Genomic DNA, 57671 nt, shown 5'->3' on the forward strand with positions numbered 1-57671 from the left:
GTCTGCTCGCCACGGAGGCGATCTGGACCCGCTACCAGCCGAGCCGCGCGATCATCAACGAGCTCGTCGCCTCGGGCGAACTGGGTGATATCCGCATGGTGCGCGCCGACCTGAGCTACGAGAACCACGGGCGCGACCGCATCACGAATCCGGCGCTGGCCGGCGGCGCGCTGCTCGACGTGGGCGTGTACGCGCTGAACTTCATCGACATGGCCGTCGGCGCCGATCACGGGCGTGAGATCGCCTCGCTGAACACGGTGATGGTCCCGTACGAGTCGGGCGTGGACCAGTCGAACGCGACGACGATCGTCTACGACGACGGGCTGATGGCCGTGGCGACCAGCTCGCGTGCGGTCGCCTCGGACCGCGCCGGCGTGATCGAGGGCGACAAGGGGTATGCGATCGTCGACAACATCAACAATCCGACCGGCATCGACGTGTACGGCCTCGACCACGAGGTGAAGCGCCACATCGACGTGCCGGCGCAGCTGACCGGCTACGAGTACGAGGTCGCCGCCGCGGCGAACGCGATCCTCGACGGCCTGGGCGAATGCGCCCAGATGCCCCACGCGGATACGATGCGCATCATGGAGCTGATGGATCGCATCCGCGTGGCATGGGGGCTGGCGTATCCGTTCGAGCGCCGATAGGCCCCTAGCGCCGTTTGGCCAGAACCCAGCCGAGGAGGGCGAGCGGCACGGCGCAGGCGGTGAACGTGGCGGGCAGGAGCATGCCGACGTGCGGGCCCGCCGCGTCGAGCGTGATGCCCGCCACGGACGAGCCGATCGACGTGCCGACCGTGCCGGCGGTCGTCACCCAGCTCAGGCCCTCGGTCAGGCTTTCGGCCGGCACGAGATCCTTGACGATGAGGTTGCCGGTGGTGAACAGCGGCGAGACGAACAGACCGGTGAGGATCTCGACGGCGCCGAGCAGCAGCAGGTTGTCCATCGCCAGACGGAAGCCCACATAGCCGACGGCGAGCAGGCACAGGAACATGACCATGTGCCCCCAGTGCGAGCCCTTGAGCTGGCGCGAGCCGAAGACGATCGCGCCGATGCACGAGCCGAGCGCGAACATGGCCAGCTGAAGGCCGAGGAAGCCCTCCAGTCCCATCGATTTGATCGACGCGGTGATCGACACGTCGAACGCGGTGAAGCTCATGTTGAACACCACGAACACGATCAGCAGGGGCAGCACGCCGCCGTAGAGCAGCACGCTCCTCGGTCTGGCGCCCTGACGGCGCAGCGGGTCGAGGCTCAGGGAATCGGCCTTGCCGGCGGCGGGGCGATCCGCGGCAGCCCCCGCCCCGGCCCCGGGCACGTCGACGGTCTCGACCATGGCCGGCGGCTGCGTCGACTTGAGCGAGAAGAACACGGCGCCGCCGATGCCGCAGGCGAGCGTCGGCACGAACAGCTGGCTGACCGGATGCACCGAGGTCGCGAGCCACGCGGCGAGGATCGGGCCCAGAATGAACACGACCTCGTCGATCGCCGCCTCCATCGCGTACGCGGTGTTGAGCAGCGCCTCGCCGTCCTCGACGCCGCGCAGCGCGTACGCCCAACGGGTGCGCACGAGCGCGCCGAACGAGAACTGGGTCAGTCCCATCACGACGGCGAGCGCGAACAGCAGCGGGATCGGCACGCGCACGAGGGCCGCGAACGCGAAGGCGAGCATCGAGACGACCTGCACGGCGAGGGCGATGCGGCCGACGCGGCGCTGGCCGAACCGGTCGAAGGCGCGCGCGTAGAACGGGGTCACGCAGGACAGGGCGAACACGTAGACGGCGCTCATCGTGCCGGCGACCGTCCAGTTGTCGTACAGGTGGTTCAGGGCGAGCACGATGCCGAGACTCATCATGGAGATCGGCAGTCGCGCCACGGCCCCGGAGACGCAGAACGCCTTCGCGCCGGGGATGCGGAACAGGCGTGCGTAGGGGGATGCGTTCACCGTGGTTGCGCTCGCGCTCACGCCTCGGCCCCGCCTTCCCGCTCGATCCCGCCTTCGTAGATGAAGACGTCGTCGCCGTTGCCGGCGGGTTCGTCGGCGTGGTCCTTCGCGTACCGTTCGGCGACGCGCCGCAATCCCTTGTGGTCGTAGAAGCCGACGTCGCACGTGGAGTCGGTGTGCAGGTAGTAGCGTTCGACGCCTTCGGCCGCGAAATGGTCGAGCATCCTGCGCCACAGGGTGCCGCCGACGCCGTGGCCTCGTGCGGCGGGCGCGACGAGGAACAGTTCGAGTTCGCCCTGGCATCGGCTGTTGACGGCGATGTCGTCCTCCATGCGGGTTTCGAGCGCATGCCATGCGTTGGTGCGCGCGAGCGCCGCGGCGCCTTCGGGTGTGGCGTCGAGTTCGGCGTCGATGCGCTTCAGTTCGTCCGCCGTGTCGTCGAACAGCGTGGGACGGCCGGCCACGCGGGTCAGGGTGACGCCCATGAACGTGCCGTCGGGGCCTTCGGCGATGTCGCCGCGTGTGGCCGGTTCGAGGTAGTGGAGCGTGAAATGACGCGAGGTCATGCGCGCGATGGCCGGATCCCCGGGTTCGTCGACGCCCCAGGTGCGGTAGAACTGTTCGACGATGGCGTCGATGTCGCTTCGGCGGATCGGCCGGTAGATGACGGTTGCGGTTGCGGTTGTGTTGGCGGTTGCGCCGGTCGCAGCCATATGCCTTGCACTCCTTATGGTTGGTCGTTCGGCACGTGCGCCCGCCCACACGTGCACGCACGAGGGTCGCGGTCTCCCCCGGCGCGGCGTTCACGGCGCGTTCCAGCCGTGGGACCCGCTGTCCGCCCCGCATCCCGTAGGGTGTCGTTGCCCGGGGAGGCGTAAGGCGGATGGGTCTAGTCGTCGTCGGATTGCTCGGGAACTCCGGAGCTCAACTCGGCAATGATATCCTGTTCTGTTTTCGCCTCGGCGCGCACCAGTCGGTGCGATTCGTCAGGCTCACTGACATAGTAGAGAGCGGCGTCGATACTGTCCAGCGGCACGTCGGCTACCGCGGCGAGCAGCAGCCGGTACAGGTCCAGCTGGACGAGCTTCTCGGCGACCTGTCTGGCCGTGCGAGGCCGCCGCCCGGTCTTCCAGTCGACGATGGTGAACCGTTTGGCCGCATCGTCCGGGTCGAGCCCGCCCGCGAACACCGCGTCGAGCTTGCCGTTGGCGATGATGCCGTCGAACTGCGGCAGGGGACCTGCGATCGGACGCTCGGCCCACACCGGGGTGCGCGCCGCCCACGGCGAGGAGGCGAGGCGACGCTCCCATGCGATCAGCTCGCGTTCCACCACATCCGCATTCGCACGGTCGCGGTTATGGGCGTGATCACGTTCGCGCGCCTCCAGATCGGCGAGCATCGCGGCGCGCGTCTCGCCTCCGATGCCTGCCGCAGCGTCGTCGAACACGCCGGGGATCGCGGCGTCGACGAAACGCTCCGCCCACGCGTGGAACCGGGTGCCGGCCGATGCCGCCGGCGAGGCGACGGTCGGGATCGGGCGGACGACACCACGCCAGTAGCGGCGCTCCTCGCGCTCGCTCATGCGTCCGGCGCGCGCCTGCAGACCGGTGACCGACTGCCGGGAACCCTCGAGGATGCGCTGCGCCCGGACCCTGATCTCCTCGTCAAGCCGATCGTCCTCGGCCTGCGAGGACATGAGGTCCTCGTCGGCGACCAGCATGCGCGCACGGGCAAGCAGCGGTCCGGACGCTCCCGCCTGATCCGATCGGACCGAGCGCACCGCATCCGCGGCGGCGACGAGCCGCGATTCGACCGTCTCGCTCAGCGAGGCCGGCCACGGCAGCGTCTCGCCGCCGTCGATCTCCTCGACCGGTTCGAGCAGCGCCTCGCCGACGACCACGTCCTCGTACGCCGCGGCGCGCTCGCCGATGAAGAACCCCTGCGGCGCGCTGGTCGTCGGTTCGACGCCGTCGGGCAGGTTGGCGGGTTGCGAGACCGCATCGGGGCGCGCGTGGAACGCGTCATGCACCTCGGTCCAGAAGTTCGAGGCCCTGGCCCCCTTGGTCTCGCCCTCCACGCCGCGGCCGAGATCCTTGGACTTCGCGTAGGTGAGCAGCATCTCCCCCTTCGTGCGGGTCAGCGCGACGTACATGAGCCGGCGTTCGTCGGCGTGCAGCCGGCGGCCGTACTCCTCCGCCTGCGTCAGATGCCAGGAGTCGGGGTCGACGTCGTCGATGCCGTCGCCGATGCCGCGCAGCGTGCCGTACACCTCGTCGTCGATGGTCTCGACGTCGTCGAATCCCGAGTCGTCCATCGTCGCGATCGGATCCGCGTCGACCGGCGCGTCGTGCGGGAATCGGGGCAGAATGCCAGCGTCGGCGCGGATCGGCACGGGCACGGCGGTCGGATCGTCGAGCCATGTGCGGGCGGTCTCACGGTATTCGGGCGCATGCCACCGCCCGTCCTCGATGCCGCCCGCGTGCTCCTCGTCCGTCTCGATCCTCAGGCCGTCACCCTCGTCGCTGGGAAAGACGCCGCTCTCCAGTCCGACGACGGCGACCGCATCCCATTCGAGTCCCTTGGACTGGTGGATGGTCATGAGCTCCACGTCGACCCTCCGGTCGGCGTTCAGCATCGACGTGTCGTCGTCGACGCTGCTCAGCGCGTCGACCCAGGCCATGAACCCGCGCAATGTGGGCGTCGACCCGGCCGCGATCTCGGTGGTGTAGGTATCCACCAGATCGATGACCGCGTCCATCGGCACGTTGGCGAGCGTGGGATCGATGCGCGCGCCGTCGGTCGCCTTGCCGGTCGCTTCGCCATCGGGACGCAACGCCTGCGCGACCACGGTGTCGATGTCCAGATCGAGCGCGCGCACCGCCTCGCGCACCACGTCCGCAAGCGGACGGCCGATCAGATCATGCACCTGCCGGAGCACACCGGCCGCGTTGAGGATGACGCGTCGGGCCTCGACGTCGAACCGGTCGTCGTCGATGAGCGCGTCCAGATCGCCGCGCAGCATCACGTCCGGCAGGAACACGGCGTTGGCGACCTCGTTGCGGTGGTCGCGCACGATCGCCGCCCACTGGCCGCGCGGCGCCTCGGCGGAGGCGAGCCCGGCGGCGACGAGCGCACGGTAGCGCGTCTCCATGTTGAGGTTCTCGGCGATCGACGCCAATGCGGTCAGCCTCGCCGCATCCAATCCGAATCGCGGGGTGGCGAGCAGACGCATCAGCGACGCCGCATCGGTATGGTCGGCGACCACGTGCAGCAGCGCGAGGATGTCGCGGATCTCGGGGCGTTCGAGCATGGCCGAATAGCCGACGACCAGCGTGGTCAGCCCGGCGGCCTCAAGCGCCTGCTGGTAGAGGGGCATGGTCTTCTTGGAGCGGAACAGTACGGCCACGCTCCGCCCGTGCGGATCGCCGGGGTTCCACGGATCCTTCGCGGCGGAGTCCCCCGCCGACACCGCCTGCGCGATCGGACGCACGCTCATGCGGCAGAATCGCACGACGCCGTCGATCTCCTGGCCGAGCGTGTCGTATCCGAGCACGCCGATCGTGCCTTCGGCGGCTCCCGCGAGCGTGTCGAGCGGGGTGACGTCGACCTCGCGCATCAGCGAGCTGCCGGGCCGGCGCGGCTTCTCACGCAGCGGCAGGGTGAGCGCGTTGGCGGCGTCGAGCACGATGCGCGGATTGCGTCGGGTGACGCTCAGCGCATACGGCTTCGACTCGGATGGCATGGCGAAGTCCCGTTGGAACATGCGGAACGCGCCGGGGCTGGCGCCACGCCACGCGTAGATCGACTGGAACGGGTCGCCGACCGCGTTGACGGCGGTGCCCCGGCCGTGGAACAGGGTGGCGATGAGGGACGCCTGCGTGGTAGAGGTGTCCTGGTATTCGTCGAGCAGCACGTGGCTGAACCGTCTGCGGTAGCGTTCGCCGATGGACGGGAAGCGGGTGACCAGCTGGTATGCGGCGATAGTGAAGTCGCCGAACTCCGCCATGTTGCGTCGGCGCTTCTCCTCGACGTACGCCTCGACGAGGTCGAGCAGGATGTTGCGCGTTTCGGCGACGCCGACAAGGTTCGCGCAGTGGTAGACGCACGTCTCATGCTGGGCGCGCTGGTAGTCGTCGAGCTTGGCCGTCCAGGTGGCGTCGGTGTCGCGCTTGGTGCGCTTCGGCTTCTTGGGTTTCGGCTCCTGTTCGGGTACGGGGTCGCTGCCGATCGCCTCGCGCACCCGCCGCGCGAACGCGTCGTCCCACGCGCGCACCCGGGCGATGGCCTCGGTCATGTCGGTGACCTCGCCGCCGATCATCGCGCTGCCGATCGCGCCGGACAGGGCGAGCACCCGCCCGGCGAGCGTGTTGAACGCGCCGAGATCGTGTCCGCGCAGCAGGTCCATGTGGCGGTCGATGACGTCGACGGCGATCTGGATCGCGCCGGCGTCGCTCAGCGGCTGCGTGTTCTGGTCGAAGCCGACGAGCAGGCCGTACTGGCGCACGATGGACTGGAAGAACGCGTCGTAGGTGAACACCGACGGTTTGAGGAACGTCGCCTCGTCGTGCATGTCGGCCACGGCGGCGGAGACGCGGGTGAGCAGCTCGCCGGCGGCCTTGCGCGTGAACGTCAGGCCGAGGATGCGCTCCGGCGGCACGCCGCGTTCGATCAGGGCGATGATGCGGCGGGTCATCGTGTAGGTCTTGCCCGATCCGGCGCCGGCGACGACGAGCACGTCGTCGTTCGCGGGCGCGTCGATGACGGCCGCCTGCTCGGGGCTGGCGCCCTGCGATGCGGCGGTCGCGGTGCCTGCGGGAATCATGGATGTCATGCTTGCCTCGTTTCGATCACGGTGTCGATCCGGCCGGCGCACGCCGGGCAGACGGCGCCCATACGGCAGTGCTTGAGGTGGTTGGCCGTGGGGTGGGCCATGAGATGCTCGCAACGGCTGGCCGCGGCCGTGTAGAAAACGCGGGCGATCATGGTCAGCGACCACAGCGCCTGCGTGCCGTTGAGCGACGCGAAGGCGGCCCACTGCGCGTCGTCGACGTTTGCCAGCCCCTCGGGTCTGGCGGACGGGTCGAGGGCGATCGCGGGCATATCGAGGATCTTCGCGGGGTTCGGGAAGTACGATCGCGGCGTGTAGGCATGGGCGTTGAGCGAGCCGCTCGTGAACAGCGCCGGCTGGTGCAGGCCCTCGGGGGCCCGGCTGTGTGCGGGGGCGGACTTGTGTTCGACGTGGAACAGCGCGCTCTGGCCGATTTCGGGTGCGATCGCGAGCGCTTCGGCGCCGCGCGGGCCGAAGGAGCCGCCCTTCGACTGGCTCTGTCCGGATGCGGCGGGCCGTTCGGGGAAGGTCAGACCGAGCTGGTAGCACACGAGCTGCAGGTCGTTGACGATCTGGCTCACGGCCGGCAGCTGGCCGGTCTTGTAGTCGATGAGCCTGACGCGAGTGCCGCCATCCGGCAGCGTGCGGATCTCCTTGCGGTCGATGCGTCCGGCAAGCCGCACGATGAGGTCGTCGCGCATGCCCTCGGGCCATCCGCCCACCAGCAGGCCCATGAGCTCGGAAAGACCGTGGCGGTCCACCGGTTCGACGCCGGGCGTGGCGTTGTAGGCGGCGAGGATGTCGCCAAGATCGAATCGCGCGGCGAACTCCTCCTCGCAGGACGCACGTTCGAGCCGCCCGATGTCGAAGTACTTCGCATTGGCGCCGAGGTATCCGGCCTCGTTGCCGTCCACGAAGTAGGAGGCGATGTTCGCCAGCGTCTCGCCGGCCCCTTCGTCCTTGCGGATGGCCGCGTACCGGCTGGCGGGGTCCTCGATCAGGGAGGTGTCGGGCCTGAGCTCGTCGTAGATGGCTTTCAGCCGTTCCGTGACCGCCGCAAGCCGCTGTTCGTGCGGCGCGTCGGCCATGAAGCCGGGCAGGTCGATTCCCTCCTCGCTGCCGCGTTGGGCGACGGCGTGGATGAGCGTGCCGAAGCTGGTGGCGATGGCGGAGGGGCGGGGTCCGGCGAACGTGTTCTCCAGCATCCAGCACACCGGGCACTCCCACAGCCGGTCCACCGACGAGGGCGACAGGGAGACCATCGGGGCGCGCTCGGGCTGGGGGGACTCGCCGTCGAACGCGTGCGGCAGGTACGCCCAGTGATCGGGGTCGGCGGAGGCGACGCCATGGTCGGCGAGCAGCGCCAGCGCGGCGGCCGCATCGCGGGCTTCGGGCGAATCGGCCGGATTGACGGCGAGCGCGACGCGGGCCGCCGCGACGACGCCGCGGGGGTCGGCGTCCAATCCCGCGTACTCGCCGTAGGCGTCGTTCCCGCCGTCGCCTCTGCTGTCGGTCTCGGGATCGACGATCATCGCCACGCCGTTTCCGTCGCGGGTGAACGTGCCCTGTCGGAATCGGCCGGCGATGGCGGCGCCGACCGTCTCCCGCCCGACGGGGGTGAAGAGGTTCCGGTCGCGGCAGTAGCGTTCCGGCAGGTAGGTGTACAGGAAGTCGGAGGGCAGCGTGTCGTCGTTCGCCACGGCGCTGACCGTCACGAGACGATCGGCGCGGGTGAGCGCGACCAGCAGGCTCTTCTTCTCGGAGGAGAGCACGGCGGCCAGTCGGGGATCGCCCGCCACGCCGGCGGCCGCGCGGGCCGTATCGTCCCGGGTGATGCCGCCGTGCAGGATGACGTCGCCCAGATCCTCGCCGCCGAACATCGTGTTGCGTTCGGCGAGGTTCGGCCACACGTCCTGCTGGATCGCCGGACACCACACGTACGCCCAGTGGCGTCCGGCCGCGCCGGCGGGCGTGGTGAGGGTCACGGCCTGTTCGATCGGCCCCACGTGGGCGAGGGAGTCCGCTTCGATCTGCATGGAGCGCACCCGTTCGATGAACGAGACGATGTCGTGGCCGGACGCCCCTCCCTCGGCGTATTGGAACAGGCGCATCGCCGCGTCGAGCCGGTCGTTGGCGGCGCGGCCGTCGGGCGTGTTGGCGAATGCGGTCCGCTGCCAGACGCGGGCCACGCCGGTCGCCTCCCAGGCGAGGGCGAGCGCGAACTGCGGCTCCCTGCTGGCCAATGTGCCGAGGCCTTCGGCGACCTTGCCGACGAGCGTCCACAGGCGTTGGAACGCCTTGAGCTGCGGGTCGGTGCCGAGCACCTGTCCGACGGCGGCGACAACCATGTCGGCCGGCGCGTGCGGGTCGTCGAGGGCGAGCATCGCGTAGAGCGCGTTCACGCCGAACGACGGCGCGTCCGCATCCGGCCCGGCCGTCTCGTCGACGAGCGATTCGTCGACCGATATGGTGCCGGCAGATGCTGTGCCGCCGGATGCCGCGGCGTTCCGGGACGAGCGCCGATGGCACAGCTCACCCCACGTCTGCACCAGTTCGGACAGCGTTCCCGCGGTGTCGGCCTGATCGACGTCGTCGGCATCGTCGTCTTCCCCGGGCTCAGCCCCGATGACTCCGGCGAGTGATTCCAACGCGCTCATGGCCGATTCGACGATCTCGATGCGTGCGGGGCGTCCTTCTGCCGACCGTTTCGCGCCGATGGTGATCAGCGGTCCGTCCATCAGCGTCGCGACGCGGGATCGGGCGAACGCGGCGATCTGCCGCAGGGTCATCGACGTGCCGTCCATGCCCTCGCGGCGCAGACGCGCGAGTTCGATCAGCGCGAAGAGCCCCTGCACGAACGGCTCCTCGCTCAAAGGACGGGTGACGGACGAGTAGCGTACGGGCACGCCGTCGCGGCGCAGACGTTCGCCGAAAACGCGTACGGTGGCGTTGTCGTGCGCGATGACGGCCATGTCGTTCCATTGGGCGTCGCCGTCGAGTCGGGCGCGTTTGATCCGCCAGACCACGTCGTCGAGCTCCTCGCGCGGCGAACGGTACAGTGCCGAGGCGAACGATCCGTCATTACGGCGGGGCGATTCGGCGTCGAGCATCGCGATCGGCCACGCGCCCTCGCGTTTCGGGGTCTTGCCCGGACGATCCGGCAGCGGCGTGGGATCGTCCTCAGGCGAGGAGATCGACAGGGAGACCCGCGAGACGACGATGTCACGATACGTGACCCGATCGGCCTCCCGATCACCCGCCCGATCACCCGCCCGATCGGCCTGTGCGATGCCGATGCGCGCCGCGTTGAGCGGCCCCTCGCAGGCCTCGGCGAACAGGTATTCGGGGTAGGAGCCGCGGAAGGTCTGCACGGCCTCGTCCGGGTTGCCGACGAGCAGCAGTCTCACGCCGGCGTCGGCCAACGCCTCGAGGAAACGCAGCCCCGCGAGCGTGGTGTCCTGGAAATCGTCGACGATCAGCACCTCGGGCAGGCTGGACGGGCCGCCGGAACCCGCAGCCGCAGCCGACTGCCGCAGGACGCTCGCGCCCTCGACGAGCAGACGCGACGAGTCAAGCCGGTACTCGCCCGGATACGCCCGTTCGACGGCCGCCGCGTATTCGCTGCGCAGCGCGAAGGCCAATCGCCATTGCAGCTCCAGTCGCTCGCCGTGCGCGCCGGCCTCGCGGGCGGCGGACAGCAGCTCGCCCTCGCGCGCGATCGAGGCGCCGAGCTCGCTCATACGCGCCAGCATGTCGCGCAGCTGGTCGACGAACGCCGACGAGATGCCGCGTTCGAACATCTCGGGCGTGGAGGAGGCGTCGCCATGCGAGTCCGTGGGCGAGCCCACAGGCGTCTCCACGGGTGAGGCGACGGCGCGCGCCCAATCGTCGGACGCGAAGTACGCGCGCAGCAGCATGCACACGTCACACGGATCGCCGGCCATGGCGTGGGCCAGATGCACGGCCAGCACGCCGCGCAGCAGCGCATCCTGTTCGGCGCCGTTGAGCAGCCTCGGGGCGGCGAGCCCCTGAGTGAAACGCCGGTCGGCTATCACACGGAAGGCGATCGCCGACAACGTGGTCACCGGACGGGTCTGCGCGGAGCCGCCGACGTGACGGATCGCCTCGTCGCGCAGCCGATCGGCGACCATGCGATTGGAGACGGCCATCAGCGCGCGCTCGTCGCCGAGCCGATCCAATGCCGCCAGCAGCGCGGCGAACGCGAACTCTGTCTTGCCGCCCCGCGGCGGCGCGGCGGCCAGCAGCGCACGCGGCCGATCGCCTCCGGCCGGGTCCCCGGCGATGGCACCGCCAAGCAGCATGTCCAACGCCTCGGACGCCGTCACGTTTCCCATCATCTCGTTCATAACCCTCAAGCCTATTCCTCTTTCGGGCGGGCGGTCGATATCTACCTGGAACCCATCGGACGACCGTGTTGCGGCGTGTCGCGTCCAGTATGCGTCTTCATGGAAACCGGGCATGACGTGCTCCTGACTACACTTGGATACCAAAGGTGAGGAATCCGGCAGCGCGCCGATGCGACTTCGCACCGCACACACCACACAAGGAGTTGAGTTCAAGGATGGTCGATTATGACGCCGCAGTCGCGGCCGTGCAGGATCCGGATGCGGATCCCGTCTTCCTCGCGAAAATCGCTTACGAGAATCCGGAGTTCGGCGCGAACGTGGCGGTGAACCCGCGTGCCTACCCGGGGCTGATCCGCTGGCTCGCCGAATTCGGCGACGACCGCGCGCGTCAGACCGTCGCGCAATTGGGATACAAGGTGTCGGACTCCCCCGCCGGCGCGAATCAGCCGAATCAGCAGACGACGCCGGCGGCGAACGAGCCGGACGTCGACGCGGGAATCGGCGTCGATCAGGCGAGCGCGCAACCCGCCGCACAGCCCGCATCATACGATCGAGCCGCATCGTACGGCGCTGACGCCTACGTGAAGCCGGCGCGCAACCCCTACGGATTCACCGCGGAGCAGGCCGCGACCACTACCGATCAGATGCAGATGGCGGAGATCGCCCGCAACGCCCCCGAACTGTACGCGGATCTGGCGCGCAACCCCAACCTGTATCCCGCGCTCGTTGACTGGCTCGCCCAGCTGCACGACCCGGCGGTCGACGCGGCGCTCGCCGCACGCGGACGTCGCTTCTGAAAGGAGCATCCGATGGCCCGAACGATTCCGTTCCCTCCCCCGCCCGAACTCGGCTGGTATGAGGATGACGCGCATGGCGGTCACGCATTGGCCGACGATATCGAGTCCATCGCCGATCATCCGATCGACGCCGAGGCCCTCGACGGCGACGGCCTGCTCGGCATCGCCCCCATCGATCGCATCGGAGGCATGTCCGATATCAGTGATCTTGCGGCAATCGAGGACGCCTACCCCGCCACCAGCGCCGCGATCCCGCAGTCGACCGTGCCGATGACGGTACGGTCGGCGGTCGGTCGCAGCGGCCAGCAGTCCGTCCTTTCCGGGTTCCCCGGGTCCTCCGCGACTGCCGGCGCTCCCACGGGTGACGCGCGCAGCACGCTGCCGCGCCATCAGGAGCCGTCCGTCTCCTCGGACGCGGGTGCGAGTGCGACTTCGGGTCCTTCGGATGCCGGTCAGGTCATGCCCGATGACTTTGGCGATTCCCTTCCCTCCGGCGCTTCTGACGGGTCCTCCGCCCCCGCCGCCCGCACGTATCGCATGATCAACGGGACCACGCATCAGGAGATCCTCGTGGACGCCAGCATGCTCCTGGGTCGCAGACCGTCCAATCCGGTGCCGGACGGCGCCAAGGTCGTCCAGCTCGACGATCCGACGCGCACGATCTCGCGCAATCACGCGACGATCACGATGGACGCCGAGGGGCGGCTGTGGCTTGACGACTGCGACTCGCTCAACGGCACGTATCTGGTCGTCGACGGGCATGACGTCAAGGTCACGCCCGGCTCGCCGGTCTCCATCGAGGCGCCTGCGGTCATCCGATTCGGAGATCAGCTGTTCAATCTGCAGTAGACGACAATACGAACAACGGCAAGGGCCGCGGTTCCTCCCCTGATGGGGAAGGAACCGCGGCCCTTGTGATCAGTCGCGGATCAGTCGCGGATCAGCTGCGCTCAGGCGTTCTGATCGTCGGCGTCGGCGTCATCGGATGCAGCCGAATCATCGGCGTCATCGGCGGGCGCGTCCGAGGCATCCGCGGCATCCGCGGAGTCGGCGTCGGAGGCGTCGTCGGTGTCCAGACCGGCGAGCAGATCGCTGTGATCGATGTGGTGCGCATCGTCACCCTCGTCGCCGCCGAAGTCGGCGGTGCCGCCCTGGTCGTCGAGGAAGTCGTCGGGGTTGAAGTCCTCGCCGAGCTTGAGATCGCCGAAGTCGATGTTGGAGAAGTCCACATCGCCCATGTCGCCGTCGTTGAAGTCCATGCCCTCGTTGTCCGCGTCGCCGCCCAGACCGAAGTTCGGGTAGATGGTGTCGCGGATGGCCTTGTCCGGCTCGACGACCGCGTTGCGGTAGCGGGCCAGACCGGTGCCGGCGGGGATGAGCTTACCGATGATGACGTTCTCCTTGAGACCCTTGAGGTCGTCGACCTTCTGGTTCAGGGCGGCATCGGTGAGCACGCGGGTCGTCTCCTGGAAGGAGGCGGCGGACAGCCACGAATCGGTGGCCAACGAGGCCTTCGTGATGCCCATGAGCTCCGGACGGCCGGAGGCCGGCTTCTTGCCGGCCTTGACGGCGGCCTTGTTCACGTCGCGGAAGCGACGCTGGTCCACCAGCTCGCCCGGCAGCAGATCGGTGTCGCCGGAGTCGATCACGGTGACGCGACGGCTCATCTGGTGCACGATGACCTCGATGTGCTTGTCGTGGATGTCGACGCCCTGGGAGCGGTACACGTTGTGCACCTCCTCGACGATGTTCATCTGCGCGGCGCGCTTGTTGAGGATGCGCAGGATCTTCTTCGGATCCACGGAACCCTCGACCAGCTGGCGGCCGGTCTCGACGTGCTCGCCGTCCTTGACCAGCAGCGGCACGCGGCGGGAGACGTTGTACGTGATCGGCTTGATCACGCCGTCCTCGGTCGGGGCGCCGGAGTCGGAGTCCGGGTTGAGGATGACCTGACGGCCGCGGTCGTTCTCGGTGACCTTGATGGTACCGGCGAACTCGGCGATCGGGGACTCACCCTTAGGCGTACGGGCTTCGAAAAGCTCGGTGACACGAGGAAGACCCTGGGTGATATCGGACGCGGAGGCGACGCCACCGGAGTGGAAGGAACGCAGGGTCAGCTGCGTACCCGGCTCGCCGATGGACTGGGCGGCGACGATACCGACGGCCTCGCCGACGTCGACCAGCTTGTTGGTGGCCATCGACCAGCCGTAGCACTTGGCGCACACGCCGCGGCTCGACTCGCAGGAGAGCACGGAACGGCACTTGACGAACTCGACGCCGTGGGCGACCAGATCGTTGAGGACGTCCATCGACAGGGCGTCGTCGCGCTTGTACAGCACGGTCGTGCCGTCGGCCGGGTCGACGACGTCGGCCGCGAGCAGACGGGAGTACGGGCCGCCGTCGGCGTTCTTGACGAGCACGAGGTTGCCGTCGGCGTCACGGTCGGCCACGCGGATCTGGATGCCCTGCTTGGTGCCGCAGTCCTCCTCGCGCACGATGACGTCCTGAGCCACGTCGACCAGACGACGGGTCAGGTAGCCCGACTCTGCGGTACGCAGTGCGGTATCGGCCAGACCCTTACGCGCGCCGTGCTGGGAGATGAAGTACTCCAGCACGGACAGGCCGTCGCGGTAGTTGGACTTGACAGGACGGGGGATGATCTCGCCCTTCGGGTTCGCCACGAGGCCACGCATGCCTGCGATCTGGTTGATCTGCATCATGTTTCCTCGTGCACCGGACTGGACGATGATGGCGAGGTTGTTCGACGGATCGAAGTCGTGCTCGACGGCCTTGGAGACCTCGGCGGTGCACTTGGTCCACAGGTCGATGAGCTCCTGACGGCGCTCCTCCTCGGTAAGAAGACCCATCTCGTAGTTCTCGTTGACCGTGGCGGCCTCGTCCTCGTAGCTGGCGACGAGCTTGGTGCGCTCGGCCGGCTCGATGACGTCGGAGAACGCGAAGGACACGCCGGACCACGGGGCTCGGGTGAAGCCGAGATCCTTCAGGGCGTCCAGCGAGGCGGCCACCTGGGCGGTGGAGTAGCGGGTCGCGATGTCGTCGACGATCTTGGCCAGACGCTTCTTGCCGACCTGCTCGTTGACGAACGGGTAGTCGATCGGCAGGGTCTCGTTGAACAGCACGCGGCCGTAGGAGGTGGCGAACAGCGCGGTGCCGTCGTGGAAGCGCTCCTCCCTGACGACCTCCTCGCCGTTCTGCGCGGCCGGGTCAGCGACCTTGAGCTCGCCCGGCTCCCAGTCCGCGGGCAGCACGAAGTTGCTCGGCACGCGGATGAGCACCTTGGCCTGCATGTCGATCTCGTGCAGGTCGAGGGCCATCTCGGCCTCGGCGAGCGAGGAGAACACGCGGCCCTGGCCCTTGGCGCCCTCCATCACGGTGGACAGGTAGTACAGACCGAGGATCATATCCTGGCTCGGCATGGTCACGGTGTGGCCGTCGGCCGGCTTCAAGATGTTGTCGGAAGCCATCATCAGCGAGCGGGCCTCGGCCTGGGCCTCGGCGGACAGCGGCAGGTGGACTGCCATCTGGTCGCCGTCGAAGTCGGCGTTGAACGCGGCGCAGGCGAGCGGCGGCAGGTGGATGGCCTTGCCCTCGACGAGGATCGGCTCGAACGCCTGGATGCCCAGACGGTGCAGCGTAGGCGCACGGTTGAGCAGCACCGGGTGCTCGGAGATGACCTCCTCGAGCACGCCCCACACCTCGGAGTCGCCGCGGTCGACCAGACGCTTGGCGCTCTTCATGTTCTGCGCGTAGTTCATGTCCACGAGGCGCTTGATGACGAACGGCTTGAACAGCTCGAGCGCCATCGGCTTCGGCAGACCACACTGGTGCATCCTCAGGGACGGGCCGACGACGATCACGGAACGGCCGGAGTAGTCGACTCGCTTACCGAGCAGGTTCTGACGGAAACGGCCCTGCTTGCCCTTGAGCATGTCGGACAGGGACTTGAGCGGGCGGTTCGAGGCGCCGGTGACCGGGCGGCCGCGACGGCCGTTGTCGAACAGGGAGTCGACGGCCTCCTGGAGCATGCGCTTCTCGTTGTTGAGCATGATCTCCGGGGCGCCCAGCTCGATGAGTCGCTTCAGACGGTTGTTGCGGTTGATGACGCGACGGTACAGGTCGTTCAGGTCGGAGGTCGCGAAGCGACCGCCGTCCAGCTGGACCATCGGGCGCAGATCCGGCGGGATGACCGGGATCACGTCGAGGACCATGGCCTCCGGCTTGTTGCCGGTGGACAGGAAGGCGTTGACGACCTTCAGGCGCTTCAGAGCCTTGGTCTTGCGCTGCTCGGACGCGTCCTTGATCTCCTCGCGCAGCTCGGCGGCGATGGCCTCGAGGTCGAGCGACTGGAGGCGCTTCTTGACCGCCTCGGCACCCATGCAGCCCTCGAAGTAGTCGTCGTAGCGATCGCGCATCTCGCTCCACAGATCCACGTCGTCGATGATGTCGCCGGGCTTGAGCTTCTTGAACTTGTCGAAGACGGCGCCCATGCGCGCGATCTGATCGTCGTAGCGCTGGCGGATGGCCGCCATATCGCGCTCGGCGGAGTTGCGCAGCTTGGCCTTGGCGGCGCCCTTGGCCTCGCCGGCCTCCTCGAGCTCGTGCAGATCGGCCTCGACCTTCTTGGCGCGATCCTCGATCTCGTTGTTGCGGCGATGCTCCAGAGCGTTGATGTCGTGGTCGAACTCGGCCTGCAGATCGGGCAGATCCTGGTGACGCTGCTCGTCGTTGACGGCGGTGACCATGTAGGAGGCGAAGTAGATGACCTTCTCCAGCTCCTTCGGGGTGACGTTCAGCATGTAGCCCAGACGGGACGGCACGCCCTTGAAGAACCAGATGTGGGTGACGGGGGCGGCCAGCTCGATGTGGCCCATGCGCTCGCGGCGCACGCGGGAGCGGGTGACCTCCACGCCGCATCGCTCGCACACGATGCCCTTGAAGCGCACGCGCTTGTACTTGCCGCAGGCGCACTCCCAGTCGCGGGTCGGACCGAAGATCTGCTCACCGAACAGACCGTCCTTCTCCGGCTTCAGGGTGCGGTAGTTGATGGTTTCGGGCTTCTTGACCTCGCCGTGGCTCCAGCCGCGAATGTCGTCCGCGGTGGCCAGGCCGATCCTCAGCTTGTCGAATGCGTTGACGTCCAGCACTTGTTTCTTTCGTCCTTACTTACGCTAGCTTGTCGTTGTCTCGATTGACTCTTTGGCTCATGGGCGGCGCCGGCCGGGGGTCGTCCCCGTCCGGCCGTGCGCCGCCGTCATAAACCTTCAGGTCCGGTATCGCTCACTGATACTCGGGCTGCGGGGCGGCCTGGTCTTCCTTCGCAGCGGCGTCCGGGCGGGCGCCGATGTTGAAGCCGAGGTCGTCGGAGGCGTTCGTCGGATCGTCGTCCTCGTCCTTCATGTCGATGGCCTGGCCTTCGGCGTTCAGGACCTCGACGTTCAGGGACAGGGACTGCATCTCCTTGAGGAGCACCTTGAAGGACTCGGGGATGCCCGCCGGCGGCAGGTTCTCGCCCTTGACGATCGCACCGTAGGCGCGCACGCGGCCATCCACGTCATCGGACTTGGTGGTCATCATCTCGTGCAGCGTGTACGCGGCGCCGTAGGCCTCGAGGGCCCACACCTCCATCTCGCCGAAGCGCTGGCCGCCGAACTGCGCCTTGCCGCCCAGCGGCTGCTGGGTGATCATCGAGTACGGGCCGGTGGAACGGGCGTGGATCTTGTCGTCCACGAGGTGGTGGAGCTTGAGCATGTACATGTAGCCCACGGAGATCGGACGCGCGAACGGCTCGCCGGTGCGGCCGTCGAACAGCGTGGCCTTGCCGTCCGGGCCGACCATGCGGTCGCCGTCGCGGTTCGGCAGCGTGGTGGACAGCAGACCCTTGAGGACGTCCGGCTTGACGCCGTCGAACACCGGGGTCGCGACCGGGGTGCCCGGCTCGGCCTTCTCGGCGCCGGCGGGGACGAGCTTCTTCCACTCGGCCTCGAGATCCGGATCCAGGGAGATGTCCCAGCCGGAGTGCGCGATCCAGCCCAGGTGCAGCTCGAGCACCTGGCCCAGGTTCATTCGGGACGGCACGCCGAGCGGGTTCAGCATGATGTCGACCGGGGTGCCGTCCGCGAGGAACGGCATGTCCTCCTCGGGCAGGATGCGCGAGATGCAGCCCTTGTTGCCGTGGCGGCCGGAGAGCTTGTCGCCGACCGTGATCTTGCGGTGCTGGGCGATGTAGACGCGGATCATCTGGTTGACGCCGTTGGGCAGCTCGTCGCCGTCCTCCTCGGCATCCTCGCGGGTGATCTCCTTGACGCCGATGACCGTACCGGTCTCGCCGTGGGGCACGCGCAGCGAGGTGTCGCGCACCTCGCGGGACTTCTCGCCGAAGATGGCGCGCAGCAGGCGCTCCTCCGGGGTCAGCTCGGTCTCGCCCTTCGGCGTGACCTTGCCGACGAGGATGTCGCCGGCCTCGACCTCGGCGCCGATGCGGATGATGCCGCGCTCGTCGAGGTTCGCCACCGCGTCCTCGCCGACGTTCGGCAGGTCGCGGGTGATCTCCTCGGCGCCCAGCTTGGTCTCGCGGGCGTCGATCTCGTACTCCTCGATGTGGATCGAGGAGAGGGTGTCGTCCTGCACGAGACGCTGGGAGATGATCACGGCGTCCTCGTAGTTGTAGCCGTTCCACGGCATGAACGCGATGAGCAGGTTCTTGCCGAGGGCCAGCTCGCCGTTCTGGATGGCCGGGCCGTCGGCCATCACGGTGCCGGCCTCGACGCGCTCGCCGTCGTGGACGATCGGACGCTGGTTGTAGCAGGTGGTCTGGTTGGAACGCTGGAACTTGGCCAGCTTGTAGGAGCTGGTGGTGCCGTCGTCGTTCATCACGCGGATCATGTCGGCGGACACGTAGGTGACCACGCCGTCCTTCTCGGACTTGATGACGTCGCCGGAGTCGTTGGCGGCGCGCCACTCGGAGCCGGTGCCCACGAGCGGGCGCTCGGACTCGATCAGCGGAACGGCCTGACGCTGCATGTTGGTGCCCATCAGCGCTCGGTGGCCCTCGTCGTGCTCGAGGAACGGGATCAGCGAGGCGCCGAGGGAGACCATCTGGCGCGGGGAGACGTCCATGTAGTCGACCTGGCTGACCGGGACATCGACCGCCTCCTCCTCGCCGACTCGGGCAAGGGCCTCGTCCTGGACGAAGTTGCCGTCCTTGTCGAGCTCCTGGTTGGCCTGGGCGATCACGTGGTCGAGATCGCGGTCGGCGGTCATGTACTCGACCTCGTCGGTGACGTGGCCGTCGACGACCTTGCGGTACGGGGTCTCGATGAAGCCGAACGGGTTGACGCGGCCGAAGGTCGCCAGCGAGCCGATCAGACCGATGTTCGGGCCTTCAGGGGACTCGATCGGGCACATACGGCCGAAGTGGGACGGGTGCACGTCGCGCACCTCCATGGAGGCGCGGTCGCGGGAGAGGCCGCCGGGGCCCAGCGCGGAGAGACGACGCTTGTTCGTCACGCCGGAGAGCGGGTTGTTCTGATCCATGAACTGGCTCAGCTGGGAGGTGCCGAAGAACTCCTTGATGGTGGCGTTCACCGGGCGGATGTTGATCAGGGACTGCGGGGTGATGGCCTCGGCGTCCTGGGTGGTCATGCGCTCGCGCACGACGCGCTCCATACGGCTCAGGCCGGTTCGCAGCTGGTTCTGGATCAGCTCGCCGACCTGGCGGATGCGGCGGTTGCCGAAGTGGTCGATATCGTCGACGTCGACGCGCAGCTCCACGTCCTCGCCGTTGCGCTTGCCCGGGAAGGTGGTCTTGCCGTCGTGCAGGGTGACGAGGTACTTGATCGTCGCGATGATGTCCTCGTGCTTGAGGCTGCGATCGTTGATGTCGGTCTCGAGGCCGAGCTTGCGGTCGATCTTGTAGCGGCCGACGCGCGCCAGATCGTAGCGCTTGGTGTTGAAGTAGAAGGAGTCGAGCAGGTTCTTGCCGGCGTCCGGGGTCGGGGTGTCGGCCGGGCGGATCTTGCGGTAGAGGTCGACGAGGGCCTCGTCCTGGGTCTGCAGCTGCTCCTTCTCCAGGGCATCGAGCACCAGCGGGTAGTCCTTGAACGCCTCGCGGATCTCCGGCTTGGTCATGCCGATGGCCATGAGGAAGACGATCGCGGACTGCTTGCGCTTGCGGTCCACGCGCACCTGCGGCTGGTCCTTCTTGTCGATCTCGAACTCGAGCCATGCGCCGCGCGACGGGATGATCTTCGCGCCGAAGACCTCCTTATCGGAGGTGCGGTCCTGCTGGCGGTCGAAGTAGACGCCCGGGGAGCGCACGAGCTGGGAGACGATGACGCGCTCGGTGCCGCCGATGATGAAGGTGCCGTGCGCGGTCTGCAGCGGGAAGTCGCCCATGAACACGGTCTGGGACTTGATCTCGCCGGTCTCGCCGTTCTCGAACTCGGCGTTGACGTACAGCGGCGCGGAGTAGGTGTAGTCCTTCTCCTTGCACTCCTGGACCGTGTGGCGCGGCTCCTCGAAGTACGGGTCGGAGAAGGTCAGGGACATGGTCTGCGCGAAGTTCTCGATCGGAGAGATCTCGTTGAAGACCTCATCGAGGCCGGAGGTGTGCGGCGTCGTCACGGTGCCGTTCTTCTCGTCCTCGGCGACGCGCGCCTTCCAGCGGTCGTTGCCGATCAGCCAGTCGAAGCTGTCGGTCTGCACGCCCAGCAGGTAGGGCACATCGATGGGTTCCTTGATGGAACCGAAGTTCACGCGGTCCGACGCCTTGTGCAGGTCGATGTCGTGCTGGTCGGCGCGTGCGGTGATGGTGGTGGTGTTCGTCTTGGACTCAGTAGCCAATGGACGTTCCTTATCGCTCGCTAGATCGTATGGTTTCCCCGGGAGCGCCGGCACGGCCACCATATGCCTGTGCGGGCGCTTCATCGTTGACGGCATGCCCGCAATATGACACGCCATATGCAAGTAAATAAATGTAGTGGTAAGGGTGGACTCTTTACCGCGGCGAGACGACCTTCCCACACGACAGAATTAAATCAGCACATTTCCTTCACAAATCACATGACTATTGGCGGCTGATTCGGCATTTCCAGTCTTTCCGGCATCTTCGGCATCTCCGGTGCCCTTGCCGGTGTTGACAGCGCCCCAGTGATGTCCCACGCTTCCACCACGGACGCGCTCGGCCGTTACTGCACCTCGACGGTGACCGGCTGGCTCTTGACCTTCGGCGCGTTCTTGAGACTCAGCACGCCCACGTACGTGCCGCGATCCACCTTGGGCAGATCGTCCTGGTTCTCGACGCACTGGTCGGACGTGCGGCTCGCGTTCCACGTGATCGTCTGGACGTCCTTGTCGCCCTTGGCCATGAGAAGCGTCCGCGCCTCGGTCGGACAGGAGTCGGAGCGCCACACGGTTTCGCCGCCGGAGGTGATGGTGAGCACGCGCCCGGAGTCGGACGCGTCGATGGTGCAGGAGTCGGAACCCTCGTGCGTGATCGTCGCCACCCAGTCAAGCGAGCCGCCGACCGCGACGGTGGCGGTCTTCGCCGTCAGTTCAAGCCGCGTATTCTTCGCCGTGCAGTTCTTCACGGTGGCGCTGTGATGCGGTTCGGGCGAGGTGGAGCGTTCGAGGACGGCATGGCTTGCATTGCCCGTGGCCACGTTGATGACCGCACCGGCTCCGCGTCCGAGGCTGTACACGGTGAATCCCAGCACGAACAGGACGACGACAAGCGCCGAGAACACGACGATGCGCCGGCGACGATAGATCGCGCGCTGGCGCTTGCTGAGCTTGCGCTTCTTCCCGTTGGGTCTGCCGGCACTGGGTTTGCCAGCACCGGACCTATCCGCGGGCGAACCGCCAGACCGGCCGCTGCCTGCCGAACGGCCCGACGCCCTGTTCCCCGACATCGCCCCTGATCTCACCCCCGGACGACCCGCACCGCCGGGGTTCACGGTTCCGCCCATGCTGCTCCTCCTGACTGCCATAACATCCCCAGTGTACGGACGAACGCGTTCGATACGCGCGGAACAGACGATTCTCCCAATACCTCACACGCGCCGGGCCTAGCCCCGCGGCAGCCTCAGCGCCCCGTCGGGCAGGATCTCGATCAACCCGTCCTCGTCAAGACCCGCGATGCAGGCGTCGAGCTGGACATGGTCCCGCCACAGCGACTCAACCCGCTCGCGCGGCAGGGAACCGGGGTCCCGGGAACCCACGGACTCGGCAGGCAGCTCGCGCAACGCCTTGAGCACGATGCCGCGCACCTGACGGTCGGTGCCTTGGAACCTCTGTCGCGGGCGCGTACGCCGCTCCCCCAACCCCGGCCGCCCGGCGGCAAGGAACGCGCAGTCGTCCGACACCGGGCACTGCTCGCACAACGGGTTCTTTGCCGTGCACACCAGCGCGCCCAGCTCCATCACCGACTGGTTCCACACGACCGACGGCGGGGTCGCACGCGGGACATGTCGTGAAACACCCTGTGGAACACCGCGTGAAACATCGTGTGAAACACCCGACGGCACACCCATCACGGCATCACCCGGACCATCATCCGGACCATCATCCGAATCGCCACCATCCGACGGCAGGACCTCGTTCGCGAGCGCGCGCTCCAAGGGACTCGCCGCTCCCCCGCGCGACTCCTCGCCACGGAACAACCGGGAGAGCACGCGACGGATGTTCGTGTCGATCACGGCCACGCGCTCGCCGTACGCGAAGCTCATCACGGCGGACGCGGTGTAGTCACCGACCCCAGGCAGTGCGACAAGCGCGTCGTACGCGCGCGGCAATTCGTCGCCGCATTCGCTCGAGACGACGCGCGCGCACTCCTGCAATCGCAGCGCGCGACGCGGGTAGCCGAGCCGCCCCCACGCGGTGATCACGTCGGCCTTGGGCGCGGCGGCGAGCGCCCTGGCGTCGGGCCAGCGTTCCATCCATTGGGTCCAGTACGGCACGACACGGCTCATCTGCGTCTGCTGGCTCATCACCTCGGAGACCAATACGCCCCACGGGGTCGCGCGCCCGAAGCGCCACGGCAGGTCGCGCGCATTCGCCTCCCACCACGCGGCGAGCTTCAGGCGGACGCGTTCGGCGCGGTTCGCCCGATCAGTCGGACCGGTATCGCCCGCATCACCGGACGCCACCACGCCGGTTCCATCGATCCGACCATCAGCCCGACCGCTCTCAGTCCGATCACCGTTCCGCACCATTTCCACCCCTTTCGTCAAGGACCCCATTGTGCCGGCCACGCCGTACAGCCGCCGACGACACGACGTCCCGACAACCCCTACGTCATCCCGTAGCCGTTATGAGGACAACCCGGACATGAATCAGGGTCCGTTCAGGGCGACTACAGGCAAGTTCGCCGTCGCCCGAACCGACAATGAAGTCATCGCGAAATCACGAAGAAGCGAAACGCGAGAGAAAGAGGCTCCCATGCATAACGCATCCACCCTGTCCATCGTGGTGCCCTCCTACAACGAGGAGGACTGCATCCCGCTGTTCCTCGCGGCGATGGCCGACACCATCGACGACATCGACGCGGCCGCGCCCGGCATGCGCGTCGAACTGGTGTTCGTGGACGACGGCTCCCGCGACCGCACCGCCCAGCTGCTGCGCGAGGCGGCGAGCGGCACATGGCCGTTCGACGTCCGATGGATGTCGCTGTCGCGTAACTTCGGCAAGGAGGGCGCGCTGCTCGCCGGACTCGACGCGGCGAGCGGCGACCTCGTGGCCGTGATGGACGCCGATCTGCAGGATCCGCCGTCGCTCTTGCCTCGCATGGCCGCCATGCTGGCCGACGATCCGACGCTTGATTGCGTGGCGACGCGACGTACCACACGCGCCGGCGAGCCTCCGATCCGATCGGCGTTCTCCCGACTGTTCTACCGTCTCATGAACCTCGTGTCGCCGGTCGAGGTGCCCGACGGCGCGCGCGACTTCCGCATGATGCGCAGGGCCATGGTCGACGCAATCACCGCGCTGCCCGAACGCAACCGGTTCTCCAAGGGGCTGTATGCGTGGGTCGGATTCCGCACCGCGTGGATCGAGTACCCGAACGCGAGACGCGCGGCCGGACGCACGACATGGAACTTCCTCACGCTGACCGGATACGCGATCGACGGTCTCATGTCCTGTTCCACGATGCCGCTGACCATCGCCTCCTACATCGGTCTGCTATTGTGCGCGGTCGCGTTCGGCGCCACCTGCTTCATCGCCGTGCGCGCGGCCCTGTTCGGCGATCCCGTGGCGGGCTGGCCGTCACTCGCCTGCATCGTCACGTTCATCGGCGGGTTGCAGCTGCTGTGTCTCGGGGTGATCGGCCGGTATCTGGCGAAGACGTATCTCGAGACGAAGCGACGGCCGAGCTACATCGTGCGCGACGGCAACCTCGGGGACAACTTCAGGGAGCCGGCGTCGCGGTAGGCGCCGGCAACCGTCACAGGAAACCCAGCCATGTCACGCCCACGCCCCTCCGCATGCCGATTCCACGCAGACGCCACCTCCCCCGTCCCGAACCGGATGCGCCCGCACCCACGTCCCATCCTTCCCATCCCCTTCCCCATGTTGGCATTGTGCTGCGCCGCCGCCGTCACGACGGCCAGCGCGCTGATGGGACGCGGACGATCCCTGTGGTTCGATGAACAGTATTCGCTGATCCTCGCCTCGAAGCCGGTGCCGGAACTCATCAGGCTGACCGCCGTGGACGCCCATCCGCCGCTCTACTACCTGATGCTCAAGTCGTGGATGCCGCTGGCGCAGGGGAACATCGACATGCTGCGTACGTTCAATTGTCTGCTGCTCGGGGCCGCCGTGCTGACACTGCTCGTCATGCTGCGCGACCTGTTCGGCGAGCGCGTGGCGTGCCTGTGCATGCCGTTGTTGCTGTGCGGCGGGTTCATGCTGCGTTACGGCTACGAGCTGCGCATGTACGCGATGGCGATGCTGCTCGCCACGCTCGGCACCTATGCGCTCGTGCACGCCGCGGGCGTCACCGTGGTTCGCCATACCGGCCAGACGCGACCGGGACCGGCCGCACCACGGACCGAATCGCGAAACCCGTCCGCGGTCCTCGGTTGGTGGGCGGCGTACGCGGTGATCGTCGCGTTGGGCATGCTGACCCTGTATCTGACCGCCTTCGTCTGGTTCACGCACGCGGTCTGGCTGGCCATCCGTTCGGTGAAGGCGGTGCGACGGGACGAATCGCGACAGCCCGAATCGCGACGGACCCGAACCGTTGGCACATGGCGTTGGATGCTCGCCTACGTCGCGTCGATCCTGCTGTTCCTGCCTTGGATGCCGGCCGCGATCGGACAGGTCCGCGGCTCCTCCTCCGTGCTGCCGCCGGTGACGCGCAGGATGAACATGTCCGGCGTGGCGAACGCGTTCGACGTGATGCTGCTCGGCATGACCGAGGACGAGATTCCCGCGCCGGCGTCATTGATGGTCGGGGTGATCGTGCTGGCGGCCGCCGGATCGCTGGTCGCGGCATACATGGCATGTATGTGCACACCGCGACGGACGGATGCGGAAAACGGGGCGGACCAAGGGAATCGCGGGGATCGGACGGGTCACATGGATCGCATGTCGGCGATGACGTTGATCGTCATGCTGTTCGTCGTACCGACAACGTTGCTCATACTCTGGTCGGCGATCCAGGAGACGGCGAACGGCGGATACGGCATGTTCTCGGTGCGCTATCTGAGCGTAATCGCACCGTTCCTCTACGCGACGTTGGGCGTATCGTTCGCCCTGCCCCTCACCGAGGGCCGGGCATCGCCGGCACCATCGCCGGGCATAGCCGTACTCCGCCGAACCACAGTCTTCCGACACCTCACCGGAATCGCCTACGTAGTGACGCTGGTCACGCTCCTCGCCGGCACCATCGTGTTCGGTGTGCGGGGCAATCACAGCTTCGATCGCGATGACACTCCCGGATCGGCCGCCCTGAGCCGTCAGGTCGAATGTTCCGAGACACATCCGGTGGTCGCGCAGGACGAATACACGTACATCGACGCGTACTGGTACTACCGCGACTGCCCGGCCTACCGTTTTCTCGACGCCGACGACGCGCCGGCGCGCGGCGGATACGCGCCCCTACATGGGTCGGCCGCGCAACTGCGGTCTCTTGACGACCTCGACGCGACAGGGTTCACGCTGCTGTCATGGTCAACGACGCGCGACTACGACCGGTTGCTCGACTCGGATAAGTGGACGCGAACCGGCATCGTGAAGCACGATGCGAACGCGGCCATCACCTATCGGGAGTATCGGGAGTTCCCGACTCATCTGCCGCCGGCGAAGTTCAACTGGCGCCACGCCTCGTAGATCGCGATCGACGCGCAGTTGGTGAGGTTGAGGCTGCGCAGACTCGGGCGCATCGGGAGCCTCACCTGTTCGGCCACATGCGGTCCGGCCATGATGTCCATCGGGTCGGGGATGTTGCCCGGCTCGGGGCCGAACAGGAGGATGTCGGTCGGACGGTAGTCGATCTCCGTGTACAACTTCGTGGCGTGCGCGGTGAATGCGATGATGCGCGAGTTCGGCATCGACTCGACGAGGTTCTCGAAGTTCGGGTGCAGTACGACGTGCGCCATGTCATGGTAATCGAGGCCGGCGCGGCGCAGTTTGGTGTCGCGCAGGTTGAAGCCGAGCGGCTCGACCAGATGCAGGATCGTGCCGGTGACCGCGCACAGGCGGATCGCCGAACCGGTGTTGCCGGGGATGCGCGGGCTGTAGTAGCACAGATGCGGGGTGACGGTCTCCGTCTCGGCGGCCTTCTCGGCGGAGAGCATCGCGTCGACCACCGAGATCGGGTTGCCGTGCGCGTCGGTCACCAGTTCGTCCGGCCCGTAGTTCGACTTACGATAACCGTATTCGAACATCTTCTCGACCTTGTCCTCCGGGTTGGAGGAAGTCTCGCCCTCCCCGGGCATGGTCTGGTTCTCGCTCATATTCCTGTTTCCGTCCTATTCCACCACGGGTCTCGTCTTGTTCGTATCCGTTCCCTGTCACGGACGACTTCGTATCCGCCCCACGTCACGGCCGACAACCGAGCATAGGCCATCCTCTATCCACATGAACTCCCCGAACAACAACCCCTCCATCACCACCGGAACCACAAACCCCGTAATCACAACCCTCCATCACCATTCCATATCACCACCGGACCCTCCATATCACCACCAGAACCATCAACCCCTCCGTGTCACCACCAGAAAAACAACCTCCCAGAACCACAACCCCTACATCACCACCAAAACCCCAACCCATGTCACCCCCGGAACCACAACCCTCCATCACCACCACAAACTCCTCCATGTCAACCGGAACCATCAACCCCTCCATCACCATCAGAACCACAAACCCCGTAATCACAACCCTCCATACCACCACCGGCCCCTCCATACCACCACCGGAACCACAACACCCGGAACCACAACACCCCAATCCACCCCACCCCACACAGCCGGCGTACGTCCGATCGGATGTTTTCGTCTTGCGCCCGGATGAACGTACGCAGAGTCCCGATCAGAGTACGTTCATCCGGAGGTTTCCGTGGGCTATCCGGGCGAACGTACGTTAAGCGGGGCTCACCGTACGTTTGTCCGGAAAGACATTGAAAAGACCTGGGGAAACGTACGCCAGCCGCAGTGAGGAGGGCGGAGAGAAGGGTTGGGGTGGTAGGTGAACAGGTGATGGGTGAACAGGTGATGGGTGAACAGGTGATGGGTAATGGGTGGGGGTGGACAAGGGTAGTAGGTGAACAGGTCAGGCGGCAGACGGTAGGTGGTAGGTGGTAGGTGAACAGGTAGGCAGTAGTCAGACATGTGGCGGGTGGGGCTAGACTGCAGAATAGACAAGTGTCTAGTTCGAGCGGATGGTTGACGCATGTCTCGGGACATGGTTGAACAGACATTGGGGAACCAACCGGTACGGGACCGGGCGGTGGAACGGATGTCGGAGGTGATCTCCCCTATTACTATTCCCCCGTTACGTCGTCATCGTATTAGGGGTACACCGGCGTCACGCAACATCACGAACAGACGATTCGAACCACACACGTCCTCGTAGGTGCAGTGGAGGATCAAGGTCACGCCCGCGGCATACAACACACGATCCCGTTCCTTCTGCTCATTGAGTACCTGCTTCGCGGTACGCCCACGGGTCATGGAGACATCCTCGTACTTGGCCATGCCATCATATTCCAGGACGATCACGCGCCCGTCGTACAGCTTCCACAGGAAATCCACTCGAAATCGACGTGCGGGATACGAGGGATCACGGATCTCGACCTGCAATTGCGGCACTGCGAATCCACCGATGATGATGGCCGCGCGGACCAACGACTCTCCACCGTTCTCGCTTCTCCCATCGGCGTATCCGATCAACATCTCGATGGGAGCGCGATCCATATGCAATCCCTTACATGCGTCACGGACCGACGTCATGTCCACACCCTTGCGCGCCGCCGAATCGAACACGGCCAATGCATAACGAAACTGCATGCACAGGGCGCAGTCGATCAACGTCCGAACGGGATCGGTCACGGTAATGCCGTCCACCGGATGCTTATTCACCGACGGTATATACAACCGTCTTATCTCATAAGCCCCCGTGGCCACCATTCCGGATCCCCGCCCGTTGGTTGCCCCATAACCGCCGAAGTCCGATCCTGCCGATCGTCCGGCGTCGCCGATAGCCATGGACAAGCGGGATCTATCGACGGTTCCGTCCCCATTGGCATCCGCCACGTATACGGCGTCATCATGAAGCGCCCAGGAATGATCGAATCCGTAGACGTCCGCGGCGGTCAGTCCCGCGAACACCCATGTCGGATGCAATACCAGCAGTCCACGTACCACATGGAGCGAACGCTGACAGGCGTTGAGCCGATGCCAGTAATCGGGAGACATATACAGGTTCCTGTATGGCGATACCAATTCACCCGCCTTATGCCTCCGCTTCAGAGCACGTCTCATGGCGTCCGTGTCCCCGATGGCGCAACGATGCTCCTCTTGCGCACGCGCAATCGCCATGTTCACTCCCCTGTGCTGTTTCATGTCTCTCACGGTAAACATGACGGAGGGAAATGGACAATCACCACAGGGGAATTCCGGATAACCCGGACATCATGTGGATAACTCCGGGTACTTATGTCGGACGGAAACAACACCCCCGTCCTCCACACACAACAAACCTGTATACGTTGTTACGGAGGTTACCGGAATACTGGGGATTACGGGGGTTACCCAATTACCGAGGGTACCGGGGATACCGGGGTTATCAAGGTACCGGGGATACCGGGGTTCTGTGGATACCGTGGGTACCAGGAATTACCTGGTACCAAGGGTACCGAAGTTACCGAGGATACCCAGTTACCGGGATATCGGGATACCAAAGGTACCGGGGTTACCGGGTTACCAAGGTACCGGGGATTACCAGCGTACGTTCAACCGGGTATTCCCGCCCCATATCCGGACGAACGTACGTTGGTTACGGGTCAGAGTACGTTCATCCGGGTATTTCGGGGGGTCTTCCGGGGAAACGTACGGTGACCGCCGGCCAGTGTACGGTTGCCCGGAAAAGTTGTGGGAATACCCGGATGAACGTACTCCGACACAGGATGGGCGGGGCCGATCCGGTCCAACACCGGTCTGAGTCCGGCCAACACCGGCCGAATCCGGCCGAATCCGGCCAACCCCGGCCTAGGTCAGTTCTTGAAACTGTGGATCGGGGCGGGGATGCGGCCGCCGCGGGTGACGAACGCCTCACACGACGTCTGGTTGACGGGGATGATCGGCGCGTAGCCCATGAGTCCGCCGAAGTTCGCCATCTCGCCCACACCCTTGCCTTCGACCGGGATGACGCGCACGGCGGTGGTCTTCTGGTTGACCATGCCGATGGCCGCCTCATCGGCGATGAGGCCGGAGATCGTGGCAGCCGTGGTGTCGCCGGGGATCGCGATCATGTCGAGGCCGACCGAGCACACGCAGGTCATCGCCTCGAGCTTCTCGATCGTCAGGCATCCGGAGGCCGCCGCATCGATCATGTTCTTGTCCTCGGAGACCGGGATGAACGCGCCGGACAGGCCGCCGACGTAGGACGACGCCATGATGCCGCCCTTCTTGACCTGATCGTTGAGCATCGCGAGGGCCGCGGTGGTGCCGGGCGCGCCGACCTGCTCGAGGCCGATCTTCTCCAATACCTCGCCGACCGAATCACCGACGGCCGGGGTGGGCGCGAGAGACAGGTCGATGATGCCGAACGGCACGCCGAGTCGACGCGACGCCTCCTGCGCGACCAATTGGCCGACGCGGGTGATCTTGAACGCGGTGCGCTTGATCGTCTCGCACAGGAACTCGAAGTCCCTGCCCTTGGCGGCGTCGAGCGCACGGGAGACGACGCCCGGGCCGGAGACGCCGACGTTGATGACCGCATCGCCCTCGGTGACGCCGTGGAAGCCGCCGGCCATGAACGGGTTGTCGTCGGGCACGTTGCAGAACGCCACGAACTTCACACAGCCGTAGGAGTCGTTGTCGGCCGTGCGGTGCGCGATGTCCTTGATGATGTGGCCGAGCAGCTCGACCGCGTTCATGTCGATGCCGGTCTTCGTCGAGCCGACGTTGACCGACGAGCAGACGACCTCGGTCTCGCTCAGGGCCTGCGGCAGGGAGCGGATGAGCAACTCCTCGGCCGGGGTCATGGCCTTGGAGACAAGCGCGGAGTAACCGCCGATCAGGTTGACGCCGACCTCCTTCGCGGCACGGTCGAGCGCGTGCGCGATCTTGACGAAGTCCTCGGTGGTCTTGCAGCAGCTGGCGCCGACCAATGAGATCGGGGTGACGGTGATGCGCTTGTTGACGATCGGGATGCCGTAGTCGCGTTCGATGTCCTCGCCGGTGGAGACGAGGTCCTTCGCGTACGTGGTGATCTTGCGGTAGATGTTGTCGCAGGTCTCGTCGACGGACTCGCTCGCGCAGTCGAGCAACGAGATGCCCATCGTGATGGTGCGCACGTCGAGCTTCTCCTGCTCGATCATCTGGTTGGTCTCGTGGACCTCCATGATATTCAGCATGGTGTTGTTCCTTTCGAGGCCGTCGATCAAATGCGATGCATCTTGGTGAAGATCTCCTCGCGCTGGCAGCGGATGCGCACGCCGATGTCGTCGCCGAGGTCCTCGAGGTTGCCGACCATGGCGCTGAACTCCTTGTCCGAGTTCGAGTAGTCGACGATCATCATCATGTTGAAGAATCCGTCGATGATGGTCTGCGAGATGTCGAGCACGTTGACGTGGTGATTCGACAGGTAGGTGCAGACTCGTGCGATGATGCCGACGGTGTCCTGGCCGACGACGGTGATGATTGCCTTGTTCATGGCGCTCCTGAAATCGAAAACAAAAACGGGTGTCTTCCAAGTATAGGAAGACACCCGTATCCCCCGCCCGCTCCGTCTCAGTCGGAGCGTCGGCGTGTCAGTGGGTCACGTCGATACCGTCAACGTGCCGTCACGGACGACGAACGGCGATCATGCCGCGATGACCTTGTCCTTCCGGGTGACGCCATCGACGTCCACCTCGGTGAGCTCCGGCTCGTGCGCACGCTCACGCAGCATGAACGAGCACGCGAACACGCAGACGATCAGTGCCAGTCCGAACAGGTAGCCGTAGCGCGATCCGGTCACGAACCCCCACTCGGTATCCGTGCCGCCGGTCGCCATATAGTGCGTCTGCCCGAGGCCGAGCAGGCAGGTCGCGATTGCGGTGGAGATCGCGCCGAACACCTGCTGCATCGTATTGAGGATCGTGCTGCCGTCCGCCGCCATGCGGCCCGGAAGCGCCTTCAGCGCGGCGGACTGCGTGGACTGCTGGATGAACGGGATGCCCACCATCACGATGATGTGTGCGGCGAGGAACAGCGCGATCGACGAGCCGACGCCGATCGCGTAGAACAGCGCGCCGCCGACCACGGTCATCGCCACGCCGATCCACACGAGTCGCTTCGCACCGTGACGGTCGAACAGGCGGCCGGCCATCAGCGTGCATACGGCGTTGACGACCCCGCCGGGCAGCATGAGCAGACCGGCGACGGTGGAGCTCAGTCCGAGGCCGCGCTGCAGCTCCTGCGGCACCAGGTACATGAACGCGAGCGTGCAGGCGAACGAGCAGCTCACCATGATCGCCGGCGTGCGGAACGCGGCGACGCCGAGCGCGCGCAGGTCGAGCAGCGGCGCCGCGATGTGCAGCTGGCGGTACGCGTAGAACGCGAGCACGACGACGCCGACGACGAGCAGCGTGACGACGAGGGGCGAGAAGCCCATGTCGGCGACCAGGCTCACGCCCGCAACGAGGCCGCCGAAGCCGAGCGCGGACGCGATGATGGAGATCACGTCGACGGCCGGACGCGTGCGTTCGATCGGGGTGACGAAGAACAATGCCGTGCACACGAGCGCGATGACGGCGATGACGGCGAACAGCGCGAAGATCGCACGCCAGGAGACCGCGCCGATGAGCGCGCCGGCGATGGTCGGGCCGATGACCGGCGCGAACATGATGACGAGGCCGGCGACGCCGTTCGCGGCGCCGATGCGATGGGGCGGGAACACGCGCATGATGGCCGCGTACATGGTGGGCAGCACGACGCCGGTGCTCACGCCCTGCGCGATACGGCCGGCGAGCAGCACGGGGAACGTGGGGGCGATCGTGCACACGACGGCACCAGCGAGGAAGCAGACGAGCGCGGCCATGACGAGCGTCTTGGCCTTCACCCACTTGAGCAGGAACCCGACGCACGGCAGCACCACGCCGATGGCGAGCATGTAGCCGACTACCATCCACTGGGCGGTGCCGGAGGAGACGCTGAAGTCGTCCATCAGATCGGGAATGGCGATGTTCATCGACGTTTCGGAGAGCATGCCGAGGAACACGGCGAAGTACAGGCCGAGCATCACGCGGTGCGGATGCTCGAAGCGCGATGCGGGTTCGCCGCCGGGAACGGGCGTGGCGATCTCGTAGGAGGGATTGTCGAGATGCGGTTTGCGGGTTGCGTCACTACGGTCGGTTGTCATATCGGACAACGGGATACCTCTTCTTGTCTCTTGGATCTCTGTCGCCGCCGGACGGCTCCCGCGGACATGGCTGACGCACACCCGCATCACGTTTCATGCGAAACACACATGCGAAACGCACGGGCGGCGGCAACATCGCGGGGAACCGGGAACCCCTAACGTCCGGGTTCCGGCGGACAACGAAAAACCGCATGCCGTCTGGCGTGGAAAACGCCAAGCGGCATGCGGTTATCAAGTCGAGAAGCGACCGTAGTACATTTCCGGTTTTTTCGTAAGTCCGCCGCGCGTGTCGCGGCGACGGACCGGACGGCGGATCAGCGGGGCGTCACGCCTCGCTGATCCGCGTGCGTCACGCCTCGCGAGAGGCGGACGGCGCGGCGTACGCGGCGAGGGCGCGCGGGGCGTGGAAGCCCTGACGCTCGAACTCATCGGCGATCTTCTGGGCGACCTCCTGGGAGCGACCCTTGTCAACGAGCGCGATGATGGAGCCGCCGAAGCCGCCGCCGGTCATGCGCGCACCGTAGGCGCCGTTCTTGCGGGCCACGTCCACGGCGATGTCGAGCTCGGGCACGGTGACCTCGTAGTCGGCGGCGAGGGAGTCGTGGGAGGCGTTGAACAGGCGTCCCGCGGCCTGGATGTCGCCCTTGGCGAAGGCACGCACGAAGGAGCGGACGCGCTCGATCTCGGTGACGACGTGACGCACACGCTTCTTCATCGTCTCGTCGGGCAGGGCGTCAAGGGTCTCCTTCAAGGCCTGGAACTGGTCGTCGGCCTTGGAGATGCCGTCGGCGGCTACGCGCAGGTTGGCGACTCCGAGGACCTTGGCGGCCTCCTCGCAGGTGGCGCGGCGCTGGGCGTACTGGCCGTCGTTCAGCTGGTGCGGGGCCTGGGTGTCGACGACGAGCAGCTCGAGGTTGTACTTGTCGAGGTCGAACTCCTGCTGGGAGACGTTCTCCAGCGGGGTCAGCTCCGGACGGCAGTCGAGCAGCAGCGCGTGGCCGGCGGTGCAGCGCATCGAGGCGTTCTGGTCGAGGCCGCCGGTGGAGGCGCCGGCCATCTCGTTCTCGGACTTGATGGCGGCGTTGATGAGGGTCACGCGGCCGGCGTCGGAGTCGCCGTAGCCGAGGTTGTACACGTCGTCGAGGGCGAGCGCCGTGGAGCAGGTCATCGCGGCGGAGGAGCTCAGACCCGAGCCGAGCGGCACGCAGGAGGTGAACGCGGCATCGAAGCCCTTCACCTTGGTGAAGCCGGCCTCGCGCAGAGCCCAGGCGACGCCCACCGGGTAGGCGGCCCAGCCGTCCACACCGCGGGCCTTGAGGCCATCGAGATCGGCCTCGGTGACCTTGTCCGGGGCGACGTCGGAGACGACGCGCACCTTGGTGTCCTCACGCGGCTTCAGGGCGATGAACGTGCGGTGCGGCAGGGCGATCGGCAGGCACAGTCCGGCGTTGTAGTCGGTGTGCTCGCCGATCAGGTTGACGCGGCCCGGCGCGCCCCACACGCCCTCGGGCGCGGTGCCGAAGGTGTCGACGAACAGCTTGGTGGCCTTGGACACGCCTTCTTCGTGGGAAAGCGGCTCAATGAATTCAACATCGGTCATTGGTGTGTTTCCTTGTTTTCTTTTCTTTTTTTGATTGCGATTGCGATTGCGATCAGAGTCGTGACGGCCGGGCGGACGCTCAGTCGGCGATGTCGATGTCGCCCAGCTCGTGGAAGCGCTTGGCGATGAGCTCCGGGGTGGTGTCGGAGATCCAGGCGGCCATGCCGGATTCGGAGCCGGCGAGGTACTTGATCTTGTTGGCGGCGCGGCGGAAGCTGAAGAACTGGAGGTTCAGACGGTAGTTCGCGCGGCGCGGGTCGTGGATCGGGGCCTGATGCCAGGCGGCGATGTACGGCAGGTCCATGCCCTTGCCGTCGCCCTTGTCGAAGAACGCGTTGCCGCGCTTGAGCAGGTGCGAGTACATCGAGGCGAGGTCCCAGCGCTCCTGGTCGTTGAGCTCGTCGAGGGTGAGGACGTCGCGCACCGGGGCCACGTGGACCTCGAGGGGCCAGCGGGCGGCGGCCGGCACGTAGGCGACCCAGCTGTGGTTGCGCAGGACGACGCGCTCCTTGGCCTCGAGCTCGGCGTTCATCAGGTCCTTGAGCAGGTTGCCGCCGGTCTTCTCGTGGTAGGCCTCGGTGTGCTGGAGCTCCTTCTCCATCTTCGGGGCGATGAACGGGTAGCAGTAGACCTGGCCGTGCGGGTGGGCGAGGGAGACGCCGATCTCCTGGCCGTGGTTCTCGAACGGGAAGATCTGCTCGATGCCCTCCATCCTGGAGATCTCGGCGGTGCGGAACGCCCAGGCCTCGACGACGGTGCGCAGGCGGGACACCGGCAGGTCGGCCGGCAGGCCGTGCTCGTCGGGGTCGAAGCAGATGACCTCGCAGCGTCCGGCGGCCATCTTCTTCTCCCACAGCGGGTTGCCGTCGACGAAGGTGACGTCCTCGGAGCGGCCGGGCACGCGGACCATCGACGGGAAGCGGTTCTCGAAGACGACGACGTTGTAGTCGGTGTCCGGGACCTCGCCGTCCTGATACGGGTCGCCAGGCTTGCGGGCGGCCAGCGGGTTGCCCTTCGCGGTGGCGCCGGGGCCGGCGGTGATCGGGCGGTTCATGCGGGCGGTCGCCATCGGGATCCAGTCACCGGTCAGCGGGTCGCGGCGCATTTCGGGGGCCGCGTACGGCACCTCCTCGCCGGCGGCGTTCAGCTGGTTGCTGAAACGGTACGGCAGGTCGCGCGGGTCCTTGAGCTCGCGGGTCTTCTTGCCGGAGACGTACTCCGGATCGTCGTCGAGGTAGAAGAAGTCGCGTCCGTCGGCGAGCTTCGTCGGCGTGATGCGGATGTGTTCCTTGGCGTATTCGCCGGGCTCGTAGGCTGCGAATTCGGTCATGGTTACTGCTGCTCACTTTCCTGTGCGGGCTCGACCTGTTCGGCCAGGACGAGCTCATTGACCAGTTCCTTCGTTTTGGCGGCGGTATCCGGATCGAGACCGTCGTCTGTAATGACCGTTTCCACCTGGTCGAACCGCGCGAACAACGACAGCGATGTGCAGCTCCACTTGGTGTGATCGGTCAAAATGATGGTGCGATCGGCGATGCCCATCATCGCCATATCGGTTGCGGCCTCCAGCGAGTTGGGCATGAGGAAGCCGCGGGGAATCGACACGGAATGCGTGCCGAGGAAGACGGTGTTGACGCGCAGGGAGGCGATGACCTTGTCGGCGATCGGACCGACGAGCGAGTTGGATCGCGTGGTGACGCCTCCGGTGACGATGACCTCGACGTCCTTCGATTCGAGCGCCTGCACGAGTTCGGCGACCGGAATCGAATTGGTGAGGATGGTGATGCCGCTGGCCTGCTGGCTTTCCAGCAGGTGCTGCGCGAAGACATAGGCCGTGGTGCCGCCGCCGATGGCGATGACGTCACCGGGAGACACGTATTTGATGGCCTCCTGCGCGATGGCGTCCTTGAGACCGATGTCCATCTGCGACTTTACAGAGAACAGCGGTTCGCTCAGCAGCGTGCTGGTGGTGACGGCGCCGCCATGGACGCGTTTGAGCAGTCCCTTGTCGGCAAGTTCGGCGATATCGCGGCGGATGGTCATCGCGGAAACGCCGAGTTCCTTACTCAGGGCCGTGATTCGCACGGCACCTCTGGTGCGAAGCCTGCTCAGTATCAGGTGTTGACGTTGTGACGATATCATACGAACATTATCGCACACAAACGCCCATTTACCAAACCGACTTGTGCGTTTCGCGCAAGGAATTTTCGGTTTTGCAAACGTTAGCGAACAAAACGGCACATCGACGACGTAGTCACCCCCGTCCGCCACGACGAGACGAACCCATGCGTCCGATCCTACAGAATCTGACGAATACACTGCACCAAACCACCTCAAATCCTCCGATCCTATAGGATCGGAGGATCGGACGCTGGAAAGGCAGGGCGGCTGGAGGCTGGGGCTCGCGGGGAACAGGGATAGGGGATGGAAAGGGCAGGGCGACGCGTGAATCAGGCGTCGACGCCGACGGCCTCGGACACGGAGCTGAAACCGTCGCGACGCAGCAGTTCGGCGAGCCCGCGCTTCAAGACCGTGATCTGCTGGGGGCCGCGGTACATGAGCGAGGAGATGAACATGACCAGGCTCGCGCCGGCGCGGATCTTCGCGTACGCCTGCTCGGGCGTGAACACACCTCCGATGCCGGCGATCGCGAGCCTGTCGCCGAACTCGCGGTAGGTGCGGGCCACCAGCTCCTCGCTTGCCCGCGTGCACGGACCGCCGGAGAGGCCACCCTCCCACTCGCGCGGGATATCGAGGCCCGTACGGTCCTTGTTGAGGTTCGCGAGGGACACGCCCTGCACGTTGTGCTCGGTCAGCACCTCAAGCAGCTCACGCATCTCATCCCACGGCTTGTTGAGCGGCATCTTGACGAGCGTCGGCTGCGGGCGATCGATCCCGTCGAGAGCAGTGAACAGGCGATCGAGGTTCTCCGGACTGTCGGTGAACGGCTCCCCCGCGTGCGTGTTCGGACAGGAGACGTTCACCTCGACCATCGCGGTGCGGCCTGCAGCGCGACGCATCGAGATGCAGTAGTCCTCGATGCCCTCATCGAGATCACCGCACCTGTCGTCGTTGGTGCGGGCGATCGAGACCGACACCTGCATGTCGTGCGCATGCGTCCACGCCTTCTCCGCGCGATCGATGATCTTGTCGGAGCCGATGTTGGCGAGTCCCACGTGCACCATCATCGAATCGTATTCAGGCAGGCGATGGAACCACGGCTTGGGGTTGCCGGCGCACGGACGCGACGTGGTCGAGCCGACGGTCTCGAAGCCGAAGCCGGCGTTGTCGAGCAGCACGGGCATGTCGCAGTTCTTGTCGAGACCGGCGGACAGGCCGAACGGATTGGCGAAGTCGACGCCCATCACGGTGGTTTCGAGGATCGGGTCGGTGTAGTTGAGCATCGTACGCTCGGCCCACAGCAGCGGCGGGATGTGCTTGGTGACCCGGCAGAACGTGATCATGCGATCATGCGCCTCGTCCGGCGGCACGTTGAAGACGAAATTCGGCTTGATGACGTACTTGTAGCCGAAGGTGAAGAGGTCGGTCGTCGCCTTGTTGACGGCGTCATGCCAGAAGCTATCCGAAACGTAACTCATGGAGACCATTGTCTCACCATTTCGCACAAACGTCACGGCAGTCACACGCTCCATCGGCTTCATCGACTACTTCATCGACGGTTTCATCGACTCACCACTTCAAACCACCGCCACACGGCTCACCACCACGGCTCACCACACCAACCACCACCACGGCTCAGCACCACACCAAACCATCGCCGCACCGACTCACCACCACACCGACTCAGCACACCAACCACCACCACACCGAACCACCACACCGAATTCACCACCCAACGACCACCCAACGCCGGCTCACCACAGACCAACCGCCCAACGACCAGCCACTCCAGAACCGACCACCCAACGCAACCGACCACGGTCCTCAGCGTCACAAATTCCCGAAAACTCCCCTAGGCTCGGGAAAAAGTGACGCCCAGAAGAAGGCAGCGTCACATATTCCCGCGATATGAGGAAATCTCGGGAAAAAGTGACGCTGAGATAGATGGACGTAGGAGACACTAGAAGGCACCACTCAGAAGACACCACCCAGAAATCGCCATTCAGAAGTCACCATCCCTCAGGCACCACTCGGAAGTCAGAAGGCACCGCGGATGTACTGCGGCGCGTAGGGGGCCTTGGAGACAGGAACGCCGAGCTTGTCGGCGGCGCGCAGCGGCCAGTACGGGTCGCGCAGGGCCGCGCGTCCGATCTCGATCGCGTCCGCGTTGCCCTTGACGAGTACCTTTTCGGCCTGCTTCGGCTTGGTGATGAGACCGACGGCCGTGACCGGAACCTCGGCGCGCTTGCGCACCTGCGAGGAGAACGGCACCTGATAGTCCGGCTTGACCGGCACGGTGACGCCGGAGACGATGCCTCCGGTGGACACGTCCACCAGATCGACGCCGTGATCCTTGAGGATCCTCGCGAGCGCGACGGTCTGATCGAGATCCCAGCCGCCGGCCGCCCAGTCGGTCGCGGAGACGCGCACGAGCAGCGGCATGTCGCCGGGGATTCCGGCGCGGATCGCGTCGGCAACCTCCAGCAGGAAGCGGATGCGGCCTTCGAAGCCCTTGCCGTATTCGTCCTCGCGCTCGTTGCTCAGGGGGTCGAGGAACTGCGAGATCAGGTAGCCGTGCGCGGCGTGGATCTCGATCGCCTGGAATCCAGCGGCGACGGCGCGGCGGGCTGCCACGGCGAATGCGTCGACCAGTCCGTGGATCTCGTCGACGGACAGGGCGCGCGGCGTGGTGTACTCGCCGAACGGGATCGGGCTCGGCGCGACGGTGGCCCACCCGCCGGCCTCGGGCGGCACGGTGCGACCCTCATATCCGACGGCGAAGCAGCCGGTCGAACCCTTGCGGCCAGCATGGTTGAGCTGGATCGCGGCGACGGCGCCGGTGGCCTTGATATCCTCGACGATCCATCGCCATGCGTCGATCTGCCCGTCGTCCCACAGGCCGACGTCGCACGGGGAGATGCGTCCCTCCGGGGCGACGGCCGTGGCCTCGACGATGATCATGCCGAAGCCGCCGAGCGCACGGGAGACGTAGTGCTGGTAGTGGAACGGAGTGGGACGGCCGTCGCGTCCGAGCGCGGAGTAGGTGTCCATCGGAGGCAGCCAGATGCGGTTGCGGATCGTGAGGCCGCGCAGGGTCATCGGCTCGAACAGGGCCGGGCCGTTGGAGCCGGGCTTGTCGGAGAACGTGCCGAGGAACGGGAAGATGGAGCGTTTGCCCGTCGTGACAGCTGCGGAATCGTCCGTCTTGTCGGACTTCTCGGACTTGCCGCCCTCGACCTTGTCCTTGTTGTCCTTGTCGGACTTGTCAGCCTTATCAGCTTTCTCGCCCTTGCCGGACTTGGCCGTCTTCTTCGCGTCCTTGCCCTTCTTCTTGTCGCCCTTGTCGGACTTGCCGCCCTTGCCGGACTTGGCGTCGCCCTTGCCGGATGCGGGCACGGCCGCGGCCGGAGCCGCCAGCCCGGAGACCGTCAGACCGCGGAAGTCGAATCCGCTCGGGCTTTCGATGCCGCCCTGCGCGGCGTCTGCCGCGTCCGCGCCATCATTGTCGGTGATACCGGTATCCGTGGTATCCGTCATACATACCCCCTATTTGCAACGAAAAGAATCCGCGGATCGGCCGCATCGCCCCGGCCGTACGCCGTTCTTCACTGATGAACGATTTATGAACGTTCCCATTCTAGACCTGCGATCGCTCCATATACGAAGGAACGCCCACCGATGAGGTGGACGTTCCCAATGAGTACCGACCTATACCGCGGTACGTAGGTTCGCGAATCGCTTGGGATACCCCTCAGACCCGCGTTGCGGGCCACCTCCCCTTACAAGGGCCAAGGGCAAGGAGAGCCAAGGGGAAGAGAGCCCCACGCCGACTACTGCGCGCCGCCGCCCTGCTGGGTGGTGTCGCCGGCACCGCCGGTCGTACCGCCCGTAGTACCCGCGCCTCCGGTGGTTCCGGTTCCGCCGGTCGCACCACCGCCGGTCGTACCGGTTGTGCCGCCATTGCCACCGGTCGTGCCACCGGTGGTGGTGCCTCCGGCGGTGCCCGTACCGCCGCCGGTCGTGCCGTCGTCGTTGGTGGAGGTGGAGCTCTTCTTCCTTGTGGTCGTCGACGACGCTCCGTACGTGTACTTCGAACTCGGGTTGCCGTAGTCGTTGTCCATCGGGATATTCGCCGCGTTGACGTAGTTCTGCATGAACTCGCGCCATGCCGGCTCGGCGATGTACATGCCGTACCACGTGCCGTGGTACTTGCCGTTGATCGTCTTGTAGTTGAACGACTGCGGGGTCTCGGCGTTGCCGACGGCCACGTAGGTGGCGACCTGCGGGATGAATCCGCCGGTCAGCATGTACGTGTCCTCGTTCGTACCTGTCTTGGCGAAGGTCTTGCGTCCGCCGTCGAGCTGGGCGAGGGTCGCGTTGCCGCCGGAGCGGACGACACCCTGGTTGATCGCGTATGCGGCGGTCTCGGCCACCTCCGGGTCGATCGCCTGATGGCAGTTCGCGGACGGCACCTTGTAGTTCTTGCCGGTGGTGTCGGTCATCTTGGTGATGGCGATCGGGGTGCACTCGACGCCCTTGGCGGCGATGGTCGCGTACACGTTGGCCATCGTCAGCGGCGAGGCCTGCACGGTGCCGATGACCATCGGCGGCTGGAAGGAGTTCGAGTCATAGACGTCCTCCTTGCCCTGGATCGAGTTGTGGTAGCCGAGCGACTTCGCGGCGTCGGCGATCGCGCACAGTCCGATCTGCGAGGCCATGGCGGCCTGCGTGGTGTTGTGGGAGAGGACCAGCGCCTGCAGCGGGGACTCGGAGGAGACGGTGCCGCCGCCAGAGTTCTGCACCTTCCACGGGATGGCGCCGAAGCTGTGTCCGTTGCAGCTGAAGCCCCTCGTGTTGACCACGGTGGAGGTGGACAGCATCTGGTTGATGGACTTGCCCTTCTGCATCCATGCGACCAGGTTGATCGGCTTCCACGTGGATCCCACGTTGAAGCCCCAGCCACCGCCGTCGATCTGATCGACGGCGTAGTTGACGGCCGTTCTGGTCGAATCGGTCTTCGCGCGATCAGTGGCGTCGAACGTGCGGTTGAGGCCGAAGCCGAGCACCTCGCCGGTTCCCGGTCTGATCACGGCCATCGCGACCTCGAATCCGGTCGGATCGTCCGGCGGGATCGTGTTGCGTGCGGTCTGCATCGCAAGGGTGTTCGCGTTGACGTCCATCGTGGTGACGATCTTCAGACCACCCTCCTTGAGGAGCTTGTTGCGCTCCTCCTCGGTGGCGCCGAACTCGGGGCTCTTGAGGATCTGGCGGGTCACGTACTCGCAGAAGAACGCGGCGTCGCCGGCCACCTGGCAACCGGATTCGATGGTCTGCACGTCGAGCGTGTCCTTGAGCGGGGTGGCGACGGATTTGTCATACGTGGCCTGATCGATGAAGCCCTGGTCGAGCATGAGCTTGAGCACGGTGTCGCGCTCGTTCTGCGAGCGCTTGAGGTTCGCTTCGATGGTCGGGTCAAACTTCACCGGGTTCTTGGTGATGGCGGCGATCGTGGCGGCCTGCATCGCGTTGAGCTTCTCGGCCGTGGTGTTGAAGTAGCGCTTGGCGGCGGATTCGACGCCGTACAGGTTGTGGTTGCCGAACTGGGCGATGTTGAGGTATCCCTGCAGGATCTCGAGCTTGGAGTACTCCTTCTCCATCTGCACGGCGATGAGCATCTCGCGCAGCTTGCGGGCGATGGTCTGCTCGGAGGCATGGTATTCGGCGATCGGATCGTCATCCTCGCGCGCCTGCATCGCAAGCACGTTCTTGACGTACTGCTGGGTCAGGGTGGATCCGCCCTGCGTGTCCCCCTTCTTGACGAACGTCTGGAAGAACGCGCGCATCGTGCCCTGGATGTCGACGCCGTGGTGCTGGAAGAATCGACGGTCCTCACGTGCGACGACCGCGTGCTGCATGGCCTTGGAGATCTTCTTGAGCGGCACGACGGTGCGGTTGTCGGCGTAGAAATCGGTGATCTCCGTCTTGCCGTCGGAGGCGTACATCACGGACTTCTGCGGCAGGGAGGTGACGTCGAAGTCGACGCCCTCCACCTTCAGCGACGGCACCACGGCCTTGGCGACGGCGTTGGCCGCGAATACTGCGGGGGATACCATGGTCGCGACGACGATGCCACCGCCGACACACAGCATGATGTATGTCAAAAGCAAGGTGGACACGCGTCGAGCGATCAGTGAGGACTTCTTTTTCGGCATGCGGCCCATTCTAAGTGGGCGGGTGGTCCGTGATGCCGAACCTGATATGGCCGCAGTCAATTGTTCACAGTAACCGCACTCTCTGGGAATCGGCTTAATGCCGGCGAGGCCACGGCTATCGGCGCGGATGCGGCTATCGGCGCGATCGCCTGATGAGCATGCCCGGCTGGTAGATGATGATGGAGCGGCCCTCGCGTGCGATCCATCCGCGGTTGGCGAAGTCCATCAGCGCCTTGTTCACGGTCTCGCGAGAGGAGCCGACCAGCTGGGCCATCTCCTCCTGCGTCAGATCGTGCGGCACCTTGAGCCCCTCCTCGACCGGCTCGCCGAAGCGCGCGCCGAGATTGATCAGGGTCTTCGCAAGCCGCGCGGGCACGTCCATGAACACCAGATCGGAGATGTGCTCGTTGTTCGTGCGCATGCGGCTGGCCATCACCTGCAGCATGTCGATGGCCACGCGCGGATGCTGGTCGAGCCAGTGGAACAATGCGTCATGCTCCAGCCACACCACGCGCGTGCCGTGGCACATCGCGAGCGCGGACGCGGTGCGGGGGCCGCCGTTCGGATCGAACACCGGGATCTCGCCCAGCACCTCGCCGGGAGCGTGGATGGACAACAGCTGGATGCGATGATCGCTCGATTCGCGGATGAGCTTGACGCGTCCATGCTCCAGCAGATACATGCGATGGTCGGTGCCGCCCTGTTCGAAGATCGCGTCGCCCTTGTCGTAGACGGCCTGATTGAGATGCGGGATCAGCTCCTCGGCCTCACCGGGCGAAACCTGCTTGAACAATGCCGTATGCAGCAGGATGTTCTCCTGATCGGGCATCGCATTCGGTTTCTCCGTCACCACGCATCACTCCCTTGTCGGATCTGTCGGACGGGCCTTTACGCAATATGGCTCACACAACACCGGCCGTTCGTTTCGCATTATTGTACCGCACCACGTAGGGAATCAAGCAGATGGTCGACGATCTCGCCACGCGTCATGCCGGTCTGACTTTTGAGCGGATCGACACGTTTGACGGCGGATCGGACCGCCTTGTCGCTCATCTTCTCCGCGCTGGTGTTGAGCACACGGTCCATCTTCCGCGCGTCGATGTCGTACGCCATCGTCACGTGGTGGAGCACCGCGCCGGGACCGCGCGACTGACCCGGCACACCTGACTGACCTGGCACACCCGACTGACCTGACACACCCGACCGGCTCGATGAACGCGGCGCCCCGGGGAACCGGCGCTGCGCGGCACCGCCGATCTTGCCGTGGGACGAGGCGATGTCGTTGAGCCCGGCGAACCGGACGTCGAGGCCGAGGCCGGCGAGCGCGCGGACCAGCCAGCGGTCGCACAGCCGGTACGATGCGGCCACGTCGATCCCGTCGACGAACCACAGCGGCGCATACAGGGAGTAGGTGATCGTGTTGCCCGGTTCGATGAACATCGCCCCTCCCCCGGTCGATCGGCGGACCACGGCGATGCCCTCGGCGCGAGCCACGTCCTCGTGCACCTCGTCGGGGATCGACTGGAACCGTCCGACGACCACGCACGATCCGCTCCACTCCCAGATGCGCAGCGTGGGGCGGCGCGTGCCGTCGGCCACCTCGCGCGCCCATTGCTCGTCGATGCGCATCTGTTCGGCCGCAGAGCGGGGGATGTCGTGGACGAGCGTGAGTTCGGGCAGGAGCCGAGCCCAGCGACGTGCGAATTCGGCGTCCTCCGTGTCCTCCTCATGACTGGGGTCGACTGGCTTCTGCGGCACGTCCGACTGCGATCGGACGTGTTGTGACGCACCGACGTGCGAATGCACCGCCGTCAGTCGACCGTCAGACGTCCGACCATCCGACGTCTGACCGTCGTCCGACGGTAGACCGTCCGATTGGCCTGCCGCCCGTCCGTCACCCTGTCCGTCGGCCCGTTCATCACCCCGTCCGTCGGCCCGTTCATCGGCTTGTTCACCGACCCGCCCGTCGACCCGTCCGATCGCGCGCCGGAATGCGGTTGCGATCGCGGCGGCATCGCAGCCGACGAGACGTGTCTCCGGATGCCTCGCGATCGCGCGTGCGATCGACGCGACGAGCGTCTCCGATGTTTCCGATGCCACCAGCTCCTCCGCGACCGACTCCAGTGACTCCTCTATGTCGGCGATCAGCGCATCGGCCATCGCGTCGGTCGGAGCGTCGATGAAGAAGTCCCCGTCGATGCGCACATCGACGATCCTCGCCCCTTCGAACCGTATGGCGACGGCGACCAGTTTGCCGCTCGGTACCTTATATGCCCCTCGCATGATGCCCATCATAGAGGTCAAGGATGTCCATAGGCCGAACACCATCCGTGGACGCCCACGGCGCGCGGGTAACGTTCAGTCACATGACTGATAACACCGCAACGAAGAAGTACAAGATCGCCGTCATTCCCGGCGACGGCATCGGCAAGGAAGTAACCCCGTGGGCTCAGAAGGCCCTCGAGAAGGCCGCGCAGGGCGTGGCCGAGTTCGAGTACGAGCACTTCGATCTGGGCGCCGAACGCTACCTGAAGGACGGGGCGATCCTGCCCGAGGAGGAAGAGGAGCGCATCAAGGCCAACGACGCGATCCTGCTGGGCGCCGTCGGCGACCCGCGCATCAAGGCCGGCATCCTCGAGCGCGGTCTGCTCCTGAAGCTGCGCTTCGACCTCGACCAGTTCGTCAACCTGCGTCCGTCGAAGCTGTACAAGGGCGTCACCTCCCCGCTCGCCAACCCCGGCGACATCGACTTCGTCGTCGTGCGTGAGGGCACCGAGGGCCTGTACTGCGGTGCCGGCGGGGCCGTCCGCCGCGACACCCCGAACGAGGTGGCCACCGAGGTGTCCATCAATACCGCGTACGGCGTGGAGCGCGTGGTGCGCTACGCGTTCAAGCTGGCCATGAAGCGCCGCAAGCACGTCACGCTCGTGCACAAGAAGAACGTGCTCGTCAACGCGGGCGACATGTGGCAGCGCATCGTCGACAAGGTCGGCGAAGAGTATCCGGAGGTCACGCACGACTACCAGCACGTCGACGCGGCGACCATCTTTCTGGTCTCCAACCCCTCGCGCTTCGACGTGATCCTGACCGACAACCTCTTCGGCGACATCCTCACCGACGAGGCCGGTGCGGTCGTCGGCGGCGTGGGCTACTCCGCGTCCGGCTGCATCAACGCGACCGACAAGTACCCGTCCATGTTCGAGCCGATCCACGGCTCCGCCCCGGACATCGCCGGTCAGAACAAGGCCAACCCGACCGCCGCGATCCTCTCCGCCGCGATGCTGCTCGAGCATCTCGGCTTCGACGATGCGGCGAAGAAGATCCACACGGCCGTCGAGGCGGACATCGCCGAGCTCGGCTCCACCGTCCGCTCCACCGATCAGGTCGGCGAGGACATCCTCAAGCGCATCTGACCCTGTGTGGGATGGTTGGAGGGACCACCCCAACCGCCGGGGGACCACCCCAACCATCCACTAGGCCCGGTCACACGTCCTAAACGTACGTTTGACCGGGCCTTTTTCATATCCATCCGGTCAAACGTACGCTGGGCAGAGGCAAGTGTACGTTTCCCCGGACGTCCTCCGGAACATCCGGACGAACGTACGCTGGGCAGCAGCTAGCGTACGTTCGTCCGGATGGGCCACAGGAATACCCGGGGAAACGTACGAAAGTTTCCCGGACGAGAACGGGTGTCCGGGTTCCAGAGTCCCGGGTTCCAGAGTCCCGGGTTCCAAGGTTCCGGTGTCCGGTGTCCAAGGTCTGGCCCCGGCCCCGGGTTCCGGACACCGGTTACTGGCCGAGGCCCATGACGTCCAGGCACCAGGCGTTTTCGTAGGAGACCTGACGCCACTGCTTGTAGCGGCCTGAGGTGCCGCCGTGGCCGGCCTCGACCTCGATCTTGGCGATCGCGTCGAATCCGCGTTCCTGCATCGCGGCGAGCCACTTCAGCGGTTCGACGTACAGCACGCGCGTGTCGTTCATCGACGTGGTGATGAACACGCGAGGGAACGGCGTGCCCTTCTCCGGCAGGTTCTCGTACGGCGTGTACGACTTCATGTACCGGTACACGTCCTCGTCGTGCAGCGGATCGCCCCACTCGTCCCATTCGGTGACGGTCAGCGGCAGCGACGGGTCGAGGATCGACGTCAGCGCGTCGACGAACGGCACATCCGCCTCGATGCCCGCATACACCTGCGGCGCGATGTTCGCGATCGCGCCCATCAACAGGCCTCCCGCGGAGCCGCCGTTGGCGACGGTCCTGCGCGGATCGGCCAGATGCGCCTTCTGCAGGGCGATCGTCGCGTCGACGAAGTCCTCGAACGTGTGCTTCTTGTTCAGCCTGCGACCCTGCTCATACCAGGCGCGGCCCAACTCACCGCCGCCGCGCACGTGCGGCACCGCGTACAGCACGCCGCGGTCGAGCAGACTCAGTCGCGCCACCGAGAAGCTCGGATCCGAGGAGATCTCGTACGCGCCGTAGCCGGTGATGAACATCGGCGCATCCTGCATGGGGATGTCGCGACGCCACACCAGCGACACGGGGATGCGCTCACCGTCGCGCGCGGTGATCCACACACGACGCTCCATGTACTCGCGCGGGTCGAATCCGCCGAGCACCGTGGCACGCTTGAGCAGACGATCCTCGCCGGTGACCGGATCGACCTCATGCAGTTCGCCGGGGCGCGTGTAGCTGGTGAACGAGTAGCGCATGCGCGGCGCGTCGTACGACGGGTTGCCGCCGGTGCCGATCGAGTAGAGACGGCGCGTCTCACCGGGCAGATGATCGTCGCTCGCGCCATCCGACGACGACGTGTGGTCGGACGGCGTCTCGTCAGCGGCCCACAGCCGTTCGCCGTGATCGCCGATCAGCTCGCCGGCATCCTGCGCGACGGTGTCCCAGTCGTTCTCCAATGACGGCGGCAGCAGCTCGGTGAACCGCCACGGGCGTCCGGCCGCGAAATCCTCGGCCGCAAGACTCTTCGGCATGACCGCCACATGCGGCAGGCCATCGGCGCGGTAGGCCAGCGAGACGAAATGGCGATGAATCGCGATGCCCTCGATGCCGAGACCGTGCAATCCCTGCAGGATCGCCGGATTGGCCGGGTTGACGTACGCCTTGGTGATCGGCTGGCGCGAGTTCGGAATCAGGCTATCGCCCTCGTCCTCGCCGGCCGCGACCTCGTCGCCGCGCTCGCAGCCGTACGGCGAGCCCTGCGCGATGCACACGCCCTCGCCGAGCGCGTACGGCGGCTCGTGATCGCGCATGTCGATCACGTCGATCTCGAAGTTCGGGTTCTTCGCGTTGTGGTAGACGACCGCGAGCGGAACGTCCTCGCCATGCTCGCCGGCGCCTTCGAAGCACGCGAAGCTCACGTCGTATTCGATGTCGGTCTTGCGCGGGATGAACGGCTGGAATTCACCTTCGGGGCGATTCGTCGGCAGCATCAGCACCTCGGTGGTGGTCTTCGACCCGGTGCCGATGACGATGTTGCGCTCGTCGAAGCTCAGTCCGACGCCCACCCAGAAGCGTTCGTCCTGCTCGCGGTAGACGCACACGTCGGAGTCGACGGGCGTGCCGACGCGGTGACGCCACACCGCGCAGGGACGCCAAGCGTCATCCAGTTCGACCCAGAACACGTATTCGCCGTCGGGCGTGAAGCACGCGCCTCCGACGCCCTTGAACACCTCGGGCAGGTCGGCTTCGGACGCATGCTCCGGGTCGAGCGCGACCGGCTTGCCCAGATCGCGGATGCGGAAGTCGTAGCGTTCGTCGCCCTCGGTGTCGACGCCGTAGAGCATCCAGCGGCCGTCGCGGCTCAGATCCATGCCGCCGAGGCGGAAGAAGTCGTGACCGTCGGATTCGACGTTCGCGTCGAAGATGACGTGCTCGTTCTTCAGGCTGCCGGGGGCGCCCATCGGGTCGACCTCGGGCGGCGTCCAATCATCCTCGCCCTTGACGGGGATGCGACACTGGACGGCGTACTGCCTGCCCTCCTGCGTACGCGCGAAGTACCAGTAGCCGTTCATGCGCACCGGCACCGACATGTCGGTCTCCTGCACATGCGACTTGAGCTCGTCGAACAGGGTCTCGCGCAGGCCCGCCAGATGGGCGTTGCGCGTCTTGCACAGATCGTTCTGCGCGGCCACGTATTCGCGCGTGCGCGTGGATTCCTTGTCGCGCATCCACTCGTACGGGTCGAGGAACAGATCACCGTGATGCTCGCGGCGCGTATACTCCTTGACGGCCTGCGGCACGAGCGGCGGGATGGTCAGATCCGGGCTCTCCGCCTCGACGACCTCCTTGCGGGCGGCGGTGGCTTCGGCCGCCCACGCCATGTCGCGGATCGACTCCAGCTGCTCGGGCTGTGCCTCGGACTCGTTCGCGGACTGTGCCGTAGGTTCCACAAGGTGTTCCACGGATTGCTCGGTGTGCGGCTCCGTTGCCGTAGGGTTGTTCTTCTCGTCAGTCATAATCGCGATTATAAGCCGAATCCCCCGTCAACCACGCGATTACGCCGCCTATGACTGCGCTTATGACTACGTCCATGACGCCGGATGCGCTACGTCGATGCGCTACGTCGGACGCGCTACGACAGATGCTCCTTCAGATACGGCAGCATCGTCTTCATAAGGTTCGCGCCGGTGGTTCCGGTGAACACGGGTACGTCGGTGACGGGCGTCGGCTGGGAGGCGGTCATGCCTCCCGCATTGATGCCGAACGGCATCGCCTCGCGCGGCGTGAGCTGGCGGATCGCGATGGCGAGCACGCGCCCCGGATAGCGCTTGACGATCGTCGCGTACGTGCTGGGGTCCTTCTGCCCGTCGTCGCCGACAAGGATGAACTTCATATCCGGGAAATCGCCCATCAGCTGTTCGGCGAACTCGAGCTTGTGCTGCGGGCCGGTGGGGATGAACGTCTTGGGACGCGGGTCGAGATCGCGCAGCAGCAGCGGCCCCTCGGGGAAGCCGTGGTTCGTGATGAAGTGACGGATCGCGCCCTCGACGTTCCACGGCGAGGTGGACAGGTAGAAGAACGGCGCGTCCGGGAACAGGTCGGCAAGCTTGGTGAACAGCACGCTCATGCCCGGCACCGACGCCTTCTTCTCCGGGTTGAGGAACAACAGGTTCCACGCGGCCTTCCACAGGATCGGGGCCTGCGTGATCATGATCGTGTCGTCGACGTCGGAGATGATGCCGACCTTCGCGTCCTTGGGGATCGTGAACAGGCTCGCGGTGACCGGCCTGCGGCCCCTGACCCGGTAGGAGACCGTGTGCACACCGGAGGCGAGCTTGTGCTCGGCGACCAGATCGAGGTATCCGGACGTGTCGGACAGCGCGTATTCGCTGTCGACCTCCGGCCGCGCGTCGAGCGCGTCGTAGCGCTCGGAGGCGCCCACCTGCACGGTTTCGAGGGGGACGTCGTCGATGCTGATCCTGACCTGCGTGTGCGGCGAGGGGATCGCGAGCATGCCCTTGAATCCGCGCATGGCGAGACCGGACTGGCTGTGCGCGCCCGCGTACACGGTGCGGCAGATCAGTCGCGAGTAGTCGTTGGTGCCGTATCCGACGTACGGATCGACGCGGGGGAACCAGTCGAGGTCGTGTGCGGCCTTCGTCGCCGCCTTCACCCACACGCTGAACACGCGGGTGATGACGCGGCGGACGATGCGTTCGTACAACGGCTGTATCTCGATGCGCTCGCGCCTGGAGGCGGCGTCGAACGTGGTGACGACATGCCGGGCCGGAATCGGCACCGTGGGCATGTCGTCGGCCGGGATCTGGCCATTGTGGCCATTGCGGCCGTTGCGGTCGTTGTGGTCATGCTGGCCGTGCTGGCCATCGCGCGACCGGCTCCCCTCGCCGCTCATCGGATGACCTTCAGGTATTCCTCGGCGGTGAGCAGTTCGGGTTCGTCGTCCTCGAGCTCGATCTTGAGGATCCAGCCCTCGCCGTACGGGTCGGAGTTGATCACGCTCGGATCGTCGGACACGGCCTGATTGACATAGCGGATCGTGCCAGCGACCGGGGCGATGAGCGGTTCGACGGCCTTGGAGGATTCCAGTTCGAGGATCTCGTCACCGGCCTCGACGCGCGTGCCGGGTTCGGGCAGGTCGACGTAGACGAGCTCGCCGAGCTTCTCGGCGGCGTAGTCGGTGATGCCGAGCGGAGCGGGTTCGAGCGTCGTGTCGATCCACACGTGGTCGTCGGAGTATTCGAGGTGCTCGGGCACGTCGAGGTTCAGCGGCTGTTCGTCATCCAGTTCATCGTTCATGGCTACAAGGGTAGCAAGCTCATGTGAAAAACGGCATGCACAAGGCCCGGCTGCTCGCGCATCGGGCGGGCGGCCGGGCCTATAAAGGGGTGCGAAGGGGGTGTCTGTGCGACGGGTCAGCGGGTCGGGGCGGACGGCTGGGAACCGACCACCTGGACGATCGTGCCGTCGGGGATGTTGGTGTAGATCCAGTTGGCATCCTCGTCGTACATGTTCACGCAGCCGTGGGATCCGTGGCTGACCGGGTCTCCCGAGGCGATCGCGTTGTAGTTCCACGGAGCGGAGTGGAAGCCCTCGCCGCCGTTGAAGTACGTGACCCAGCGCACGTTCGGCGTGACGTAGTCCTCGCCGCGCATCGTCTGCGTCTTGTACTTCAGATACACGTAGAAGGTGCCGTTGTCGGTCTGCGTGGAGCCCTTGCCGGTGACGACGTTGAAGGTCTTGATAACCGCGCCGTTCTGGTAGACGGTGGCGGTCTGGGAGCTCTTGTCGACGACGATGCGGTATTCGCTCTTCTTCTGCTTGGTGTCGTACTTGGTCACGTCCGCGGCGACCTGCACGGTGCCGCCCTGCCCCTGTTCGAGGCTGGAGGCGACCTCGGCGGCCGCGGCGTCGGTGTCCTTGATGGCCACGCCGTTGACGCCCTTGGTCTGCGCCTTGATGACGACCGTGCCGTTGCCGTCGACGATGTCGACCTGGGAGACCATTTTCTGGTTGAGTTCCTCGGGCAGCTGGGCCGCGAGGTACTGCTTGATCGCCTCGGTGTCGTAGGAGAGCGTGATGCTGCCCTTCGACGGCTCACCGGTAGGCTTGATCCACTTGGCAACCTCGGCCGCCGGCAGCGTGAACTCCTTCGCGTCGCCGTTGGTCATGACGATCGGGCTGGTCAGGCGCTGGTTGGCCTGATCGGCGGCCTGCTGGGCCGTGGCGAGCGTGATCGGCGTGTCGACGGTCTTGTCGGCGACGCTCACCGTGGCGGCGGTGCCCGGTTCGGCGATCGCCTGCTTGACGGCGGCGACCACCTTCGTATCGTCGGGCGTGGAGCCGGAACGGCCCTCGGTGGCGACGAAGGCCTTGGATTCGGCGTTGTACGCGATGGACGACGGCACGGCGCGGCCGGATTCGTCGATGAGCTTGCTCGACAGGTAGTCGTTGAGCGTGAAGTCGTTGGTGGTGGCCGTCAACGGCACGCTCACGCGGCTGAACGGGTTGACGCGCACGAGGTCCTCGAGAAGGTTCGAGGAGGACTTGGCGCCCAGCAGGCTGTCGACGGTCTTGTCGACGTCGACGCTCACACCGAGATCCTTGAGCGCGGCGGTGACCGAGCTGCCGCTGGTCGTGTCCTTCACGGTGATCGCGGAGTCGTTGACGGCCGCGTTGACCGTGTCGGCCAGTTCGTCACGGGTCTGTCCGACGACGCTGGTCGCGCCAAATCGCACGCCCGGGGCGACGCGATCGGAGAAGTACCAGCGCGCGGTGAAGAACGCGCCGACGAGCGCGGCGAGCAGCACGCCCACGATGACGAGCGTGATGATCAGGCCCTTGTGGGACGACTTGGCCTTGACGGCGATGGCGTCGGCGGGGATGTCCGTGATGCCGGAGACGCCGGACGGAACCGAGGAGGCAGCGGGCACCGCACCGGCGGCGGATGCCTGCGCATGACCCGCGACCTGATGACGGCTGGCGTACGATGCGCCGCCGTTCGTACCACCGGCGACTCCGGGCATCGGCACCGCGGCGGCCGCGATCGGGGCCATTCGCTGCGTGGACTCGAAGTCGCCACGCATGGCGCCGTACTCCGGCTGCCAGTTCGACATGCGTTGCGTCTGCTCGTCAGTCATTCCCGATTCCTTACACTACTTGGTTGACGTGGTTCGTCTTTCGTTCTGCGGTTCGCCGCCGGCACCAGGCCGGCGTATGCGGAACTGAACCCGACTCTACATCAACCGCATCCCAGAGGGGAATGCCAATCCTGTGAAATTCCGCGCAAACGGCGGATTTTCACCGAACGGAAACATCCCTGTGACATAGCTCACTATGAAATATCTGTTTCTGAGATGTCTATTCGTGGGATCTCGTGGGATCTCGTGGGATCACAGCTCGTGGCCGAGCCACTCCTCGATCATGTACCGTGCGATCGTGGCCTTGCCCGGCACGCTCATGCGCCCCGAGATGATCGCCGCCATGTACTCGTCGGGGGTCACCCACCGCGCCTCCACGGTCTCGACGTTGTCCACGTGGACGTCGGTGGTCAGCGCATGCGCCTTGAACGCCATCATCAGGGATGCGGGGTACGGCCACGGCTGGGAGCCGAGGTACTTGACCTCGCCGAGCGTGATGCCGACCTCCTCCATCGCCTCGCGACGGACCGCATGCTCGAGGTTCTCGCCGGCCTCGACGAATCCGGCCGACACCGAGTACAGCGTCGGGTTCTTCCACGCGGCGTTGTGCTGCATGAGCGCGCGACCGGTCGAATCGACGATGATCGTGATCACCGCGGGCTCGACGCGCGGGAACAGCAGACGGCGGCCGTCCGACTCGTTCGTGCAGCGCTGCGCCCAGCCGCCGTTGGCGGCTTCGACTGGCGCGCCGCAGGTCGGGCAGTGACGCTGGCGATTATGCCAGATGCTCAGGGAGATGGCCGTGGTGGCCTGACCGGCCTCGCGTGCGGAGGCGTGCGGCGCGAAACCGCGCAGATCCACCCAGTCGAAGCGGTCGAGGGCCTGCTCGAGCAGGCTCTTTCGTGCGGTCGCGCCCGATGCCCCCGAGGCCGGCGTCTCGTCGAACGCCGCGTCGGCGCCCTGCGAGCTGTGGCTCACGCCAACCACGCCGGCCGCTCGTCCCGCGCCACCGACACTGCCGCGGGACGAGCCGTTGGTGCCGTCGTCGACGCCGAACTGGGCCGGACGCGCGGTCACGCGGGTGATGTCGACGGCCACGACGTGCTCGTCGCGACGACCGCCGTAGCTGCCGAGGAACATCGCCACGGCCTCGGGGTTCGCCTTGAGCTCGTCCGCCATGTAGGCGCCCGGCAGGGTGGCGAGGCGCAGCTTGACGTTCTCGTAGTCGACGAGCTCGCCCTGCCCGCGCGGCACGGCGATCAGGCCGTTGCGGGTCAGGATCACCTTCGTGGCCGGTTCGGCCAGGGTCGCGTCGATGAGGTCCGGTTCGCCTCGGCGTTCGGTCTGGTAGTCGATGTCGCCCTGCGCGAGCGGCAGGAACGGCAGCGCCTGCGTCAGCGCCAGCGGGCTGAAGGAGATGCCCATGGTCTCACGCCCTCTCCTCGTTCGCACGCCTGACCAGGTCGACCAGTGCGCGGGCGACCGTGTCCGGATGCTCGACCGCGCTGAAGTGGCCGCAGTCGGGAATCGGCGTGAAGACCGCGTTGGCGCCGATGCGTTCGGCGAGCGGGCCCATCACGCTCGGGTTGCTGGTCGGGTCGAGTTCGCCCGAGACGACCGCGACCGGCACGTCCATCGTCTCCGGCACGCCCGCGAGCTCGGTGCGGCCGTAGGTCATGCGCTGGCGCCAGGCCAGACCGGCCGGATTCTGGTCGTTGATCCATGCGGTCATCTGGTCGATGAACGGCTGGCTCTTCTTGACGGTCGAATCGCCCTCGGCGGGCTTGGCGAAGTGCATCACCGGTTCGACGCTGTTCGTCGCCTCGCAGGCGTCGGAGGTCTTCAGGCGCGGCTCGCCGCCGACGCCGTCGGACGAGGCCATCGTGTCGCACAGGGCGATCGCGGCGACCGCCTCCGGGTGCAGACGGTACAGGTCGGTCACGAGGTAGCCGCCCATCGACAGACCGGCCCACACCGCCCTGTCGTAGCCGGCGGCGCGGATCAGATCGACGTACGATTCGGCCATGCGGTCGAGCGCGTCCGGGTACGAGCCGTTTTCGGCGCGACGGCCGGACTCCTTGTCGCTCGGCGCGGGCGATTCGCCGGAGCCCGGCATGTCCGGAGCCCAGATCGGGAAGGGTTCAAGGCCCTGTTCGTCGGCGAGCGCGGCGATGCGCTTCGCGCATTCGATCCACATGCGTCCGTCGACCGGGTAGGCGTTGACCAGCACGAGCGGCGTTCCCTCGCCCTCGCGCAGAATGCGGTTGTGAATGGTGAAAGTCATATCGATATCCCTTCTGGCGTTTTCGGCGTTGTCATGCGCATGTCACGCGCATGTCACGCGTTGACCCATTCCAGCGCCTTGCGGACGATGCGGTCGTGGCCGTTGGTCATCTGGGCGAGGAACTTGTCGAGCATTTCGGAGTGGGGGTTGACCCATTCGACGTCAAGCGTCTCGTCCTGCGGACGGCAGTCGCCCGCGATCGGCACGACGTAGCACAGCGCGATCGCATGCTGGCGCGGATCGAAGTATTCGGACAGGCCCGGGGTCGGGAAGAACTCGGCCACCGTGAACGGCTGCAGGTTGAGCGGCAGCATCGGCAGGGCGATATCGCCCAGATCCTTGGCGACGTTGCGGGCGATCGCCTCGCGCAGCGTCTCGTGGAAGAGCACGCGTCCGGAGATCAGCGCGCGTTCCACCGAGCCGTCCTCGGTGACGCGCAGCAGGGAGCCGACCTGCGCGACGCGTCCGAACTCGTCGATGCGCACCGGCACGATCTCCACGTAGGCGATGGGCATCTGGCTGCGGGCGCGGTTGATGTCCGCGGGGTCGAGCCATCCGGGCGGGTTGCCGTGGCCGGAGCCGCGGATGAAGTCCTCCGGGGTCACATGGTCAAATTCGCCGCGCTGACGGTCGGCGTCGAAGTCGCCCTCGTCGGGCACCTCATCATTCATCACTGGCATGCGTCCCATTATCGCGCGTGCGCATGAGAACCGCGGCAGCGAAATCATCTATGGGCGCAAGTCCTTGCCTTTGTTGCCACATGCTGGTTTGCTGGTGGGTAGGAGTACCCACCCTTACGCTTGTTAGCGCATCATCAGTTAGTTACTGTTATTAAGGAGCTTCACATGGCGACCACCACCCTCACCTCCGCCGAGTTCGAGAAGACCATCAACGACAACGAGATCGTGTTCGTCGATTTCTGGGCCACCTGGTGCGGCCCGTGCAAGGCGTTCGGCCCGATCTTCGAGGCCGCGAGCGAGCAGGCGGACAACAAGGACATCGTGTTCGCGAAGGTCGATATCGATCAGAATCAGGATCTCGCCGCCGCCGCGGGCATCCAGGCGGTGCCGACGCTGATGATCGCCAAGCAGGGCCAGATCATCTTCCAGCAGGCGGGCGCCCTGCGCGCCGAGGATCTCGACGATCTGATCGAGCAGGCCAAGAAGCTCGATCTCGCCGCCGCCCAGGGCGCTCAGGAGAACGCCTAGGAGAATCAGGTCGCCTGATTGGCGCGCTTTGGCGAACGCCGGCCATCGGATTCCCCGCTGCCGGCTCCTTCCGCCGCCGGGATCCATCGCCGTTCCCATGCACACCCATCGACCTGCGGACATCCCGCCCGCATCCGTCGATGGGTGTTCTCGTCTGTATGTCATGGCTGTAGTCATGGCCTATTCATGGCCTATGGGGCGGGCGATTCGCGGCGGGCGATGACAGTCCTATGGACATCGGACTATGATGAAACGCAATGCATCGTAGGGGGTATTGGAGAGTATGACGAATCCGAAGAACACCGGGCATCGGTCCGGCAGGCCGACCAATGGCAAGGGCGATGAGAACGCGAACGGGGCGGCGGTCCCCACGAATATCCCGTCCGGGTTCCCGAACCCCGATGACAAGCCGCATCTCGACAGCGGGCTCGATTCGAACAACGTGCGATTCAACGACAATTCGCTGCTCAACCCGCAGCGCGACGACGACTGGGACATCCCCGCGCTGTCGTTCCCGAACATCGACGAGCACGGCGGTGCCCCCTCGCCCGAGGAGATGAAGCAGAACCTGACCTTCCCGTCCGTGCCGTCCGCCGGCGTGCCTGCGGACGCGCCGACCGAGGCCATGCCTCCCGCCGTCGCGCCGGCCACGGTCGTCACCCCGCCCGTGACGCCCACGGCGGACACCACGGCGACGGTGGCGGACATCCCGCCGATGCCTCCCACCCGTTCGACCGGTTCGCACGCGGCGCGAACGACGGGCAGCACGGCCGCCATCCCGACGGATGCCCCGGGTGGCCTGCAGGGCGCACCCGCCGTCTCGGTCGCGCCGGCATCAGTCGCAGCGACGCCCGCTTCGGCACTCCCCTCCTCGACGAATCCGGCCCCCGTCTTCCCGCCCGACTCCGGGTCGGAGACCACCGTGCTGCCGCCGCTCAACATCAACGTGCCCGTTCCGGGACACGCCGGCGCCACGGACAAGCCGAGCCCGGTGATCGCACCCGGCGCGGTCAATCTGGGCAAGGTCGCGGGCGGTGAGAATCAGACGCTCCAGAACCTCGAGGACGTGTCGGACGAGCCGACCGAGGCCGAGGAGGCCGACGAACT

General features: G+C 66.1%; 37 protein-coding genes (2 of these 37 running past the window's edge). 8 read left to right on the forward strand and 29 right to left on the reverse strand.

Annotated elements, in window-relative coordinates; all coding sequences use genetic code 11:
• Positions 1–650, forward strand: the 3' portion of a protein-coding gene (locus tag BW11_RS05230) for a Gfo/Idh/MocA family protein (RefSeq protein ID WP_140444932.1). It extends 421 nt beyond the left edge of the window; 650 of the gene's 1071 nt are visible here — the last part of the coding sequence; its start codon lies beyond the left edge, outside the window; its stop codon occupies positions 648–650.
• Between the two features lie 4 nt (positions 651–654).
• Here BW11_RS05230 and BW11_RS05235 read toward each other — a convergent pair whose 3' ends face one another.
• The 4 genes from BW11_RS05235 to BW11_RS05250 form a co-directional block, all read right to left on the reverse strand.
• Entirely contained in the window at positions 655–1857 is a 1203-nt protein-coding gene (locus BW11_RS05235) for an MFS transporter (protein WP_238549638.1), read from the reverse strand.
• Between the two features lie 107 nt (positions 1858–1964).
• A complete protein-coding gene (locus BW11_RS05240; protein ID WP_140444933.1) occupies positions 1965–2660 on the reverse strand; it encodes a GNAT family N-acetyltransferase in 696 nt (231 codons plus the stop codon).
• A 176-nt stretch (positions 2661–2836) separates the two neighbouring features.
• A complete protein-coding gene (locus BW11_RS05245; protein ID WP_258184553.1) occupies positions 2837–6778 on the reverse strand; it encodes an ATP-dependent DNA helicase in 3942 nt (1313 codons plus the stop codon).
• The gene (locus BW11_RS05250; protein ID WP_140444958.1) at positions 6775–11097 is read right to left on the reverse strand and encodes a PD-(D/E)XK nuclease family protein; all 4323 of its coding nucleotides are present in this window, start codon (positions 11095–11097) and stop codon (positions 6775–6777) included. Before BW11_RS05250 ends, BW11_RS05245 begins: the two co-directional genes overlap by 4 nt.
• Before the next feature lie 260 nt (positions 11098–11357).
• Here BW11_RS05250 and BW11_RS05255 point away from each other — a divergent pair, with 260 nt between their 5' ends.
• Entirely contained in the window at positions 11358–11939 is a 582-nt protein-coding gene (locus BW11_RS05255; protein WP_043165115.1) for a hypothetical protein, read from the forward strand.
• 12 nt (positions 11940–11951) lie between these two features.
• Complete coding sequence (locus BW11_RS05260; RefSeq protein ID WP_140444934.1) at positions 11952–12788, forward strand: FHA domain-containing protein; 837 nt, start codon at positions 11952–11954, stop codon at positions 12786–12788.
• A 101-nt stretch (positions 12789–12889) separates the two neighbouring features.
• On the opposite strand, the gene BW11_RS05265 is transcribed toward BW11_RS05260, so the two are convergent.
• From BW11_RS05265 to BW11_RS05280, 4 genes are all read right to left on the reverse strand, one after another.
• Entirely contained in the window at positions 12890–17104 is a 4215-nt protein-coding gene (locus tag BW11_RS05265; RefSeq protein ID WP_258184555.1) for a DNA-directed RNA polymerase subunit beta', read from the reverse strand.
• Between the two features lie 133 nt (positions 17105–17237).
• A complete protein-coding gene (rpoB, locus tag BW11_RS05270; RefSeq protein ID WP_043165114.1) occupies positions 17238–20801 on the reverse strand; it encodes a DNA-directed RNA polymerase subunit beta in 3564 nt (1187 codons plus the stop codon).
• Between the two features lie 344 nt (positions 20802–21145).
• The gene (locus BW11_RS05275; protein ID WP_258184556.1) at positions 21146–21925 is read right to left on the reverse strand and encodes a hypothetical protein; all 780 of its coding nucleotides are present in this window, start codon (positions 21923–21925) and stop codon (positions 21146–21148) included.
• A gap of 99 nt (positions 21926–22024) precedes the next feature.
• A complete protein-coding gene (locus BW11_RS05280) occupies positions 22025–23104 on the reverse strand; it encodes an A/G-specific adenine glycosylase (RefSeq protein WP_258184557.1) in 1080 nt (359 codons plus the stop codon).
• 292 nt (positions 23105–23396) lie between these two features.
• Here BW11_RS05280 and BW11_RS05285 point away from each other — a divergent pair, with 292 nt between their 5' ends.
• Both BW11_RS05285 and BW11_RS05290 read left to right on the forward strand, forming a co-directional pair.
• Complete coding sequence (locus BW11_RS05285; RefSeq protein WP_140444936.1) at positions 23397–24386, forward strand: glycosyltransferase family 2 protein; 990 nt, start codon at positions 23397–23399, stop codon at positions 24384–24386.
• A 138-nt stretch (positions 24387–24524) separates the two neighbouring features.
• Positions 24525–26288, forward strand: coding sequence for a hypothetical protein (locus tag BW11_RS05290; protein WP_140444937.1), 1764 nt, complete (start codon positions 24525–24527; stop codon positions 26286–26288).
• On the opposite strand, the gene BW11_RS05295 is transcribed toward BW11_RS05290, so the two are convergent.
• From BW11_RS05295 to BW11_RS05360, 14 genes are all read right to left on the reverse strand, one after another.
• Positions 26246–26914, reverse strand: a complete 669-nt coding sequence (locus BW11_RS05295; protein ID WP_258184558.1) for a tRNA (cytidine(34)-2'-O)-methyltransferase — start codon at positions 26912–26914, stop codon at positions 26246–26248. The two genes, BW11_RS05290 and BW11_RS05295, sit on opposite strands and share 43 nt — an antisense overlap.
• Before the next feature lie 205 nt (positions 26915–27119).
• Complete coding sequence (locus BW11_RS05300; protein ID WP_140444938.1) at positions 27120–27368, reverse strand: hypothetical protein; 249 nt, start codon at positions 27366–27368, stop codon at positions 27120–27122.
• Positions 27369–27961: 593 nt separating this feature from the next.
• Positions 27962–29023, reverse strand: coding sequence for a hypothetical protein (locus BW11_RS05305; RefSeq protein WP_140444939.1), 1062 nt, complete (start codon positions 29021–29023; stop codon positions 27962–27964).
• A gap of 650 nt (positions 29024–29673) precedes the next feature.
• Positions 29674–31038: a PFL family protein gene (locus tag BW11_RS05310; RefSeq protein WP_107044229.1), complete on the reverse strand. Its 1365-nt coding sequence runs from the start codon at positions 31036–31038 to the stop codon at positions 29674–29676.
• A gap of 26 nt (positions 31039–31064) precedes the next feature.
• Positions 31065–31337 carry an ACT domain-containing protein gene (locus BW11_RS05315; RefSeq protein WP_043165110.1) on the reverse strand — a complete coding sequence of 91 codons (273 nt, stop codon included), beginning with the start codon at positions 31335–31337 and terminating at the stop codon, positions 31065–31067.
• Positions 31338–31487: 150 nt separating this feature from the next.
• On the reverse strand, positions 31488–33026 hold the full coding sequence (locus BW11_RS05320) for a DHA2 family efflux MFS transporter permease subunit (RefSeq protein WP_140444940.1): 1539 nt from the start codon (positions 33024–33026) through the stop codon (positions 31488–31490).
• Between the two features lie 349 nt (positions 33027–33375).
• Positions 33376–34626, reverse strand: coding sequence for a galactokinase (galK, locus tag BW11_RS05325; protein WP_043165107.1), 1251 nt, complete (start codon positions 34624–34626; stop codon positions 33376–33378).
• Between the two features lie 79 nt (positions 34627–34705).
• Entirely contained in the window at positions 34706–35956 is a 1251-nt protein-coding gene (gene galT / locus BW11_RS05330) for a galactose-1-phosphate uridylyltransferase (protein ID WP_043165105.1), read from the reverse strand.
• 2 nt (positions 35957–35958) lie between these two features.
• The gene (locus BW11_RS05335; protein ID WP_043165103.1) at positions 35959–36768 is read right to left on the reverse strand and encodes a DeoR/GlpR family DNA-binding transcription regulator; all 810 of its coding nucleotides are present in this window, start codon (positions 36766–36768) and stop codon (positions 35959–35961) included.
• Between the two features lie 308 nt (positions 36769–37076).
• Positions 37077–38225 carry a quinone-dependent dihydroorotate dehydrogenase gene (locus BW11_RS05340; protein WP_140444941.1) on the reverse strand — a complete coding sequence of 383 codons (1149 nt, stop codon included), beginning with the start codon at positions 38223–38225 and terminating at the stop codon, positions 37077–37079.
• Positions 38226–38784: 559 nt separating this feature from the next.
• Positions 38785–40284, reverse strand: coding sequence for an NADH:flavin oxidoreductase/NADH oxidase (locus tag BW11_RS05345; RefSeq protein ID WP_140444942.1), 1500 nt, complete (start codon positions 40282–40284; stop codon positions 38785–38787).
• 293 nt (positions 40285–40577) lie between these two features.
• Positions 40578–42968 (reverse strand): transglycosylase domain-containing protein, encoded by a 2391-nt coding sequence (locus BW11_RS05350; RefSeq protein ID WP_140444943.1) that lies wholly within the window; start codon positions 42966–42968, stop codon positions 40578–40580.
• Between the two features lie 124 nt (positions 42969–43092).
• The gene (locus BW11_RS05355) at positions 43093–43812 is read right to left on the reverse strand and encodes a Crp/Fnr family transcriptional regulator (RefSeq protein WP_107044223.1); all 720 of its coding nucleotides are present in this window, start codon (positions 43810–43812) and stop codon (positions 43093–43095) included.
• A gap of 77 nt (positions 43813–43889) precedes the next feature.
• A complete protein-coding gene (locus tag BW11_RS05360) occupies positions 43890–45242 on the reverse strand; it encodes a lipoate--protein ligase family protein (protein ID WP_140444944.1) in 1353 nt (450 codons plus the stop codon).
• 83 nt (positions 45243–45325) lie between these two features.
• On the opposite strand from BW11_RS05360, the gene BW11_RS05365 reads away from it, so the two are divergent.
• The gene (locus BW11_RS05365; RefSeq protein ID WP_043165099.1) at positions 45326–46372 is read left to right on the forward strand and encodes a 3-isopropylmalate dehydrogenase; all 1047 of its coding nucleotides are present in this window, start codon (positions 45326–45328) and stop codon (positions 46370–46372) included.
• 376 nt (positions 46373–46748) lie between these two features.
• Here BW11_RS05365 and BW11_RS05370 read toward each other — a convergent pair whose 3' ends face one another.
• The 7 genes from BW11_RS05370 to BW11_RS05400 all read right to left on the reverse strand — a co-directional run bounded on the left by BW11_RS05370 (position 46749) and on the right by BW11_RS05400 (position 56036).
• Entirely contained in the window at positions 46749–49214 is a 2466-nt protein-coding gene (locus BW11_RS05370; RefSeq protein ID WP_375137634.1) for a S9 family peptidase, read from the reverse strand.
• A gap of 332 nt (positions 49215–49546) precedes the next feature.
• Positions 49547–50722, reverse strand: coding sequence for an App1 family protein (locus tag BW11_RS05375; protein ID WP_258184566.1), 1176 nt, complete (start codon positions 50720–50722; stop codon positions 49547–49549).
• A 101-nt stretch (positions 50723–50823) separates the two neighbouring features.
• Positions 50824–51231: a glycine cleavage system protein GcvH gene (gcvH, locus tag BW11_RS05380; protein WP_043165097.1), complete on the reverse strand. Its 408-nt coding sequence runs from the start codon at positions 51229–51231 to the stop codon at positions 50824–50826.
• Positions 51232–51347: 116 nt separating this feature from the next.
• On the reverse strand, positions 51348–53072 hold the full coding sequence (locus BW11_RS05385; protein ID WP_258184560.1) for a L,D-transpeptidase: 1725 nt from the start codon (positions 53070–53072) through the stop codon (positions 51348–51350).
• Positions 53073–53324: 252 nt separating this feature from the next.
• Complete coding sequence (gene nudC / locus BW11_RS05390) at positions 53325–54497, reverse strand: NAD(+) diphosphatase (RefSeq protein ID WP_140444946.1); 1173 nt, start codon at positions 54495–54497, stop codon at positions 53325–53327.
• Between the two features lie 4 nt (positions 54498–54501).
• Complete coding sequence (locus BW11_RS05395; protein WP_140444947.1) at positions 54502–55356, reverse strand: alpha/beta fold hydrolase; 855 nt, start codon at positions 55354–55356, stop codon at positions 54502–54504.
• 53 nt (positions 55357–55409) lie between these two features.
• Positions 55410–56036 (reverse strand): NUDIX hydrolase family protein, encoded by a 627-nt coding sequence (locus BW11_RS05400; protein WP_043165092.1) that lies wholly within the window; start codon positions 56034–56036, stop codon positions 55410–55412.
• 165 nt (positions 56037–56201) lie between these two features.
• On the opposite strand from BW11_RS05400, the gene trxA reads away from it, so the two are divergent.
• Positions 56202–56564 (forward strand): thioredoxin, encoded by a 363-nt coding sequence (gene trxA / locus BW11_RS05405; protein ID WP_140444948.1) that lies wholly within the window; start codon positions 56202–56204, stop codon positions 56562–56564.
• Between the two features lie 283 nt (positions 56565–56847).
• On the forward strand, positions 56848–57671 hold the start of the coding sequence (locus BW11_RS11530; protein ID WP_181162514.1) for a hypothetical protein. The gene runs 1228 nt beyond the window's last position; 824 of the gene's 2052 nt are visible here — the first part of the coding sequence; it begins with the start codon at positions 56848–56850; the stop codon falls past the right edge of the window.

It is taken from the genome of Bifidobacterium sp. UTCIF-38 (genome assembly GCF_006454495.1).
Classification (GTDB): domain Bacteria; phylum Actinomycetota; class Actinomycetes; order Actinomycetales; family Bifidobacteriaceae; genus Bifidobacterium; species Bifidobacterium callitrichos.

What these genes read in the sequence shown, in the direction of transcription:
- BW11_RS05235 (WP_238549638.1), bottom strand. Translation starts at nt 1,857, where the DNA reads ATGATGAGTCTCGGCATCGTGCTCGCCCTGAACCACCTGTACGACAAC.
- BW11_RS05240 (WP_140444933.1), bottom strand. Translation starts at nt 2,660, where the DNA reads ATGGCTGCGACCGGCGCAACCGCCAACACAACCGCAACCGCAACCGTC.
- BW11_RS05245 (WP_258184553.1), bottom strand. Translation starts at nt 6,778, where the DNA reads ATGACATCCATGATTCCCGCAGGCACCGCGACCGCCGCATCGCAGGGC.
- BW11_RS05250 (WP_140444958.1), bottom strand. Translation starts at nt 11,097, where the DNA reads ATGCTGCTTGGCGGTGCCATCGCCGGGGACCCGGCCGGAGGCGATCGG.
- BW11_RS05255 (WP_043165115.1), top strand. Translation starts at nt 11,358, where the DNA reads ATGGTCGATTATGACGCCGCAGTCGCGGCCGTGCAGGATCCGGATGCG.
- BW11_RS05260 (WP_140444934.1), top strand. Translation starts at nt 11,952, where the DNA reads ATGGCCCGAACGATTCCGTTCCCTCCCCCGCCCGAACTCGGCTGGTAT.
- BW11_RS05275 (WP_258184556.1), bottom strand. Translation starts at nt 21,925, where the DNA reads ATGGGCGGAACCGTGAACCCCGGCGGTGCGGGTCGTCCGGGGGTGAGA.
- BW11_RS05285 (WP_140444936.1), top strand. Translation starts at nt 23,397, where the DNA reads ATGCATAACGCATCCACCCTGTCCATCGTGGTGCCCTCCTACAACGAG.
- BW11_RS05290 (WP_140444937.1), top strand. Translation starts at nt 24,525, where the DNA reads ATGTTGGCATTGTGCTGCGCCGCCGCCGTCACGACGGCCAGCGCGCTG.
- BW11_RS05295 (WP_258184558.1), bottom strand. Translation starts at nt 26,914, where the DNA reads ATGAGCGAGAACCAGACCATGCCCGGGGAGGGCGAGACTTCCTCCAAC.
- BW11_RS05300 (WP_140444938.1), bottom strand. Translation starts at nt 27,368, where the DNA reads ATGGAGGGGCCGGTGGTGGTATGGAGGGTTGTGATTACGGGGTTTGTG.
- BW11_RS05305 (WP_140444939.1), bottom strand. Translation starts at nt 29,023, where the DNA reads ATGAAACAGCACAGGGGAGTGAACATGGCGATTGCGCGTGCGCAAGAG.
- BW11_RS05310 (WP_107044229.1), bottom strand. Translation starts at nt 31,038, where the DNA reads ATGCTGAATATCATGGAGGTCCACGAGACCAACCAGATGATCGAGCAG.
- BW11_RS05315 (WP_043165110.1), bottom strand. Translation starts at nt 31,337, where the DNA reads ATGAACAAGGCAATCATCACCGTCGTCGGCCAGGACACCGTCGGCATC.
- BW11_RS05320 (WP_140444940.1), bottom strand. Translation starts at nt 33,026, where the DNA reads ATGACAACCGACCGTAGTGACGCAACCCGCAAACCGCATCTCGACAAT.
- galK (WP_043165107.1), bottom strand. Translation starts at nt 34,626, where the DNA reads ATGACCGATGTTGAATTCATTGAGCCGCTTTCCCACGAAGAAGGCGTG.
- galT (WP_043165105.1), bottom strand. Translation starts at nt 35,956, where the DNA reads ATGACCGAATTCGCAGCCTACGAGCCCGGCGAATACGCCAAGGAACAC.
- BW11_RS05335 (WP_043165103.1), bottom strand. Translation starts at nt 36,768, where the DNA reads ATGATATCGTCACAACGTCAACACCTGATACTGAGCAGGCTTCGCACC.
- BW11_RS05340 (WP_140444941.1), bottom strand. Translation starts at nt 38,225, where the DNA reads ATGAGTTACGTTTCGGATAGCTTCTGGCATGACGCCGTCAACAAGGCG.
- BW11_RS05345 (WP_140444942.1), bottom strand. Translation starts at nt 40,284, where the DNA reads ATGACGGATACCACGGATACCGGTATCACCGACAATGATGGCGCGGAC.
- BW11_RS05350 (WP_140444943.1), bottom strand. Translation starts at nt 42,968, where the DNA reads ATGGGCCGCATGCCGAAAAAGAAGTCCTCACTGATCGCTCGACGCGTG.
- BW11_RS05360 (WP_140444944.1), bottom strand. Translation starts at nt 45,242, where the DNA reads ATGCGAGGGGCATATAAGGTACCGAGCGGCAAACTGGTCGCCGTCGCC.
- BW11_RS05365 (WP_043165099.1), top strand. Translation starts at nt 45,326, where the DNA reads ATGACTGATAACACCGCAACGAAGAAGTACAAGATCGCCGTCATTCCC.
- BW11_RS05375 (WP_258184566.1), bottom strand. Translation starts at nt 50,722, where the DNA reads ATGCCCACGGTGCCGATTCCGGCCCGGCATGTCGTCACCACGTTCGAC.
- gcvH (WP_043165097.1), bottom strand. Translation starts at nt 51,231, where the DNA reads ATGAACGATGAACTGGATGACGAACAGCCGCTGAACCTCGACGTGCCC.
- BW11_RS05385 (WP_258184560.1), bottom strand. Translation starts at nt 53,072, where the DNA reads ATGACTGACGAGCAGACGCAACGCATGTCGAACTGGCAGCCGGAGTAC.
- nudC (WP_140444946.1), bottom strand. Translation starts at nt 54,497, where the DNA reads ATGGGCATCTCCTTCAGCCCGCTGGCGCTGACGCAGGCGCTGCCGTTC.
- BW11_RS05395 (WP_140444947.1), bottom strand. Translation starts at nt 55,356, where the DNA reads ATGACTTTCACCATTCACAACCGCATTCTGCGCGAGGGCGAGGGAACG.
- BW11_RS05400 (WP_043165092.1), bottom strand. Translation starts at nt 56,036, where the DNA reads ATGCCAGTGATGAATGATGAGGTGCCCGACGAGGGCGACTTCGACGCC.
- trxA (WP_140444948.1), top strand. Translation starts at nt 56,202, where the DNA reads ATGGCGACCACCACCCTCACCTCCGCCGAGTTCGAGAAGACCATCAAC.